The 55,313-nt window shown below is 70.3% G+C and carries 56 protein-coding genes, 4 tRNA genes and 2 pseudogenes (1 of these 62 running past the window's edge); 21 read left to right on the top strand and 41 right to left on the bottom strand.

What is annotated here, in order from left to right:
- From G3I60_RS36520 to G3I60_RS36495, 7 genes and pseudogenes are all read right to left on the bottom strand, one after another.
- Positions 1-1,816, bottom strand: the 5' portion of a protein-coding gene (locus G3I60_RS36520) for a SpoIIE family protein phosphatase (protein ID WP_343241232.1). The gene continues 635 nt to the left of window position 1, outside the view; only the first 1,816 of its 2,451 coding nucleotides appear in the window; the start codon lies at positions 1,814-1,816; the stop codon falls past the left edge of the window.
- Between the two features lie 382 nt (positions 1,817-2,198).
- Positions 2,199-3,323: pseudogene (locus tag G3I60_RS45970) on the bottom strand (SpoIIE family protein phosphatase); the annotation flags it as partial.
- Between the two features lie 228 nt (positions 3,324-3,551).
- Positions 3,552-4,031: pseudogene (locus tag G3I60_RS45965) on the bottom strand (ATP-binding cassette domain-containing protein); the annotation flags it as partial.
- A gap of 329 nt (positions 4,032-4,360) precedes the next feature.
- Positions 4,361-5,674: a mannosyltransferase family protein gene (locus G3I60_RS36510; protein WP_164294801.1), complete on the bottom strand. Its 1,314-nt coding sequence runs from the start codon at positions 5,672-5,674 to the stop codon at positions 4,361-4,363.
- Between the two features lie 126 nt (positions 5,675-5,800).
- The gene (locus tag G3I60_RS36505; protein WP_164294802.1) at positions 5,801-6,322 is read right to left on the bottom strand and encodes a hypothetical protein; all 522 of its coding nucleotides are present in this window, start codon (positions 6,320-6,322) and stop codon (positions 5,801-5,803) included.
- Positions 6,315-6,920, bottom strand: a complete 606-nt coding sequence (locus G3I60_RS36500; RefSeq protein WP_164294803.1) for a SigE family RNA polymerase sigma factor — start codon at positions 6,918-6,920, stop codon at positions 6,315-6,317. The genes G3I60_RS36505 and G3I60_RS36500 overlap by 8 nt, the downstream gene beginning before the upstream one ends.
- 214 nt (positions 6,921-7,134) lie before the next feature.
- Positions 7,135-8,874 (bottom strand): helicase HerA-like domain-containing protein, encoded by a 1,740-nt coding sequence (locus G3I60_RS36495; RefSeq protein ID WP_239070703.1) that lies wholly within the window; start codon positions 8,872-8,874, stop codon positions 7,135-7,137.
- 98 nt (positions 8,875-8,972) lie between these two features.
- Between G3I60_RS36495 and G3I60_RS36490 the strand changes: the two genes are divergently transcribed.
- Both G3I60_RS36490 and G3I60_RS36485 read left to right on the top strand, forming a co-directional pair.
- A complete protein-coding gene (locus G3I60_RS36490; protein ID WP_138356234.1) occupies positions 8,973-9,269 on the top strand; it encodes a type II toxin-antitoxin system VapB family antitoxin in 297 nt (98 codons plus the stop codon).
- A gap of 144 nt (positions 9,270-9,413) precedes the next feature.
- Positions 9,414-10,058, top strand: a complete 645-nt coding sequence (locus tag G3I60_RS36485; protein WP_164608292.1) for a LytR C-terminal domain-containing protein — start codon at positions 9,414-9,416, stop codon at positions 10,056-10,058.
- 144 nt (positions 10,059-10,202) lie between these two features.
- On the opposite strand, the gene upp is transcribed toward G3I60_RS36485, so the two are convergent.
- Positions 10,203-10,838, bottom strand: coding sequence for a uracil phosphoribosyltransferase (upp, locus tag G3I60_RS36480; RefSeq protein ID WP_138356236.1), 636 nt, complete (start codon positions 10,836-10,838; stop codon positions 10,203-10,205).
- A gap of 167 nt (positions 10,839-11,005) precedes the next feature.
- Between upp and G3I60_RS36475 the strand changes: the two genes are divergently transcribed.
- The 4 genes from G3I60_RS36475 to G3I60_RS36460 all read left to right on the top strand — a co-directional run bounded on the left by G3I60_RS36475 (position 11,006) and on the right by G3I60_RS36460 (position 12,610).
- A complete protein-coding gene (locus tag G3I60_RS36475; protein WP_138356237.1) occupies positions 11,006-11,242 on the top strand; it encodes a hypothetical protein in 237 nt (78 codons plus the stop codon).
- A 207-nt stretch (positions 11,243-11,449) separates the two neighbouring features.
- Positions 11,450-11,995 carry a hypothetical protein gene (locus tag G3I60_RS36470; RefSeq protein WP_138356238.1) on the top strand — a complete coding sequence of 182 codons (546 nt, stop codon included), beginning with the start codon at positions 11,450-11,452 and terminating at the stop codon, positions 11,993-11,995.
- Positions 11,996-12,057: 62 nt separating this feature from the next.
- On the top strand, positions 12,058-12,513 hold the full coding sequence (gene tadA, locus G3I60_RS36465; protein WP_138356239.1) for a tRNA adenosine(34) deaminase TadA: 456 nt from the start codon (positions 12,058-12,060) through the stop codon (positions 12,511-12,513).
- Positions 12,514-12,523: 10 nt separating this feature from the next.
- Positions 12,524-12,610: transfer RNA gene (locus tag G3I60_RS36460), tRNA-Ser, on the top strand.
- A gap of 76 nt (positions 12,611-12,686) precedes the next feature.
- Here the strand turns inward: G3I60_RS36460 and G3I60_RS36455 are convergent.
- From G3I60_RS36455 to G3I60_RS36365, 19 genes are all read right to left on the bottom strand, one after another.
- Positions 12,687-14,030, bottom strand: a complete 1,344-nt coding sequence (locus G3I60_RS36455) for a site-specific integrase (RefSeq protein WP_164608291.1) — start codon at positions 14,028-14,030, stop codon at positions 12,687-12,689.
- A 75-nt stretch (positions 14,031-14,105) separates the two neighbouring features.
- The gene (locus tag G3I60_RS36450) at positions 14,106-14,321 is read right to left on the bottom strand and encodes an excisionase family DNA-binding protein (protein ID WP_164608290.1); all 216 of its coding nucleotides are present in this window, start codon (positions 14,319-14,321) and stop codon (positions 14,106-14,108) included.
- A 473-nt stretch (positions 14,322-14,794) separates the two neighbouring features.
- Positions 14,795-16,270 carry an ATP-binding protein gene (locus G3I60_RS36445; protein ID WP_164608289.1) on the bottom strand — a complete coding sequence of 492 codons (1,476 nt, stop codon included), beginning with the start codon at positions 16,268-16,270 and terminating at the stop codon, positions 14,795-14,797.
- Between the two features lies 1 nt (position 16,271).
- Positions 16,272-17,120 (bottom strand): bifunctional DNA primase/polymerase, encoded by an 849-nt coding sequence (locus G3I60_RS36440; protein ID WP_164608288.1) that lies wholly within the window; start codon positions 17,118-17,120, stop codon positions 16,272-16,274.
- A gap of 158 nt (positions 17,121-17,278) precedes the next feature.
- On the bottom strand, positions 17,279-18,718 hold the full coding sequence (locus tag G3I60_RS36435) for a DNA cytosine methyltransferase (protein WP_164608287.1): 1,440 nt from the start codon (positions 18,716-18,718) through the stop codon (positions 17,279-17,281).
- A 55-nt stretch (positions 18,719-18,773) separates the two neighbouring features.
- Complete coding sequence (locus G3I60_RS36430) at positions 18,774-19,607, bottom strand: phosphoadenosine phosphosulfate reductase (RefSeq protein WP_343241995.1); 834 nt, start codon at positions 19,605-19,607, stop codon at positions 18,774-18,776.
- An 84-nt stretch (positions 19,608-19,691) separates the two neighbouring features.
- Entirely contained in the window at positions 19,692-20,171 is a 480-nt protein-coding gene (locus G3I60_RS36425) for a hypothetical protein (RefSeq protein WP_164608286.1), read from the bottom strand.
- A 24-nt stretch (positions 20,172-20,195) separates the two neighbouring features.
- Positions 20,196-20,441 (bottom strand): hypothetical protein, encoded by a 246-nt coding sequence (locus G3I60_RS36420; protein WP_164608285.1) that lies wholly within the window; start codon positions 20,439-20,441, stop codon positions 20,196-20,198.
- Entirely contained in the window at positions 20,438-20,656 is a 219-nt protein-coding gene (locus G3I60_RS36415) for a hypothetical protein (RefSeq protein ID WP_164608284.1), read from the bottom strand. Before G3I60_RS36415 ends, G3I60_RS36420 begins: the two co-directional genes overlap by 4 nt.
- Before the next feature lie 19 nt (positions 20,657-20,675).
- Complete coding sequence (locus G3I60_RS36410; protein ID WP_164608283.1) at positions 20,676-20,870, bottom strand: hypothetical protein; 195 nt, start codon at positions 20,868-20,870, stop codon at positions 20,676-20,678.
- Complete coding sequence (locus tag G3I60_RS36405; RefSeq protein WP_164608282.1) at positions 20,861-21,142, bottom strand: hypothetical protein; 282 nt, start codon at positions 21,140-21,142, stop codon at positions 20,861-20,863. Before G3I60_RS36405 ends, G3I60_RS36410 begins: the two co-directional genes overlap by 10 nt.
- A gap of 139 nt (positions 21,143-21,281) precedes the next feature.
- Positions 21,282-23,507 (bottom strand): cell division protein FtsK, encoded by a 2,226-nt coding sequence (locus G3I60_RS36400; RefSeq protein WP_164608281.1) that lies wholly within the window; start codon positions 23,505-23,507, stop codon positions 21,282-21,284.
- A gap of 102 nt (positions 23,508-23,609) precedes the next feature.
- Entirely contained in the window at positions 23,610-23,882 is a 273-nt protein-coding gene (locus tag G3I60_RS36395; protein ID WP_164608280.1) for a hypothetical protein, read from the bottom strand.
- Positions 23,883-23,905: 23 nt separating this feature from the next.
- Complete coding sequence (locus G3I60_RS36390; protein ID WP_164608279.1) at positions 23,906-24,574, bottom strand: hypothetical protein; 669 nt, start codon at positions 24,572-24,574, stop codon at positions 23,906-23,908.
- The gene (locus tag G3I60_RS36385) at positions 24,571-24,900 is read right to left on the bottom strand and encodes a hypothetical protein (RefSeq protein ID WP_164608278.1); all 330 of its coding nucleotides are present in this window, start codon (positions 24,898-24,900) and stop codon (positions 24,571-24,573) included. The genes G3I60_RS36390 and G3I60_RS36385 overlap by 4 nt, the downstream gene beginning before the upstream one ends.
- Positions 24,897-25,946, bottom strand: coding sequence for a DUF2637 domain-containing protein (locus tag G3I60_RS36380; protein WP_164608277.1), 1,050 nt, complete (start codon positions 25,944-25,946; stop codon positions 24,897-24,899). Before G3I60_RS36380 ends, G3I60_RS36385 begins: the two co-directional genes overlap by 4 nt.
- Positions 25,943-26,710: a GGDEF domain-containing protein gene (locus tag G3I60_RS36375; RefSeq protein ID WP_203674768.1), complete on the bottom strand. Its 768-nt coding sequence runs from the start codon at positions 26,708-26,710 to the stop codon at positions 25,943-25,945. The genes G3I60_RS36380 and G3I60_RS36375 overlap by 4 nt, the downstream gene beginning before the upstream one ends.
- Positions 26,707-27,003 (bottom strand): hypothetical protein, encoded by a 297-nt coding sequence (locus G3I60_RS36370; protein ID WP_164608276.1) that lies wholly within the window; start codon positions 27,001-27,003, stop codon positions 26,707-26,709. The genes G3I60_RS36375 and G3I60_RS36370 overlap by 4 nt, the downstream gene beginning before the upstream one ends.
- A gap of 90 nt (positions 27,004-27,093) precedes the next feature.
- Positions 27,094-27,543 carry a protein kilB gene (locus tag G3I60_RS36365; RefSeq protein ID WP_164608275.1) on the bottom strand — a complete coding sequence of 150 codons (450 nt, stop codon included), beginning with the start codon at positions 27,541-27,543 and terminating at the stop codon, positions 27,094-27,096.
- 858 nt (positions 27,544-28,401) lie between these two features.
- On the opposite strand from G3I60_RS36365, the gene G3I60_RS36360 reads away from it, so the two are divergent.
- Positions 28,402-29,172, top strand: coding sequence for a helix-turn-helix domain-containing protein (locus G3I60_RS36360; RefSeq protein WP_164608274.1), 771 nt, complete (start codon positions 28,402-28,404; stop codon positions 29,170-29,172).
- Positions 29,169-29,642, top strand: a complete 474-nt coding sequence (locus G3I60_RS36355) for an NUDIX hydrolase (protein WP_164608273.1) — start codon at positions 29,169-29,171, stop codon at positions 29,640-29,642. The genes G3I60_RS36360 and G3I60_RS36355 overlap by 4 nt, the downstream gene beginning before the upstream one ends.
- Here G3I60_RS36355 and G3I60_RS36350 read toward each other — a convergent pair.
- Positions 29,621-30,199, bottom strand: a complete 579-nt coding sequence (locus G3I60_RS36350; RefSeq protein ID WP_203674766.1) for an HD domain-containing protein — start codon at positions 30,197-30,199, stop codon at positions 29,621-29,623. The genes G3I60_RS36355 and G3I60_RS36350 overlap by 22 nt on opposite strands.
- An 11-nt stretch (positions 30,200-30,210) precedes the next feature.
- Positions 30,211-30,660: a GntR family transcriptional regulator gene (locus tag G3I60_RS36345; RefSeq protein WP_164608271.1), complete on the bottom strand. Its 450-nt coding sequence runs from the start codon at positions 30,658-30,660 to the stop codon at positions 30,211-30,213.
- Positions 30,661-31,239: 579 nt separating this feature from the next.
- On the opposite strand from G3I60_RS36345, the gene G3I60_RS44775 reads away from it, so the two are divergent.
- The 5 genes from G3I60_RS44775 (at position 31,240) to G3I60_RS36325 (ending at position 34,609) form a co-directional block, all read left to right on the top strand.
- Positions 31,240-31,404 (top strand): hypothetical protein, encoded by a 165-nt coding sequence (locus G3I60_RS44775; RefSeq protein WP_187144938.1) that lies wholly within the window; start codon positions 31,240-31,242, stop codon positions 31,402-31,404.
- A 28-nt stretch (positions 31,405-31,432) separates the two neighbouring features.
- Positions 31,433-31,726, top strand: a complete 294-nt coding sequence (locus G3I60_RS36340) for a Dabb family protein (protein ID WP_138356274.1) — start codon at positions 31,433-31,435, stop codon at positions 31,724-31,726.
- Positions 31,727-31,958: 232 nt separating this feature from the next.
- Positions 31,959-32,786 (top strand): RNA polymerase sigma factor SigF, encoded by an 828-nt coding sequence (locus G3I60_RS36335; protein WP_138356275.1) that lies wholly within the window; start codon positions 31,959-31,961, stop codon positions 32,784-32,786.
- Between the two features lie 168 nt (positions 32,787-32,954).
- Complete coding sequence (locus tag G3I60_RS36330) at positions 32,955-33,785, top strand: RNA polymerase sigma factor SigF (RefSeq protein WP_138356276.1); 831 nt, start codon at positions 32,955-32,957, stop codon at positions 33,783-33,785.
- A gap of 44 nt (positions 33,786-33,829) precedes the next feature.
- The gene (locus G3I60_RS36325) at positions 33,830-34,609 is read left to right on the top strand and encodes a hypothetical protein (RefSeq protein WP_239070702.1); all 780 of its coding nucleotides are present in this window, start codon (positions 33,830-33,832) and stop codon (positions 34,607-34,609) included.
- 37 nt (positions 34,610-34,646) lie between these two features.
- On the opposite strand, the gene G3I60_RS36320 is transcribed toward G3I60_RS36325, so the two are convergent.
- Complete coding sequence (locus tag G3I60_RS36320; RefSeq protein WP_138356277.1) at positions 34,647-34,835, bottom strand: hypothetical protein; 189 nt, start codon at positions 34,833-34,835, stop codon at positions 34,647-34,649.
- A gap of 148 nt (positions 34,836-34,983) precedes the next feature.
- Here G3I60_RS36320 and G3I60_RS36315 point away from each other — a divergent pair, with 148 nt between their 5' ends.
- From G3I60_RS36315 to G3I60_RS36300, 4 genes are all read left to right on the top strand, one after another.
- Positions 34,984-35,919 carry an aldo/keto reductase gene (locus tag G3I60_RS36315; RefSeq protein WP_164294827.1) on the top strand — a complete coding sequence of 312 codons (936 nt, stop codon included), beginning with the start codon at positions 34,984-34,986 and terminating at the stop codon, positions 35,917-35,919.
- Positions 35,920-36,105: 186 nt separating this feature from the next.
- Positions 36,106-36,636, top strand: coding sequence for a MarR family winged helix-turn-helix transcriptional regulator (locus G3I60_RS36310; protein ID WP_138356295.1), 531 nt, complete (start codon positions 36,106-36,108; stop codon positions 36,634-36,636).
- Between the two features lie 11 nt (positions 36,637-36,647).
- Entirely contained in the window at positions 36,648-39,113 is a 2,466-nt protein-coding gene (locus tag G3I60_RS36305) for an MFS transporter (protein WP_164294828.1), read from the top strand.
- A gap of 309 nt (positions 39,114-39,422) precedes the next feature.
- Complete coding sequence (locus G3I60_RS36300; RefSeq protein ID WP_164294829.1) at positions 39,423-40,250, top strand: YceI family protein; 828 nt, start codon at positions 39,423-39,425, stop codon at positions 40,248-40,250.
- 25 nt (positions 40,251-40,275) lie between these two features.
- Here G3I60_RS36300 and G3I60_RS36295 read toward each other — a convergent pair whose 3' ends face one another.
- The 7 genes from G3I60_RS36295 to G3I60_RS36265 all read right to left on the bottom strand — a co-directional run bounded on the left by G3I60_RS36295 (position 40,276) and on the right by G3I60_RS36265 (position 49,199).
- A complete protein-coding gene (locus G3I60_RS36295; RefSeq protein ID WP_164294830.1) occupies positions 40,276-40,740 on the bottom strand; it encodes a PPOX class F420-dependent oxidoreductase in 465 nt (154 codons plus the stop codon).
- A gap of 69 nt (positions 40,741-40,809) precedes the next feature.
- Entirely contained in the window at positions 40,810-41,562 is a 753-nt protein-coding gene (locus tag G3I60_RS36290) for a TetR/AcrR family transcriptional regulator (RefSeq protein ID WP_164294831.1), read from the bottom strand.
- A 61-nt stretch (positions 41,563-41,623) separates the two neighbouring features.
- Complete coding sequence (locus G3I60_RS36285; RefSeq protein ID WP_164294832.1) at positions 41,624-43,099, bottom strand: MFS transporter; 1,476 nt, start codon at positions 43,097-43,099, stop codon at positions 41,624-41,626.
- 170 nt (positions 43,100-43,269) lie between these two features.
- Positions 43,270-45,519 carry a glycosyltransferase family 39 protein gene (locus G3I60_RS36280; RefSeq protein ID WP_164294833.1) on the bottom strand — a complete coding sequence of 750 codons (2,250 nt, stop codon included), beginning with the start codon at positions 45,517-45,519 and terminating at the stop codon, positions 43,270-43,272.
- Positions 45,516-46,835 (bottom strand): bifunctional glycosyltransferase family 2/GtrA family protein, encoded by a 1,320-nt coding sequence (locus G3I60_RS36275; RefSeq protein ID WP_164294834.1) that lies wholly within the window; start codon positions 46,833-46,835, stop codon positions 45,516-45,518. Before G3I60_RS36275 ends, G3I60_RS36280 begins: the two co-directional genes overlap by 4 nt.
- A gap of 25 nt (positions 46,836-46,860) precedes the next feature.
- Complete coding sequence (locus G3I60_RS36270; protein ID WP_343241994.1) at positions 46,861-48,459, bottom strand: HAMP domain-containing sensor histidine kinase; 1,599 nt, start codon at positions 48,457-48,459, stop codon at positions 46,861-46,863.
- Positions 48,456-49,199, bottom strand: a complete 744-nt coding sequence (locus G3I60_RS36265) for a response regulator transcription factor (protein WP_138356286.1) — start codon at positions 49,197-49,199, stop codon at positions 48,456-48,458. The genes G3I60_RS36270 and G3I60_RS36265 overlap by 4 nt, the downstream gene beginning before the upstream one ends.
- A gap of 172 nt (positions 49,200-49,371) precedes the next feature.
- Here G3I60_RS36265 and G3I60_RS36260 point away from each other — a divergent pair, with 172 nt between their 5' ends.
- Together G3I60_RS36260 and G3I60_RS36255 are read left to right on the top strand one after the other, a co-directional pair.
- The gene (locus G3I60_RS36260; RefSeq protein WP_164294835.1) at positions 49,372-50,265 is read left to right on the top strand and encodes an LLM class F420-dependent oxidoreductase; all 894 of its coding nucleotides are present in this window, start codon (positions 49,372-49,374) and stop codon (positions 50,263-50,265) included.
- Between the two features lie 241 nt (positions 50,266-50,506).
- Positions 50,507-51,382: an MEDS domain-containing protein gene (locus G3I60_RS36255; protein WP_164294836.1), complete on the top strand. Its 876-nt coding sequence runs from the start codon at positions 50,507-50,509 to the stop codon at positions 51,380-51,382.
- Between the two features lie 64 nt (positions 51,383-51,446).
- On the opposite strand, the gene G3I60_RS36250 is transcribed toward G3I60_RS36255, so the two are convergent.
- From G3I60_RS36250 to G3I60_RS36235, 4 genes are all read right to left on the bottom strand, one after another.
- A complete protein-coding gene (locus G3I60_RS36250) occupies positions 51,447-51,818 on the bottom strand; it encodes an MmcQ/YjbR family DNA-binding protein (protein WP_164294837.1) in 372 nt (123 codons plus the stop codon).
- Between the two features lie 101 nt (positions 51,819-51,919).
- Positions 51,920-51,993 (bottom strand) — tRNA-Met (locus G3I60_RS36245).
- A gap of 131 nt (positions 51,994-52,124) precedes the next feature.
- Positions 52,125-52,197: transfer RNA gene (locus tag G3I60_RS36240), tRNA-Arg, on the bottom strand.
- 202 nt (positions 52,198-52,399) lie between these two features.
- Positions 52,400-52,490 (bottom strand) — tRNA-Ser (locus G3I60_RS36235).
- Positions 52,491-52,678: 188 nt separating this feature from the next.
- Between G3I60_RS36235 and G3I60_RS45960 the strand changes: the two genes are divergently transcribed.
- Positions 52,679-53,338: a hypothetical protein gene (locus G3I60_RS45960; RefSeq protein WP_239070701.1), complete on the top strand. Its 660-nt coding sequence runs from the start codon at positions 52,679-52,681 to the stop codon at positions 53,336-53,338.
- 228 nt (positions 53,339-53,566) lie between these two features.
- On the top strand, positions 53,567-55,313 hold a 1,747-nt coding region (locus G3I60_RS36225), incomplete at its 3' end, for a PAS domain-containing protein (RefSeq protein WP_164608270.1).

The raw sequence follows: 55,313 nt of genomic DNA, 5'->3' as shown, positions 1-55,313 counted from the left end.
CGATGGCGACACCGGGCACCTCGGGCAGCCGGTGCGGCAGCAACGCGTTCTGGAGGCCGCGGGCGAGGGCGAACTCGGTGTCGTACAGCCGGGCGCGCTCCAGCGCCTGGGCGATCAGACCGCCGAGCGCGGTCAGCACGCCGCGTTCCTCGGACGTGAACGGGTGGGGCTCGTCGAAACCCAGGATGCAGCTGCCGACGGGGTGCCCGGAGGCGATCAGCGGGAGGAAGGCCCAGGCGCACATCTCGTCCAGCGGTATCCCGGGGTAGGCGCCGGACAGCTCGTCGACGGACGCGAAGAAGATCGGCGCACCGGTGCTCAGCGTCTCCACCCCGGGCAGCCGGGCCCCCATCGGCGTGCCCTCGAAACGGTCCAGGAACGCCTCGGGGTAACCCTCCTGGTGGGCGAGGTTCAGCCGGTTCCCCGCGACGACGTAGATCGCCAGTTCCTGGCCGCCGAAGGCCGGCAGTATCTGCTCCGCGACGGCCGTGCACACCTCACGGACCGTGACGGCCTGGGTCAGCGTGCTGGCCAGTTCCAGCAGGCGGTAGATGGCCCCGACGCCGGCGCGCCGTGCGGGGGTCGACGGCCCGAACGCCGAGGCCGGGGTCTTCGCGTCCTCGGTCGGCTGCGGCGCCGGACCGTCGTGCTCGGGGGGCCCGCTCGCCGGGACGACGGTGCCGGTGACCCCGTGCGCGTCGGGGTAGAAGGCGAAGGCCAGCCACCGGTCGGGCGGGCGGCAGGCGAGATACGCGGTGGACTGGCGGGAGATCATCGCGGCTCGGTGGCTGTCCTCGTACGCGGGGTCGGAGAGCCAGCTGAGGCAGTCCCACAGCTGCCGCCCGAGCATTTCCTCGCGGTGGGCGCCCAGCAGCAGCTCGGCGCCGAGGTTGGCGTAGGTGATCCGGCCGTCCGGGTCGAGCGAGAGAATGCCCTGCCGCAACCGCTCCACGGCCTCGGCGGCGGCGACGCCGGTCCCGGTGTCGAGGACGGTGCCGAACAGATGATCAGCGTCCTGACCAGCAGCGGTCCCGGAGGTCCTGCCCCGTACCTCGATGGTCCGCGACCGGTTCGGCCCGGCCGTCACCCGCAGTCGCGTGGCGAGCACCCGGCCGTCCAGCAGCGCGCTGCGGGCGGCGGAACAGAATCCCGGCAGGTCCTCCGGGTGGATCCGGGCGGCCAGAGTCTCGGCCCGGCCGTCGAACTGGTCGGAGGCCCAGTCGAAGATCGCGCACAGCTCGTCGTCGGCGGCGACGGTGCCGGTGGTGAGGTCCCAGTCGAACAACCCCAGCCGGATCGCCGTACCCGACGCGGTGGGCAGCTCGATCACCGCCGTGTCGCCCCCGCCCTCCACCCGGTCCCCCCGGGCGGTCAGCTCCGCCAGCAGGGCCCCCAGCCGGTTGGCCGCGGACCGCAGGTGGCGGCGGGCGCCAGGCGGCAACCCGACGGACGAGGGCGTCCACAGCCCGCACAGCACCCCGAAGCTCTCCTGACCTGCGACGATCGGCGCGCAGACGGAGGCGAACGAGTACGGCAGGCCCACCAGCAGCTGCGGGAAGCGCCGCAGCGTCTCCTCCGTCCCCGACAGGCACACACTGCGGCCGGTGCGATAGGCCATCGGGGCGGGCAGCGGGCTGCGCACGGAGATCCGGCGGAACGACCCCAGCGCCGACACGGGGACGCCGGCGACGGTGCTCAGCACGAGCGAGCGCCGGTCACGGGAGCGCAGGTACACCATGCCGCAGTAGGCGTCGGTGTCCCTGAGCACCTTGCGCACGGCAGCGGCGAGCAGCTCGTCCCGCTCCTCGGTCTCCACGGGCGGGAGGGCAGGGGCAGCGCCGCCCACAGTGGCCTGTGATGTCGGTGCGGTCGGTGCGGTCTGCGGGGCCTGTGGTGGGTCGGGCCCGCGCCGAAAACGGCGGACACCATCGGGACCGATCCCGGTGCGCGTCGCCTCGGTACTGCCGGTCACTTGCGTCCCTCGCGGGTCCGCCGGCACACCCTGGCGCATCTCTTCTCTGTACGCCCGCCCTCCAGGGGTGTCAAGGCGAACCAGGAGTGGCGGGGCCATCTTCCGTCACCGAGCGTTACCGGATCCTGGCCCCGACCGATGAGCGGTCGGGGCGGAAGACATCGCCCGTCACAGGGCCCTGAGGCGGGCAGTCGGCCGTGTACCGCCGACGCCGGCGACGCGCTCCTCATGCGTCAGGGTTCGGTGCCACGTGCTTCGTGGGGATGCGCTGTTCGGACCAGATGATCTTTCCGGCGCTGGTGTAGCGGGTGCCCCAGTGTTCGGCCAGTTGGGCGACGAGGAACAAGCCGCGGCCGCCTTCGTCCGTGGTGGCCGCGTAGCGGAGGTGGGGGGAGGTGCTGCTGGTGTCGGTGACCTCGCAGATCAGGCTGCGGTCCAGCAGCAGGCGGACGGTGATCGGGCCTGCGGCGTGGCGGATGGCGTTGGTGATCAGCTCACTGAGGATCAGCTCCGTGGTGAAGGCCAGTTCGTCCAGTCCCCACTGCTCCAACTGCCGCTCGGCGGCGGCCCGTACGGCGGAGACGGCGGAGGGTTCCGACGGTACGGACCAGCGGGCGATCCGGTCCTCCGGCAGCGCGCGGGCCCGGGCGACGAGGAGGGCGACGTCGTCCTTCGGTTCCGCGGGGAGCAGGGCGTCGAGCACCGCGTCGCAGGTCTGCTCCGGGTCGCGGTCGGCGCCAGCAAGGGCGGTGCGGAGGAGGTCGAGCCCGACGTCGATGTCCCGGCTGCGGTCCTCGACCAGGCCGTCCGTGTAGAGGACCAGCTTGCTGCCCTCGGGCAGTTCGTGTTCCACCGCTTCGAAGGGCAGGCCGCCCAGGCCCAGCGGCGGACCGGCCGGCACGTCGAGGTACTCCACCGATCCGTCGGGATGGACGAGCGCGGGCGGGAGATGGCCGGCGCGGGCCAGCTCGCAGCGCCGCGAGACCGGGTCGTAGATCGCGTACAGGCAGGTCGCGCCGGCGGCGGGGGTGCCGGTGCCCGGGGCAACGTCGTCCTTGTCCATCCGGCTCACGAGGTCGTCGAGGTGCGCCAGCAGATCGTCGGGCGGCAGGTCCAGCATCGAGAAGTTGTGCACCGCCGTCCGCAGCCGGCCCATGGTGGCGGCGGCGTGCATGCCGTGCCCGACGATGTCCCCGACGACCAGCGCGACGCGGGCGCCCGGCAGCGGGATGACGTCGAACCAGTCGCCGCCGACTCCCGCCCGCGCGGGCAGATAGCGGGTGGCGACGTCGAGAGCGTCCTGCTCGGGCAGTCCGTGCGGCAGCAGGCTCTGCTGGAGGGTGACGGCCATCGCCTGGTTGCCGGTGACGGCCGAGTCGATCTGCTCCTGGGTCGTGTACTTCGTGTCGAAGAACCCGGTGTTCCGGCCGACGCGCAGCACCGCCACCCGGTCCGTGACCGCACGGACCTCCTCCATCTCATGGCTGACCAGGAGCACCCCGAGCCGCTGGTCCCGCAGCCGCTGGACCAGTGCGAGGACCACGGCGGCCTGTTGGGGGCCCAGCGCGGCGGTGGGCTCGTCCAGGATGACGAGTTCCGGCTCCCCGAGCAGCGCCCGCGCGATGGCGACGCCCTGCCGCTGCGCGGCGGAGAGCGAGGCGACCGGGACGCGCAGGCTCGGGATCCGGACGGACAGCACGTTGAGCAGCGCACGGGAGCGCTTCTCCATCTCGACCTCGTCGAGCCTGCCGAACCGGCGGACCTCGCGGCCGAGGAAGAGATTGGCGACGGTGTCGAGGTTGTCGCAGAGCGACAGGTCCTGGTGGACGGCGACGATGCCCAGCTTCTGCGCGTCGAGCGGCGTCCGGAGGTCGACCGGCCGGCCCTTCCACTCGATCACCCCGCTGTCCGGCGGGGACACCCCTGCGATGACCTTGACCAGGGTGGACTTACCCGCCCCGTTGGCGCCGACCAGACCGATCGCCTCGCCCTCGCCGATCTCGAGGTCGACCCCGCTCAGAGCTTGTACGGCGCCGAACCGTTTGGAGATTCCGCGCACGGCCAGCAGGGGGGTGTCTCGCACCAAAACTGCCTCCTACCCCGGGCCGGCCGGACTCGGGGACAAATATGCCCGGCGGACTCCGTCAGTGCACCGCGACGCCCTCGGGCGTTCGGATTCGCGATCGTAGAGGACATCGGCACGGATCGTCCCCATCTGGATGATCCTGAGGCCGAACAGATAAAAGCCCCGACCGGGAATCCGGTCGGGGCCCTCTATGAGCAACGGCCGCGGCCGTTGCTACAGGTACGGCTCAGTGAAGTTGACGATGGCTCACCTCTTGGTGGTCGGCACCGACGAAGGGGTTCCGGCGAGTCGGCAGGTGTTCGTCAGCCGGCCCAGCGGCCGGAGGTGAAGGCCACCACGAGGACGGTCATCAGGGGGGCGGACAGGCAGACGTAGGCGGTACGGATCCAGGGGCGGTGGAGGGCCCAGCGGGCGAGACCGGTCCACAGGGGCCACCACAGGAGGGTGGCGCGGGGGATGGACATGTACCAGTACGAGGTGCCGAGTGCCCAGAGGGTGAGGGCGATGTAGGCGGCCTCCGGCCACCGGCGGCGTTGCAGGAGGCGGGCGAGGAGGAGCAGGCCGACCACCATGGCGACGAGTTCGGCCCGGAACATGAAGGCGTAGCCGGTGGTCTGGGCGTGGGAGAAGGCCGAGTCCCAGGTGTTCTGCCAGGCCTCCCACGGGGTGTGGAACTGCCGGAACCAGCCGCGTTCCTGGGCGTGCTTCCAGGCCATCCAGTCGCCGGTCCTGGTGTGCAGGTACCAGGTGTAGGCGAAGGCGGGCAACGCGGGAAGGGCCAGCCAGGGGAGGGCGCGCAGGCGGTCGCGGAGGCCGGTGGCGGTCAGGAATTCTACGGCCAGGGCGGCCGCGAGGAACAGTCCGCTGATACGGACGGTGGTGGCGCAGCAGGCCAGGACCGCCGCCAGCGGCCAGCGGCCCTTCTTCGCGGCCAGCCAGGCGGGCAGCGCGAGGGCCAGGAAGAGGGCTTCGGTGTAGCCGACGGCCAGGAACACCGCGCAGGGCGACAGCAGGAGGAAGAACACCGCGTGCTCCCCCGGGTCGCCTTCGCCGGTTTCCGTGTTCTTCGCGGCGAGGTGGAGGCGGGCTATTCGGGCGAGGGCCAGGACCGCGACAGCCCCGGCGACGAGCGAGATCAGCAGGCCCGCCACCGTCCAGCTGGGCACGACGGTGTGCACGGCGCGGAGCAGCAGGGGAAGGCCGGGGAAGAACGCCTCGCGGTTGTCGGGAGGGGCGGAGGCGGACCCGTCGGGGCTGCCGAAGTAGCCGTACTGGGCGATGCGGACGAAGTACGACCAGTCCCACTGCTCCCACCGCGAGAGCAGCGGCGGTGCATCCTTTGCCCGGCCGTCCCCGGTGAACAGCCAGCCGGTGCAGTAGGCGGTGATCCAGATCCCGGCCCGGGTGAGCAGATAGAGCGCGAGCACCTTCCGGTCGTTGGCGCTGACCGAGGCGAGCAGCCGGTGTACGGCCGAACGCGCCGGTGCCGGTGCCGGTGGACGGTGCTCACGTGGGCGGCCGCTCTGGCCCCGCCTGGGGGAGGGCAGCAGCTGGTGCGGCCCCGCTTCGGCCTCGGCCTCGGCCTCCCGCGTCCGCGGGGCTGGTACGACGGACATGTTCGGCTCCGGACGGTGAGGTGGGAGGGCGGGGGCGGGCGTTTTGGGCATGCGGGATCGCCCGGCGGCGCGACCGGTTCGTTCAGGAGGTGGTGCGGGAGGTGGCGGAGATCAGCCGGGCGGAGATCAGCCGGGCGGCGAGGTGGTCCGCAGCGTCGACTGCGTCGTGCTGCCCGGCGGCGGGACCGAGGTGGCCGTACCGGCGGGCGGCCCGCCCGGCCCGTAGGTCGCCATGCCGTGGGAGTCCGTGCCGTGTGTCGTCCCGGTCGCGGTCGGCGAGTCGCTGGGCTGCCCGGACCTCGACTGCGTCGGCAGCGGTTGTGGCGGGGTCGGTGATGCACCGTCCGGGTACGAAACGGAGGGCGATGTCGCGGGAGCGACCGTTCCGCCGCCGAACGGCAGGACGGCTGCCGCCGCGATGCCCGTACCGCCGACCATCAGGCAGGCGGCGAGCGCGTACGCGGCCGTCCGGCGGCGCCGGACCCGGTCGCCGCGCGCCATGATCACGGCCACGGGGACGGGGGCCGCCGCGGTCTGCCCGGCAGCGGCGGCGTTCTTGAGCGCGCTCGTCACCGCGTCCTCCGGCGCATTCGGACCGTGCGGGTCGTGCCGGTCACGGGGGTCGTGGGGGTCGTGGAGCTCAGGCACCGGGAGCCTCCTCGGCGTGCGAATCGTGCGAACGATGCGAAGCGTTCGGATCGCCAGGACCGCCCGGACCGCCCGGATCACCGGAACCGCCGGAATCACCGGAACCGCCCCGGCCGCCCGGATCGGCCGGATCCGTCAGGCGGTCGGCGAGCGCCGCCCGGCCCCGGTGCAGATGCGTCTTGACGGTGCCGCTGGAGACTCCGGTCTCGGCCGCGATCTGGTCCACGGACAGATCGCAGACGTAGTGCAGGACCACCGTGCGCCGCTGCCGCGGCGACAGTTCGCGCAGCGCCGACACCAGGGCCACCGGCTCGGGACCTGGTCCCTCGACGGACGGCGTGCCGCCGTGCCGCTGCCAGGCGTCGTCGGAGCGCCGGCGGCCGCGCCACCGGCTCACCGCGAGCCGCCAGGCGACCGTACGGATCCAGGCCTCCGGAGCCCCGTTGCGGTCCAGCTGCCGCCGCCGGCTCCAGCCGCGGACGAAGGCCTCCTGTACGACGTCCTGCGCCTCGTGCAGGTCACCGAGCATCACATAGAGCTGACCCGTGAGGCGTCCCACCGCATGCGCGTAGAACTCCTCGAACTCCTCGACGGTCAACACTCACTCCAGATTCTCCGCGGACTCACCAGGCATACGCCTGGGCCCCCGCGTCCGGTTGACAGTGAACGCCGAAAAGTTTTTCCGGGGAGCCAAAGTTCTTCCGGGGAGCCAGGAAGGGCGGGATGCAGCGGACTCCTGGGGCCCCGACTGGGGCTCCGGCTGGGGCGCCGGCTGGGGCGCCGGCACCCGTCCGACCGGAGCCCCGATGATGTCAGCGCTTGCGCGTGCCGAAGAGCGAGCGGCTGATCTCGCGGCCGATCTGGGTGCCCAGCGAGCGCGTCAGTGATGTGAAGACACCGCTGCCGACGACCTGCTCCACGACGCTCTTCTCCCCCTCGGCCGCTTTCCCCGCGGCTTTCCCGCCCGCCTTTCCAGCGGACTTCGCGGGCGCCTCGGCGGCTTGCCGGCCGGCCGCCGGGGCCATCGCGGCGTCGGCGGCCGCGTTCAGCTTCTCGTAGGCCGATTCGCGGTCGACGGCCTGCGCGTAGCGGGCGTGGAGCGGCGACGACTTGACGGCCGTGTCCATCGTGGCCGCGTCGATGGGTCCCATCAGGGACTGCGGAGCCCGCAGCCGGGTGGCGGCGACCGGGGTCGGCGCGCCCTTCTCGCTGAGGACGGTGACGACGGCCTCGCCGGTGCCCAGCGCGGTCAGCAGCTCGCCCAGGTCGTAGGCGGAGTTGGGGAACGTCGAGACGGTCGCCTTCAGGGCCTTGGCGTCCTCGGGGGTGAAGGCGCGCAGGGCGTGCTGGACGCGGTTGCCGAGCTGGGCGAGGACGTCGGAGGGCACGTCCTTCGGGGTCTGGGTGACGAAGAAGATGCCGACGCCCTTGGAGCGGATCAGCCGCACCGTCCGGGTGATGGCGTCGAGGAACGCCTTCGACGCGCCGTTGAAGAGCAGATGGGCCTCGTCGAAGAAGAAGACCAGCTTGGGCCGGTCGGTGTCGCCGACCTCCGGGAGGTCCTGGAAGAGGTCCGCGAGCAGCCACATCAGGAAGGTGGAGAAGAGCTGCGGCTGGTCCTGGACGGCGGGCAGTTCCAGCACCGACACCATCCCGCGCCCGTCCGGCGCGGTCCGCAGCAGTTCGCTGGTGTCGAACTCGGGCTCGCCGAAGAACGGCTCGGCGCCCTGCGCCTCGAACGCCGTCAGGGTCCGCATGAGGACACCGGCGGTGGCGGACGAGATGCCGCCGATGTTCTTGAGCTCGCCCTTGCCGACGTCGGAGGTGAGGAAGGCGATGACGGCCCGCAGGTCCTTGAGGTCGATCAGCTCCAGGCCCTTGGTGTCGGCGTAGTGGAAGATCAGGCCGAGCGACTGCTCCTGCGTCTGGTTCAGCCCGAGCACCTTCGACATCAGGATCGGGCCGAAGCCGGTGACCGTCGCCCGCAGCGGGATACCGGCGCCGATGCCGCCGAGCGCGTAGAACTCGGCGGGGAAGCAGGATGCCGCCCAGCTCTGGCCGACCTCGGCGGTGCGCTGCGCGACCTTGTCGTTCGGCTGACCGGGGGCGGAGATCCCGGAGACATCGCCCTTGACGTCGGCGAGGAACACCGGCACCCCGTTGGCCGACAGCTGTTCGGCGATCAGCTGCAGCGTCTTGGTCTTGCCGGTGCCGGTGGCGCCCGCGACGAGGCCGTGCCGGTTGAGCATGCCGAGCGGGATGCGGATCTGGGCGTCGGCGTGGCAGGTGCCGTCCCACAGCAGCGCGCCCAGGTCGAGCGCCGGCCCGGTGAAGGTGTAGCCGGCCAGGATCGTCGCGGCGGGGCCCGGCAGATCCGCCGCGGGGCCGGGCCGGTCGGTGGACGGGACGGCGGACGCCCCGGCGGACGGGACGGATGGCGCATCGGGAGACGTACCGGACGGCGCATCGGCGGACTGCGCGGGGGACGCGCCGACAGGCGAATCCGCGGGCGGATCGGCCGGAAGTGCCGCCTGGGCTTGCGGATCGGTCATGACAGGCTCCCGCTAGGTCCGGCTATCGACGTAAATACCACCTTTGCACTCCTCCGCCACTGCTGCGCCCGCACGGGCTCGCCCGGTAGGCTTTCCGTGTGATCTTCAAGCGCATCGGAAACGGGCGGCCGTACCCCGACCACGGCCGGGTCAGCACGCGAGAGTGGGCGGATGTCGCTCCACGTCCGGTACGCCTCGACCAGCTGGTCACCACCAAGGGCCAGCTCGACCTGGAAACCCTGCTCGCCGAGGACTCGACGTTCTACGGCGACCTCTTCGCGCATGTCGTGAAGTGGCACGGTGACCTGTATCTCGAGGACGGTCTGCACCGGGCGGTCCGGGCGGCGCTCCAGCAGCGCCAGGTTCTGCATGCCCGCGTCCTGGAGATGGACTGACCGAGGCGGCCGTACGGACCCGCCTGCGGACCCGCCCTGTGGGGGCGGCTGTTCGGAGGCGGCTGTTCGCCCTTTCGGGTTCGGCTGTCCGCCATTCATTGATCATTTAGTACGCTCCGGCGATGAGCGCACTACGCTGCGCCCATGAGCATGCTCACCCCTTCCGGCATGGGCGGGAAGTACCGGATCACCGGAAACCAGTACCCGAGAATGGGCCGGCCGCGAAGGCGCGGCCGTACCGCCCTGGCCATCGTCGCCTCGGTGGTGGTACTCGGCCTGATCGGCTGGGGCACGCTACAACTCATCGACGTCTTCACCGGCGGCAAGGACAAGGGCCCCGCCCAGGCCCACGCGGCCCCGGCGAGCTGCAAGCCGACGGCCGCCGCCGCGCCCACGGCGACCGGCAAGCCCGCCCCGCTGCCCCCGCCGGCCTCGATCGGGGTCACGGTCTTCAACGCGACGGCGAAGGGCGGGCTGGCCAAGACCACGGCCGATGAGCTGGCCAAGCGCGGCTTCCGCGTCATCAAGTTCAGCAACGCGCCGATCGAGTACGACAAGAAGGTCACGGTGCCGGCGCTGATCGTGGCCGGCCCCGCCGGTGCGCAGGCGGCGAAGGTCGTCGGCACGCAGGTCGCGGGCTCCACGGTGAAGATCGACCCGAAGCGGGCGGGCCCGGGCGTGGACCTGCTGATCGGGACGCCCTACACGAAGCTGGCCGACCCGAAGGACGCCGCGAAGGCCCTGGCCGTCGCGGCCAACCCGACCCCGGCGCCCTCGCCCAGCTGCTAAAGGCCGCAAGGGCACGACAGCCGCCCGGAAGACCGAGAACGCTGAGAAGCCCCGGACCACCAGGTCCGGGGCTTCTCGCATCCGACGTCCAGTTCGTGTCGCGGCCCTGCGGCGGCTATCCGGCGGTGCCGTAGAGCCGATCGGCTATCCGGCGGTGCCGTAGAGCCGGTCCCCCGCGTCGCCCAGGCCGGGGACGATGTAGCTGTTCTCGTTGAGCCCCTCGTCGACCGAGGCGGTGACGACGGTGACCGGCTTGCCCGCCAGCTCCCGCTCCATGACCTCGATGCCCTCGGGCGCCGCGAGCAGCACGATCGCGGTGACGTCGTCCGCGCCGCGCTCGATGAGCAGGTTGATGGCGGCGACCAGCGTGCCACCGGTGGCCAGCATCGGGTCGAGGACGTACACCTGGCGGCCGGAGAGGTCCTGCGGCATCCGGGTGGCGTAGGTCTTCGCCTCCAGGGTCTCCTCGTCACGGATCATGCCGAGGAAACCGACCTCGGCGGTCGGCAGCAGCCGGACCATACCGTCCAGCATGCCCAGGCCGGCCCGCAGGATCGGGACGACGAGCGGACGCGGGTAGGAGAGCCGTACGCCGGTGGTCGGGGCGACCGGGGTCCGGATGTCGACCTGCTCGGTACGCACGTCGCGGGTCGCCTCGTAGGCGAGCAGGGTGACGAGTTCATCGGCCAGCCGACGGAAGGTCGGCGAGTCGGTGCGCTCGTCGCGCAGGGTGGTGAGCTTGTGCGCGACCAACGGGTGGTCGACTACGTGGATCCGCATGCACCCGACATTAACCGAGTCCCAGGGGTCCCCGCCGCCGCTCGCTCTCTCCACCGATGCTCTGCCGACTCTCCGCCGAACACGCATCAAACCGCACGGTAGAGGGAAACTGTGCACATACGCCCGGAGCGCCCCCGGGTGCCCCGACCCCCCACGGGTGGTGCCACATGCCGGAGCGGAGCGAGAACGGTGACAAGCCGGAAGAGCCCGGTCAGCCGAAAGCGCGGAACAAGCAGACCAAACGCAAGACCCAGGAAGAACGCGACGCGGAGCGCCGCAGACGCCGGGTGATGTTCCTGCGCGAGCTGAACGAGGCCAAGGAGCTGCGCGAGCGCGTACAACCGCGCAGGGCGCGCGCGGCACGCATGCGGCAGGCCATGCGAATGCGGACGTTCCGCTGGTGACCTGCCGGACCTCCGGAACGTCCGGAAACGGTGCGGGGGCGGGCCGGAAGCCGCCTCCTGAGGGTGTTCCGCAGCCCGACGTGATGAAGACCTGGCACGTCGGAGTGCGGAAGACCCTTCGCAAAGCCCAGCTTTCTGCCACGATGCCGAGTGGGTGGGGTGCTCCCCGCCCGGTCCGGACGGCCTGAGACCTGTGGGAGAGTCACGGTGTACTTCGCCGCACTGCTCGCGCGCAACGAGAACGGTTGGCAAGCGAGCGAACCTGATCTCGACGATGTGGAAACCCTCGGCGATCTGAGCGACCTGGCCCGTGCGGCCATCGCCGAGGAGGAAACGGTTCTGGTCTTCATCGAGCAGGAGGACGCCTGGTTCGGTGTCATCCGCGTCGATGGTGAAGAGGACCCCAGGATCTATGTGTCCGATGCCGCCGCGGCAGCCCGTAGTTCGTACGGAGAGATCCTGCTCACCGACGAACTGCTCGGCCGGGACCCCGAGGACCCCCTCGACGTCCTGGTCGACCTCGACGGTACCGAGGACGGCGACGACGACGATGCCGACGAGGACGTGGTCCCCGGCCCCACCGAGGACCATGTGCCGGCCGGCCCGCTCGGCGAGGCCGGCCTGCTGTCCGATCTCGGTATGAGCGACAAGGAGCTGCTGGACCTCAGCGGTGACGGCGCGCTCACCGGAGAGGCGCTCGGTGAGATCGCCGAGGCGATCGGCTGTGCCGACGTTCTGGAGGCGGTCCGCTGAGCACCGCACCACCCCCGCCCGGTCCTCCCCGCGATCCGCTGCGCGACCCGTGGACCGGGCCGATGCGCCATGCCCTGGAAGAGGCCGGGCTCGCCCCGCGCACCGGCGATGTGCCGGTGGGCGCGGTCGTACTCGGCCCGGACGGCGTGGTCATCGGCAGGGGCCGCAACGAACGCGAGGCGACCGGTGACCCGACCGCCCACGCCGAGGTGCTCGCGATCCGCGACGCCGCTCAGGCGGTCGGAGAGTGGCGGCTGACCGGCTGCACCCTCGTCGTCACACTGGAGCCCTGCACCATGTGCGCGGGCGCGATCGTCCTCTCCCGGCTCGACCGGGTCGTGTACGGGGCACTGGACGAGAAGGGCGGCGCCGTGGGCTCCCTGTGGGACGTCGTCCGCGACCGCCGGCTCAATCACCGCCCCGAAGTCATCCAGGGAGTGCTCGCCGAAGAGTGCTCCGCCCTCCTCACCCGGTTCTTCCGCTCGGGCGATTTCGGAGCACGGCCCCACGTGGGCTAAGCTCTCTCTCGGTAGCGTGTCCGAGCGGCCTAAGGAGCACGCCTCGAAAGCGTGTGTGGGGGCAACTTCACCGTGGGTTCAAATCCCACCGCTACCGCTCGTGAGCAGTACACACGAAAGCCCCGCCTCGCGAGAGGCGGGGCTTTCGTTCGTCCCTGGTCTCAGTTCTGGTCTCAGTTCGCCCCTACGGACCCCCCTCCCCCGTTGTCGTCTCCATCGTCCGATGCCTCCCCGGGCGCGCTGTCGAGCGCTTCCTTCACGCGGGCGGCGATCTCTTCCGGCGCGAGATTCACGGTCGGCCAGAGCGCGTGTCCGAGCTTGTCGGCGATGTTCTTCAAGACCGGGGCCGTCATGTGCTGGTACCGGCGGCGCATCGCTCCGCCCGGCTCCCATCCCATGATCCCGTCAACGGCGGTGTCCGGGATGCCCAAGAGCAGCAGCACCGTGGCGGCCGTGTGACGAGCGTCATGCAGACGGCCGTCCCGCACCTTCGCAGCCTTCAACAGCCGCTTCCACTCGTCCCAGTCGTAGCGCGGATTCACGGGGCGGCCCACGTCGTCCGTGAACACCCACCCGCCTTCCTCCCAAAGCTGCCGGGCGTTCTCCTTGCTCCTCTCCTGTTGCTCACGGTGGAGCTTGAGCATCGGGAGGAGTTGCGGGGGCAACCCGATCGGCCGCTTCCCTGCCCGGGACTTCGTTTCCTTCGTGGCCGGCCGGATCGGCTTCCGCTGTTTGCAGTACCCGGGTTTCCTCCCACACGGCTTCTCGCAGCCGTGGGCGTACTTCGGCCGCAGCCGACTGCGGCGGACCCGCAGAACGCCGTTGTCGAGATCCAGGTCGATCCACTTGAGCCCGAGCGCTTCTCCCTGCCGTAGCCCGATAGCGAGCGCCAGGAACCAACGCACGGGGTGCCGCCGGTCCGCGGCGGCGTCCATCAGCCGCGCGACCTCTTCGAGGGAGTAGGGCTCGACCTCTTCCTCATCCCCATCCGGCTTGGGTGCTTTGGCCAGCCTCGCGGGATTCACCGCGAGGTGCCGGCGGCGGACCGCTTCATTCAGCGCGGCCCGCAAGGTTCTGTGCGATTGGTGAACGGTCGCAGCCTTGCTGCCTTGGGCCTTCATTCGGGCGTAGAAGCGCTCAATGTGTTCCGGCTCCAACTTGTCGAGCCGGTGTGCCCCAAGACCGGGCGTGAGGTGGACGCGTACCGCGACCTCGTATCCGGCGTAGGTGTTCACGCTGATCACCGGTTTGGCGATGTTCTCGACCCAATGGGCAAGCCACAGCTTGACCGTCCAGGGCTTACCGGCCTTGGGCATGACGCCGGATTCCCGCTTCTTCTCCAACTCCCGCACCGCCTTATGAATCTCGGCCTTGGTCTTGCGGGAGACGTGCCGGCGGTCGGGTGTGCCGTCGTCCTTCACACCCACGGTCACGCGGCCGTGCCAACGGCCGTCTTTGCCGAAGTAGATAGTGGACTCGCCGTTGGGCTTACGAGTGCGTTTTTCGTTCTCTGACACAAGCGTCTCCCGATAGGGGCGGAAAAGGGAGCGGCGGCGGACAACCGCATCGGGCTGTCCGTCGCCGTGAATTCGTCAGGCGGCGCGGTTGGCGCTACGCAGGTGTGCGAGGCAGGCCGGGACTGCATCGGCGGGGACACGGCGCAGGCGGCCCACGGGGATGGACTCCAGTGCTCCCAGGCGGATGAGGCGGTAGCAGTAGGTCCGGCCGATACTGAGGCGACGGGCGGCCTCTTCGACGGTGAGCAGGACCAAGGTGGGGTCGTATTCGGTTTCAGGGTCGGTGGTCACGTTGGCTCCCTGAGGTGGTGAGCGGCAGGGGGAGGGCGGTACGCGCGGGACGGGCGCGGATACGTTGCGCCTGTCCGAGGTGCGGATTTCTGCGTCATTGCGTCATCAGCGTCACGCGCGCTTTTGACCTGGGGTTTCGTGTGACGCAGAGGTTGGGGGCTGCGTCATGGGTGCGTCATGGGCTGCGTCATCGCATGACGCAGATGACGCAGGATGACGCAGGTACTGCCGTCTGCGTCATGCTTGTTGCCGCAGGTCAGGGCTGGTTTTTCGGCTTGCATGACGCAGATGACGCAGGTTCTTCCTTCTTAGGAAAAAAGAAGGGGTGTTTGCTGTTGTTCGGTGGGCCTTACAGCGTGAAGAAGGAGCCGCTGCGCGGCGCGACCTTGGGGCGGCGTTCCGCCGAACAGCAAGAGGAGCACCCCCCGGGGGCTGGTGCTCCTCTTGCTTGTCCGGGTGAGCGTGGGCGCGGGTCAGAACGCCCGTTCCTGTTCGCCCGGGGGCGGGGCGCTGGGGCGGGTCATTTCGAGGTAGCGGCCTTCGCTGGTGCGGCCGGTGTCGATGAGGACGCCGCGTGCGGCCAGGGTGGGCTGGAGGCGCTTGAGGCGGTCGGAGAGGACTTTGCCGGTGGTCGGCCAGCCTTTGGGTAGGGGGCGTAGTTCGTCGCCGCTGTGGAGGCGGCTGAGGCAGTGCAGCCACTGGGTGGAGGTCATGCGCTGCTCTGAGCCCGGGTCGAGGGTTTCCGCGTGCTGGAGGACGGTCTGGGCGAGGAGGTCGCCTTCGATCACGTCGTCGTTCAGGTCATCGAGGCTGGCCCGGTAAGCGGCCAGCGCCCCAAGGCCGGCTGCCGCATCCAGTTGCGCGCACAGGTGCGCGAAGTCCGCCATCCGAAGATCGGTCGGAGTTTCCGCGTCCACGGCGCGGACTTTGACCGTGAGGTCCAGGAGGGAGCCGAGAACGATGGGCAGAACCTCCGTGTACTCGGCCCACAGTTCGGCCTCGGTGCGCCGCACGCGGGGCCGCTCCAGCCGCAGCGGCAGGAGCCGTTCCGCGAAGTCGGGCCGAATGACCCCCACGTCGATACCGGTCAGGAGCAGGGGCCGCCGGTAGCCGAGGCGGAAGACGTCCCCGTCGGTGAACAGGGCGCGCTTGACGCTTTCGGCGCCGGTGACGATGCAGCACATGGCGTCGGACAGGTCCGGGGTCATGTGGGAGAGGTTGTCCAGGGCGGTGACCCACCCTGCCGCGACCGCCGCGATCAGGTTTTCCTCGTCCTTCGGTGCCCGGCGCAGGTCACCGCTCATGCCCTCGATGATCCGCAGGAGCATCCGCCCCGCGGTGGACTTCCCCGCGCCCTGGGGGCCGGTGAGGAACGGGGCGGGGACGGGCACGGACGGACCGAGGCAGCCGATCAGCCATGCGATGGCCAGGCATTCGGTCTCGGCGGTGGCGAAGTTGCACAGCCGCATCAGCAGGTCGATGCCCTTGCCGTCGGTGTCCTTGGCCGGCAGGGGTAGTTCTCCGGTGAGCTGGGTGCGCCGCCAGCACACCTCGCGGGGGTCGGGGGTGAGGATGTCCCAGCCGGCGGGGTGGATACGGACGGACTGCCCGTCGTTGCGGCCCAGGTCCAGCCACGTCGCCCCGTCGAACCCGGGGGCCACGCGGATGTTCACCGCGTGCGTGTCCTCGTACAGCGCGAGCGCTTCGATCAAGTCCAACGCCTCCTTGAGCGAGGTCCCGTTGAACACGCCGACCCCGTCCCGGTACATGCCGACGATGAGTTCCTGGCGATGGCTTCCGGTCGTGCCCTGGGAGCGCATCGGCCGGGCCACCGGGTGGCCGTTGCGCTGCGCATATACAGTCCCTTCGGCGGTGCGGAAGTACCGAAAGTGCGCCTGGGCGTAGTCGGTGATGACCTCACGGGCGGGAGTCTTCTCGTCCTCGGCCATGTCACAGTCCCAACCTGGTGCGGGCGTTGGTCCACGCGTCGGTGCAGTGCCGGGGCGATTCCCCCTTGGCCTGGGCTGCGGTGAACAGTCGCGCGGTGTGCGCCTGGGTGAGGCAGCCGCACCGGCCATGGACGGACAGCACCGCGAGGAACGTCCGGTACACGGTCGCGTGCACCGACTCGCGGGCCTGGGTGATCCGCTGCTCAGCCATCGCGATGCCACGGTCCAGATAGGTGGCCGTGCGGTGAGGGCATCCGCTGTCGCCGGCCCGTGCGGGCACGGGGACGCCCGCCGGACGTACGGCGGGGGGTTCCTTCACGGCCAGGGCGCGGACGGCATCCGGCAGTGCCGCGATGGTGCCGGTGCCGGGACCGAGCCAGCGGGCGTAGGCCATCGTGGATTTGATGTCGATGCCTGGCCGTACGGCGTTCGCGGACTGCATGGCGCCCCGGTAGAGCCAGTGCTCGCCTCGGGTCGTCGGCACGGTCCGTGTACCGGGCAGGTTCGCGCGGGCCCACGCGATGGCGGCCGGGTTGTCGAGGTCGAGGACGGTGAGGCCGACGCCGCCAGGGTGGTAGGCCACCGCTGCCGCGGTGCGCCAGGCCCGCGCCCATGTCGGTGAGGTGATGACGGCGGGGTCGGTGGTGGCGGCGGCCCAGCCGTGGCAGGGTGCCGCGCACCGGCAGGTGCCTGCGGATTTCATGTGGGGGCGTCCACCGCAGGTGCCACCGGAGCAGGTCTGGCAGTTCCCGAAAGGCACTTTCCCTTGCCTCAGCGGCAGCACTGGCACGCTCGATGCGGCCAGGTCCAGCGCTGTGGAGAGCAACGGATTGGCGCGTTGATGGGTCATGCTGGGGGTTCTCCTGTTTCTGACGAAGGGACGGAGAAACCGGGGCGGTCGCGGCTTGTGGTGAGAGGCGACCGCCCCGGGCACATCTACCGACAGGACTCCTGCGCGGCCTCGGTGATCTCGGCGCCGGAACGTCCGGCCCGGTGCGGTGGGGCGGGTTAGGCGAGGGAGGCGGCGACGCGCTCGCCGATCCATTGGGCGACGTTGCAGGACACGGCGTTTCCGGCCTGTGCGGTCTGTTCGCCCTTGGTGCCGTGCACGATGTACGAGGCGGGGAAGCGCTGGGCGGTGAGCTGTTCGCGGGGCTGAAGCATCCGGAAGTAGCAGTCCTCGATCTCCGGTGCCGGGGCCACCAGGGCGGCCGAATCCCGGGTGGCCAGCGTGTGCAGGGGATCCCCTGTGCTCTTGGGTGCGGCGTTGCGGTAGGGGATGACCAGCCCGTGGTGATTACCGCCGGCGGTGACGGTGGCCAGCGGGCGCACGACGGATTCGGCGGTGCCGTTGCGCCGGTATTCCACGACGAACGGCGGTGCCAGCAGCGCTTCATAGCCCTTGGGGTTGGCCATCCGGGTCCGCATCGGGTCCGCCGTGGTGGTCGCGGTGGCGTTCCATCCACCGCCGCACGGCACGAGCAGCCCCTCACCGATCTTCACCGTGCGGGCGGGCAGCGGACCGGCGTCGGCGGGCACCGAGCGCCCCTGGTGGCCGCCGTGGTTGACGGTCAGCACGCTGCGCTGTGTCGGGAACAGCCGCAGCCCGGTCCGGATCCGCTCCATCGTCTTGGCGGCCAGGGGGCGGGTGCGGTCGCCGATGCGGACGCCGGTGTTGGTCCAGTCGATGATGTCGGCCGCTGCCCGCACGTACGGTTCGACCACCGCGTGACGGCAGGCGCTGTTGGGGCACCGGTAGTCGTACTGCTGCTTGTACTTCCCGATCCGGCGCCCGTTGCGCCACGACTGCACCGCGTCCACATCCTCGCCACAGGCCGCGCAGAACGCCCGGGGCCGGGGCTTGAGGTCCGGTAGCGGGATGCCGTGGGCGGTGTAGACGATGTAGATCCGGTCGCGCCACTGCGGGGCGTGCACGTTGCCCGCACCGCCGACGTGCGCTGATGAGACGGACACGATCTGGGAGTGGTAGCCGAGCTTTTCCATGCCGGCCCGCCACCAGTCGAACAGCTCCCAGTCCGCCGCGAACTCGACGACGTTCTCGCACAGCACCGCCCGGTAGCGGTGGATCTCGGTGGCGCGGATCACGTCGTAGGCGGTGGCCCGGGTGCGCTCCCACGCGGCGGGCTCGACCGCCCCGTACTCCTCGAACGTGAACGCCGTCTGGCCCTTGGCGCGGCGCTTGCGTCCGCCGGCGGGGCTGGATTCCTGGCAGATCGGGGAGGCCCACAGGATGTCGGTGCGCGGCAGGCGCCGCATGTCGTAGTTGTTGATGTCCGCGCAGATGTGTTCCGCGTCGTGGTTCGCGGCGTGGGTGGCTATCGCGATCCGGCTGTGGTTCGCGGCAAGCTTCAGCTCCATCCCAGCGGCAACGAGGCCGGTGGAGGATCCTCCGGCGCCACAGAAGATGTCGGTGAACGTCAGGCCCATGGCCCGACCTCCTTCACGTCGTGTTCGCGGGTGGTTCGGGTTCGATCAAGGCTGCTCATGTCATGCACCATCCGGAGTCGCATCCGGGGTCGGCGTCGTCGAAGGGCAGGGTGTCCACGCCGTCCGGGATGGCCACCGCCAGGGGGCGCAGGAACCGGGTCAGCCACACGTGGTCCTTGCCGAGCGTGTCGCGGCGCCGGTTCAGCAGCGCTTCGAGGTCGCAGGCTTTGGCGAACAGGGCCGGTTCGTCGCGGCGCATGTCGTGCCAGTTCTCCGGGCGGGAGAAGGGGCAGAACCAGCACGCCGATTTCGGCGGGACCGGCAGACCCGCCGAACGGATGATGCGGGCGCAGTCGGTGCGACGGATCCCCAGCTCCAGCAGCGGATACTCGATCCGCTCGTGAGGTTCGCAGCGGCGGTTGTTGGCGCGGCTGATCTCATCGACGCTGATCCCGATCCCCACCGTGGCGGGGTTGGTGCGGCTTGCTCCCCGGCGTTTGAGTTCCTTGCCGATGACCTTGATTTTGAAGTCCCCGGTACAGGCCCGGGTGCCGGGTGCCCCGTTCGACATCCGCACGGGTATGGGCAGGGAGCGGGAGCCTTCGCGGGTGATGCGGCCGTAGAGGGTTTCGGGGGTGCCGTCGCGGCGGATGCGTCCCACGGTGGTCAGGTCGATGCCGTGGGCGGCGGCGAACGGGCGGGCGTGATCACGGACGTAAGCGAGGGTGGCGGGCTTCTCGGAGTCGTCACCGACGTTGGCGAAGATGAACGTGCGGTAGTCCAGGGTTCCTTGCGCGGCCAGCACGAGGGCGGCCATGGACTGCCAGCCACCCCCGAAACTGAACGCCTTCACGGGCTCGGAAGCGGTCTTGGGTACGGGTTTCGTCACGGGCGGGTATCTCCTGTGGGCCGAAGGGACGGAGAAACCGGGGCGGTCGCGGCTTGTGGTGAGAGGCGACCGCCCCGGGCGTATTCAGGCGTCGGGCATGCAGTCGGGGCAGTCGCAGTCCTCGTCGTGCGGGCAGTCGCAGCCGCACGGGTGCAGGAAGCCGGTGCAGTAGCAGATGCACATGCCTTCGCCGCACGGCTCTTCGTCGGTGGCGTCGTCGTAAGTGAGGGGAGCGAGCGCGTCCTGTGCGCGGGCCAGGTGGTCAGCGAGGGTGCGGGCGATGAGCGCGGCTGAGGCGAGGGCTGAGCGGGACTGGGCCAGGTGCTCATCCGGTGTGCCGTAGTCCGCAGTGACCGTGCCGGTCTTGGGGAGCGTCCCCAGGAAGTGGGCGAGCTGGTCGAAGGTTTGCGGCAGACGCTGGGTGAGCTGCGTGAGCGCGGCAACCACCTCGTACGCGTCGCTGGGATAGGTCAGCTCACCCTTGGTGCTCAAGGTGGCGTGGTTGAGGCTGCGGATTGCCTCAGCGGCTGTATCCGCCAGGTCCCTCGGGCTGGGATTCGACATTGGGGATTCCTTCTCGGTTCGTGGCTAGGCGGCGCGGTGGGCGGGGAACGTGAGGACGGTTGCCAGGCCGGCGACCGGCTCGGGGACCGATACGGGGAGGGGTTCGCGGGCATCGGGCGGCGGCTCGGGCGTCTCGCTCCGGGTCTCGCCCAACACCAGATCGACAGCGGCGATCTCCCGGCGCCCCCGCACATAGCCGACGGCCAGGGCGGGGGCGGCGAGGATGCCGGGGCCGAAAAGGCACGCGGCGGCGATCAGGTCGGCGTTCATGCCGCGCCGGCCCGGGTGGTGGCCAGCAGGTCGGGGAGCGTGCCGGCGAGTGCGGCGAGGCGTTGTTCGATGGCCTGCCAGGATGCGGGGTCGATGCTCATCAGCCCGTACGCGGCTGCGGCGGTGTCCCCGCACTGGAGGGCGGTGAGTGCGTCGCGCAGTTCGCCGGCGGCCATGAGCGTGATGCGGCCGGTGGGTTCGGGGTTGGGGTTCATGACAGCTCCCGTTGGGGGGTCAGGGGTTCCACTGGCCGATGGAGTGGGCGGCGCCGGTGATCCCGCGGTTGATGGGCCCGGCGGCTCCGGTGGACGCGAGGAGGAAGCCGAACATCACGGCGACGAAGCACACGCCGACGCCGATGGCCTTCATCTTCAGCAGGAAGCCGAGCAGGGCGCCGAAGAGCAGAACGAGGGAGACGGTCACAGCCACGGCAGGTTCTCCGATCGGGTGGGGCGGGTGCCGTCGTGGTGCAGGCGCATCGCGACGTTGAACAGGTGGCGGCCGACGCGTATGCGCTTGCGGTCGCCCCGGCAGCGGCGGCAGGTCTTGCCGGGCTTGGGGCGCCCGCGGCGGTCTGTCTTGAGCGCGTAGCCGAAGCCCTTGCACTTGCGGCAGTTCCCGAAGGGGCTGGCCGCACACAGACTCGCGTAACACAGAGTGATGATGAGGAGGCAGGCGCTAGCAGGGAGGAGGAGGGTCATGGAAGTGCCTTCCGGCGGGTTTTCGAGGTTTTCGCAGGTGGGGTGCTAGGTGCGAGGTGGCTGATCACACCCGGTTTGGGGTGCTAGCGAGGGTGCTAGACCTAGCAGCGGTGGCTGCTAGGTCTAGCACCGGTGCTCGTCAGTCCCCGGACTTCTTTCCGTCACGCACGGTGATGGCCTTGAGGAGGTCAGCGCGGGCGATGCCGCGCCGTGTGGTGCCCTTGCCGGCGGTGGTGGTGCCCCACACGTCCTGTGTGGTGATGCCGTAGGGCTTGAGGTTGCTGGTGACCGTCTCGCCCTTCCACCCGCCGTAGACCTCCGGGCGCATGGCGGCGAGGCGGGCGGCGACCTTCTCGTTCCACACCTTGTCCTCGTCGGCGGGCACCACGGCCACCACGTCGGCGAGCAGGTCGAACGCGGCCTCGTCGGACTGCGGCAGTTCGCCGACCGCGTGGCCGGTGATGTTGCCGTACTCCTCGCGCATCTTGCGGGCGCGGGCCACGACCTGTTCGGCTCCGAGCGCGTCCACGAACGCGGATGCCACGATGCGCGGGTCGTCGCCTTCGCCGGCCATCCAGCAGATGCCCCGGTCGGTGCGGGAGAACATCGTGGCCCGGTAGCCGGCCTTGTACATCGACGTGCCCAGCACCATGTCGTTGGCGGGCTGGCCCATGACCTTCAGGCAGAACCGCAGCACCGCGTTCGCGCTGATGCCCGTGGGCAGGGACTTCGCGTCCGGGCGCTGGGTGCCGAACAGGGTCACCATGCCGAGCGCCGGACCGCGTTTGCCCAGGTCGGTGGCGATCTCCTCGATCTCGGCCCCGTACTTGTCGTGCTCGAAGGGGACCTGGCACTCATCGAACCCGGCCACGATCGGGTGCAGGCCCAACGACTTGTCGTTCGCCAGCTCCGGGGTCACCTTCGACTCAGGGCACCGAGCACGCGGCAGACCCTTGATGACCTTCGCGCGGCGCCGCAGCTCCGCTCGCAGCTCCCGCAGGGATTCCAGGACGTAGAGGATGTCCTCGTCCTCGTCGCCGGCCCGGTAGCGGTGGCAGACCGGCTCCATGGCTCCGAAGTCGCCGGTGCCCTTGAAGTCGAACGCGTACAGCTGCGCGCGGGGGTCGAGTGCGGCGATGAGCAGGAACAGCCGCATCAGGAACGTCTTGCCCATACGCGGGATCGACCCGACCACCACCGACGCGAACATGAGCGTCACGGCCACGTCGCCCATGCGCTGGTCGTTGCCGAACACGACCGGCTTGAACAGATCCACGCTGCCGGACTTCAGCAGCGGCCAGGCGGGCTTCTTGGTCTCGTTCATGGGCTTGTCGCCCACCCACAGCACCAGGCGCCCTTCGTGCTCGGTCGGGTCGGCGGCCGGCCACACGCACCCGACCTTGCGCCGGAGCCCGGACGCGAGGGGCTTGCGGGCCTCCATGATGTCCTCGGGGGTGACGCCCCAGGGAAGGTCCAGGTCGGCCCGGTAGCCGGGGCCGTCGCGGGTGATCTCCGAGGTGAACCGCATCCCGTTCATGTCCCCGCCTTTCTTGATGGCGGCGGAGATCTTCGGGTTGCCGATGTTGTCCAGGCCCCGCAGCACAATGGACCCGGTCAACTTCTCCAGCTCCGTCTTGAGGACCGCGGGGCCGATGACGGGATGGTCTGCCGGGGCGCCGCGAAAGCCCACGGTCAGGATCGCGGCCGACGCCATGACGGCCAGCCAACCGGGGGTCATGACGTACAGGGTCAGAGCGAACCCGAACCCGAAGACCAGGGACACCATGACGATCAGCGACCGCAGCCGTACCCGACCGTCCCGCAGGCGGGACAGCTTCAGGTACTCGGCGGCGTCCTCTTTGCGGACCACGTACTCCCGCAGCGGCGCGGCTTCGGCGTCCCACATCCACCGGCTGGTGTCCCGCACGAGGCGGGCGGTTCCGCGCGGGGCGTTGCGGGTGAGCTGGAACGCGTACCAGGGGGTGCGGATGGTGTGGAAGGCGGTGGCGTATCCAGCGTTGCCGGCCGCGCGCTGGACGGTCGAGACGAACCCGGGCTTGGACAGCAGCCAGGACGGCACGATCGGCCGCCGCTTGTGCTGCACGATCCCCGGCGCGGGGAGGTCGGGCCGGTCAACGGGTCGGGCGACCGGGGGTTCGTCGTCGTCCGACTCCTCGACCAACACCGCACCCGACCCGGTCGGGGTCGGGTCGGCCGACCGGTCTGGGTGGGAGTCGGCCGGCCCGCCCCGGGCGGATCGGGCCTTGTCGAGATCGACCACGTCGGCCCCCGGGTCGGGTCCGGGGGTGGCGGCCATGTCGGCTTCGAGTCGGTGGAACAGTTCGCTTTCGTCGTCGTGGTTCACTTCACGTTCCTTCCGGAAACGGGAGGGGTTGGACGGGGTCCGGTCGGCGCTTTGGTCGGTTGACGGCCGGACCCCGGCTTGGCGAAGCAGTGCCAGCGCAGCTCAGATGTCGGTGAGCGCGACGGACGGGATTTCGTAGATGTCGGTCACGAACTCGGCGTTGGACCAGCGGCCCGTGCCGAAGTGGACGTACGCGAGGTGGACGCTGTTTCCGTCCCGGTCGGTCGTCTCGTAGACGTGGACGGTCGCGGCACCGCGCCGACCCCGGCGGATGCACTGGAGGGCGGTATCGACCGTCATCCGCTCCGGGCGCCAGTGCCCCGTTCGGTTGCTGCCCGTGTAGCGGACCAGGGAATTGAAGGTGACGGGACGCATGGTGAAGCTCCTTCGAAGCCGGATCAGGCGGCGCGCTGTACTGCCGGAGTGGTGGTGGCGAGTGCGTCGGCCCACAGGTGGTGCAGGGCGGACTGCCGGGACGGGCTCTTGGCGTCGCGGCTCTGGACGGGCATTTGCAGGCCCACGAAGTCATCCCCGCACGCGATCAGCAGCGGCTTTTTCGCGTCCGTGCCCCAGACGGTGAGCGGGACGTTGCGGGCGGCGCTGGCCCACCGTCCGAGGAACGTGGGGTTGAGATCGACCTCCGTCGTCAGGTTCGGCATCGCCTTCATCGCGTCGGCGATGAGCGTGCGCCAGTTGATCCGGCGGGTCACCGCCATCGGCAGGTTCACGGTCGGCACCGCCAGGGCCATGGCGCCGGCGGTGAACGTCAGGCGCTGACCGCACGGCGACAGGTCCACGAACAGCGGCGTGCGGCGGGTCAGCGTCGCGAACGACCGGACCGCCTTCAGGTCGGCGGCGGACACGAACGCCGACCAACCGGCGGCCGTCCCGCGAGGAACCGGGCGGCGGGTGACGGCCATCGTGTAGCGGTCGGTGGCGATCGCGTACAGATGGGTGGTGTCCGCTTCGAAGCGGACACCGTTGATCGAGGGCAGGGTGGTGTCCGCCGAGATGTGCGGGGTGACCTGCTTGAGCAGGTGCGGGAAGTCGACGATCGGCCCGATCATGCCGCCACCTCCACACACGGGGCGTAGGCGCGCAGGACCACGACCACCCCGGCGTATTCGCCGTCCACCCGCAGCACCTGGTAGCTGGCCGAGACGGGATGCCGCCATACGACGGCGGTCGGGTCCAAATTGAGCGCTTCACGCCAGGCTTCGAAGTCCGCCAGGTGGCCATGGGGCAGGTGGACATCCAGGCCCAGGGAAAGGCCATCGGGCAGGCTGACCATGCCGACTTCGATGTCGGCGGCCGGAAGGTGCGGCAGCGCGGTCAAGATGTGGGACAGGGCCAGGATTGCCGGCGTCCGGTGCTTCATCGTCTGTGCGGTCATGCTGCTTCTCCCTCGATGGGATCCGTCTCGCTGCGGTCAGTGTCGGTGTTGTCGGGGGCGGGATGGTCGGTGTTCTGGACGGTGTGCAGGGGCTGGGACCGTTCCGCCTTCAGCGCGTCGCGCAGGGCGCGGGCGTTGGCCTGCGAGGTGCGCACGGCCGTGCGGATCCGGTCGGCGGTCAGCTCCTTCTCCGGCCACCCGGCGGTGGCCTGGCGTGCGGCGGCGAGCAGCTCCGCACGGGTCCGCGAGGCAGGGGCCGCCTTGGCCGGGCGGCGCGGCGTACGCGCCTTGACGGGCGCTTGTTCAGTCGCCGTATCCGGGGCCGGTGCCGGCGCCCCTTGCGGTTCGGTCGGCTCGTCGGCGGCCAGGTCGGTGGGGGTCGCCTCGGGGGTCGCGTCACCGAGCTTGAGCAGGACCCGGGTACGGCGCGGGGTCTTGGACCGCCACCGCCACCCGTGCTCCTCGCGCAGGTCCGCCCGCAGCAACTGGCGCTCGCGCTCGCGGTCCAGGGCCACGCCGTACTTGGTGATCTCCCACAGCGTCATCCGACGCCACAGGGCGAACGTGGAAACCGGGGCGAGGATCCAGCGGGAGCGGCGGATCTTCTCCATCCGGCGCCCGGTGACCGCACCGATCCGGGTCGCGTAGACGTGCGCGGCGACCTCGGAGAGCACCACCCACAGAAGCGGCATCGTGCCGTGCGCGATCTTCGCCGACAGCGAGGTGCCGGCGGCGATGTTGAGCCAGCACGTCACCCCGGTCAGGAACCACGGCACGAACCGCACCCACGCAAGCGGCATGTCCATACGGATCAGCAGCAGATTCACCAGGGTGAAAGCCGGGATGGCCAGGTCGATGCCGATCGGGAGCATCTGCGGGACGGTGAAGTCCCAGCCCTTCGCGGCGGCGGTCACGGTGTCGAACGACAGGGCGAACCCGGTCCCACCGACCCCGACCCCCAACACCGTGGCCACCATCAGCAAGGACTGTTCAAACTGTGTCAGTGGCGGCACCTGGACCGGTTCGGGCGCGGCTACGGTCGTCATGACCGGCCCCCGTCCAGGTAGGGCGCGCACTCGTCAACCATCCGGACGATGGCCGCTGATGCTTCCCCCGTGTCCTGGTCGTCCTGGTAGTCGTCGGCGTCGTAGGCGGTCACTTTGGCGCCTCCCGTGCGGGTCAGGTGGGTTCCTCGGCGGCCGGCGCGGCGGCCGTTGACCGTGGCGGCCGGAATGGTGTTCCCGGCGATGTGCCAGCCACCGCCGGACTGTTTCGCGGCGTACATCGCCTCATCGGCCCGGCGCAGCAGCACGGACAGGTCGGCGGTCTCGGTGCGGGTGTCGATGGCCACGGCGCCGATGGAGGCGCCGACGGTCAGCCGGTGGCCTTCGAAGTCGATCGGCTCGCGCAGGGAGTGGAGGAGTTCATCGAGCATCCACACCAGCTCAGCGCGGCTGCGCATGATGGTGATGGCCGCGAACTCATCGCCGCCTATGCGGCCGATGATGGGGCCGTTGATCTGTCCCCAGGCGGTGAGGCGCTGCCCCACCGCGTGTAGGACCGCGTCCCCCGCGGCGTGGCCGTGGGTGTCGTTGATCTCCTTGAACCCATCCAGGTCCAGGAGGTAGACCGCGCTGCGGACGTGGGTCAGGGCCCGGTCGGCGCGGGCGGTGAACGCCTCGCGGTTGAGCAGGCCCGTCAGCGGGTCGCGGCGGGTGGCTTCGATCCGGCGGTTAAGCCGCAGACCGTGGACGGACCATCCGGCCGCAAGCGGCAGGGCAGCGGCCAAAGCGGCCATGGCTTGGCTCATGCTGCTTCCGCCGTTCGAGCAACCCAGGCGTCGCGGGCGGCGGAGCGGCGGGGGAACGTCACCAGGTGGGTGAGCGCCTCGGCGTACAGCGCGTCCCACCCGTCGACCTCGTCGCCATCCTCGGCCTTGGCCATCAGGTCGGCGAGGATGTCGCGGGCCGCAGCCTCCCGGGCCGCCCGCTCCTCGCCGCTCTCGCCCTGCACCCCGAGGAACAGGTCCCGGTCGATCCCGAGTGCCAGCTCCTCGAACTCCTCATTGCCGATGACGTGCTGATTGCCGATGTACGAACGCATGACGGAACTCCTGTAGACGAAGGGACGGAGCCGGGGCGGTCGCGGCCTGTTGGTGAGAGGCGGCCACCCCAGCGGGGAGCGGATTGAGGATCAGACGGTGGTTGAGGCCACGCGAACCAAGTGGTCGGCAGCCTCAATGGCGTCGAGTCGGAGGGCATCGAGCGTTTCCGCGTCGGGTGCGTTCCGCAGCGCGTAGGTCGCGTCCGCCGCGTCGTGAGCGGCCCCGGCGAGAGCAGGCGCCAGGATCATCAGGGCGGTCAGTGGCGCGGTGAGGGCAGAACGGGTGGCATGACTGGCCGACCGTGCCGACTGGTAGTCGGTGTTGGTCTCGCCAGACAGCCGCAGGTCCTCACGGACCCACATGGCGCGGCGGTGATCCGCTAAGGCCACGGTCAGGGCCGTGACTGCCGCGATGCGGTCCCGTCGCGCTTCGCGAGCCCTGCCTTCGGCCCTGTCAGACCGCGCGGCGTGCTGCTGGAGCAGGAAGGCGGTAAGTGATCCCAGCAGGGTTCCCATCACAGCAATCACGCTGGCCCACATATGAATCTCCTTGATTCGCGAAGGGACGGAGAGATCCGGGACGGTCGCGGCCTTGGTGAGAGACGGCCGTCCCGGGTGAAGCCGAACCGGCTCCCTGCCACCCCGCCCGTACAGCGCTGAGCGCGGGACGGGCGGGGGAGGCAGCCGGCCGCAACGGCGTAGCGCTGCGGAAGGGCTGGACGTGCGAGCGGCGCTGGATCATGTCCGGGGCCGTCCCGCGCGGCGGTTCATGCGGTGACGCGAAGGGCGTTGCGGCCGTACCGGTCCAGTACGGCCGCAGCGCCTACAGATGTCGGTGGAACACAACGACCTCCAAGCGAGGAGGGGCGAGGCTTCACCAGCGGTCGTTGCCACGGCCACCGGTCCCGAGCCTGAGAATCGGGCGCGTCATCGTCACTGCTCTGACGCCAGCAGGGCGGCGCACACCAGGTGGCACCCCGAACGGGGTGGTTCTCCAGAGCCGGCATGCGGGGAAGGGGCCGCCAAGACGACATCACCCGGTCGCCACGGAGACAGGGACTCGAACCCTGTCGATCAACTCACTGTTCAGTTTTCAAGGAACGGACGCTGCCTTTCACCTCGTTTCACGGAGGCGTCCGGGCACTACGGGTCCTGCGGCTCCGCCGGTACAGGCGGGCACTTTTTGATGAGGTACATGTAGTACGTGTTCCTCATCATGCAGAGGGAAGTTAGCTCCGTCAAGCCCTTCGGCCCTTCGGTTCCGCGAGTCCCTCGCTGTTGGTGTACCTACAGGTTGGCCGCAGGGTCGAAGACGTTCGACCCCGCCCATGTACGACTTGCACCCTTCTTCGCTACGGTGAAGTCGTACCAAGTCGTCCCGGCTCAGCGGAGGTTGGCATGGCGAACGAGCGGCTGCGCGGCGCGATCGTGGACCTCGGGTTGACCTTCGAAGAGGTCGCGGCACGACTGGGGGTCGCGGCAAAGACTGTCGAGCGCTGGATCAACGACCCGGAGCGCAAGCCATACCGGCGTTTCCAGTACGCGACCGCGTCACTGCTGAAGTGCGAGGTGTCCTACCTCTGGCCGGATGAACGGACATCTGCGGAAGTCACAGCCTCCGGAAACGCTGAGTTGGTCAAGCTCTATCCGCACCGGTCAGTCGTCATGCAAAGCCTGTGGCCGACCCTCTATGCGCAAGCGACTCGACAGTTTGATGTTCTGGCCTACTCCGGATTCTGGCTGACCGAAGATCCCGCCTTCCTCCGCGTCGTGAGAGAGAAATCTGCGGCTGGTGTACCCATCCGATTCATGCTCGGAGATCCGCTAAGTCAAGCCGTAGCCGTGCGCGGTGAAGACGAGGGAATCGGAGCCGCGATGGCTGGGAAGATCCGGAACGCCCTCATTAACTACGGCTCGATCTTTGGGTTGCCCGGGGTCGAGTTTCGATTGCACAGCACCACGCTCTACAACTCGATCTACCGGGCCGATGACGAGATGTTGGCCAATGGACATCTCTACGGTGTGGGCGCGTACATGGCTCCAGTGCTGCACCTACAGCGCGTGCCGGGTGGGGAACTCTTCGACGCATATGCTGAGAGCGTCGAACGGGTCTGGGAAGCTGCCCGCCCCATCACTTCACCGACCGATTGCGAAGGAATCCACGCATGAGCAGAGTCGATTACTACCGTGACCCAAATGCCCCTAAGGCTAATTCCGTCGTCCCGTCCGTGACGGCCGTCGTGTGCGACGAATCCGGAAGGCTACTGCTAATCCATAAGACCGACAACGACCTATGGGCACTGCCCGGGGGCGGCCACGACATTGGCGAAAGTGTCACGGACACCGTAACCCGTGAGGTGATGGAGGAAACGGGTGTTTCCGTCGAGGTTGATGGGATTGTAGGCGTCTACACCAATCCTCAGCATGTTATTGCATACGACGATGGAGAGGTAAGGCAACAGTTCTCCATTTGCTTCCGCGCCCACCCGACAGGCGGTTCCCTCCGGACTAGCAGCGAATCGAAAGAGGTCCGCTGGATCGCTCCAGCGGACCTCGATTCGCTCACCATCCATCCGTCCATGCTCTTGCGCATCCGGCACGGCTTGGACGACTCGCGTCACGAGCCATACATCGGCTGACCGGCGCTCTGCGCCTGCGCAAGGCGAGTTTCCACACGGCGGGAGGCTGCCTGGATCTCCGGCGATGCCCTCTGGATGAAACGACCGACGATCGTGTCTGGGCCGTATCGCTGCACAATTTCGCTCACGCGTTCGGTCGGGGTGGTCTGCCTGCCGTCCGGGGTCGTCGTCATGTCGCAGAAGATCAGCGCATCAACGAGGGCGGCCCTCTCTTGCGGGAACTCGTCCTCCAGTTCCTGCCTGAGTCCACGCTCCTCGGCCTCCAGCAGGGCGCAGGAGTGATGCGCCACGAGACAGACGACGCGTTCGTCTGCTCCTTCCTGACTCCGAAGGAAGCGGGCCCCGTCCAGCGGGTGAAAGCCCGTAGCGGCGATCGCTGGCGAGTAGCCGATGTCGTGCAACACCGCGGCTGCTTCCATTAGCTCGGAGTCACCGCCCAGGATCGGGCGAAGCGAACGAGCGCGCTTGGCGACCTCTAGCGAGTGAGCCCACCTACGCGGCAGTGGCTCGGACAGCATCGATTCGGCGAGCGAGTACGCCCACTCAGTCAGTCCCATGGGGGTCAAGGCTACGTCCGGACGGCGGACGTAGGGAGGGCGCGAACAGTGCGCCCCTTGCCGTGAACGGTGGCCAACAGGCCCGTCCCCTCCATCTGTGCCAGCACGCGCCGCACAGCAGTACGGGAAACGTCGAACCGAGCGCAGAGCTTTGCTTCGGAGGGGTACGAATCACCGACTGCCAACGAGTCCTCCTCGATCACGGCCACCATGCGTTCCGACAGGGAACGCCGGCTACCACCTTGCGCGACCCGCCATCCGATGCCGGGGGCAGACTCAAGGACACCCTCCGCTTCGAGAACTTTGAGCGCGCGACGGATCGTGTTGCGCGAAACGCCATGCGCCCGGACTAGATCAGCCTCGGAGGGCAGGCCGTCACCAGCGCCTTTGCCCGCTTCGATGTCCTTCCGCAAGGTCTCCGAGATGACCAGGTAGGTCCCGCGAGGACTGGCCTCCGACACTTGGACTCCTTCGATTCTCTCCACTGCTCACAGCCAAGCGTGCCACGCTCGCGCGCGGCGATAGTAGGGGTAGCTGTTCCGGGGTCACGAGCGCCGCACCCAACTTGACCAGGGTCATGCTCGGACTGTAGGTCCGCCGCACCGTGGTCTCAGTTCTGGTCTCATTCACTGGCGTACACGCCCGTTCATGGCCGTACGCCAGACACGTCAAGACCCTGGCGACACGGCCTCTGACCTGGCCCGTACAGCCGATCACAGACCTCGAAAGCGTGTGTGGGGGCAACTTCACCGTGGGTTCAAATCCCACCGCTACCGCTCTTGAGCAGTACCGAGCAGTACCCAGTAGTAAAGACGAAAGCCCCGGCTCGTGCGAGCCGGGGCTTTCGTCGTTCCCGGCTTCTGACGGCGCGTCCGGGCGGGCCGCCGGATGTGGGCAGGAGGAAGGGGACCTTCGTGCTAAAGCGCCGGTTGAACCGCTGGCGGGGCCGCTGAATAGGCCGTTCGATGGATAGACTCCACCAATCGCACGCTGGGGACAGCCGGTGGGGGCTGCCACTGCTGCCGGGGAGGGCAAGGGGCATGGCGCAGGCGAAAAAAGTCACCATGTACGTACTCGTGGTCTTCGTGCTCTACACGATCATCACGCAGCCAGCGCGCGCCGCCGATCTTGTGCAGGTAGGGTTCGAGGGCATTTCGAACGCCGCAAGAGGCATCGGAGAGTTCATGCACGAGCTGGTCAACTGATCGGCGCGCTGCCGGTGAGGAGTCCCGCGTGATCCGCCATCTGGTCCTGTTCAAGCTCAATGACGGTGTCGGCCGTGACGAGTCCCGGGTCGCCGCCGGAGCGAAGGCGTTCGAGGAGCTCGGCGGGCTGATCCCCGAGCTGACCTCGTGGGAGTGCGGCTGGAACATCACCGACCGGCCGATCGCTTACGACTTCGCGATCAACTCCTCGGTCGCGGACGCCGCCGATCTGAAGACCTATCTGGAGCACCCCGCACACCAGGCGGCGGCGGGCCAGTGGCGTGAATTCGCGACCTGGGTGATCGCCGACTACCCCTTCTGACGGTGCCTGGCCGCCGGTCCGCCCGGTAGCCGCCGCACCCGTCCCGGCCCGTCCCACGGCCGGTCACACGGCCTGTCGCTCAGCCCCCCGCCCACCGGGCGGGGGGCTTTGTCGTGTCCCGCCAAGGTCAACTCACCGCCCAACACGGCGTTATTAGGTGCTTGCGTACAGTGCACATGAATTGTGATGCTATGACCGCTTTTGCCGGATGAGTGGACCGATGAGGGGTGGTGTGTCCGTGTCGGCCCGAACGGCGTCAACAACTTTCGCCCGCAGTAGGACGAGTACGCCCAATACCAATGCCCTGGAAGCGCGTGCGCTGACGACCGTGCTGTTCGAGGAGATCTCCGGGCTCGAACCCGGAACACCCGAACACGCACGCGTACGCGCCGCGCTGATCGAGGTCAATCTGCCCCTCGTCCGCTACGCGGCAGCCCGCTTCCGCAGCCGGAACGAGCCCATGGAGGACGTCGTCCAGGTCGGCACCATCGGGCTGATCAACGCGATCGACCGGTTCGACCCGGAGCGCGGGGTGCAGTTCCCGACCTTCGCCATGCCCACCGTGGTGGGGGAGATCAAACGTTACTTCAGGGACAACGTGCGGACCGTTCACGTACCCCGCCGGCTCCATGAGCTGTGGGTCCAGGTGAGCGGGGCGATCGAGGACCTGACGGTGCTGCACGGCCGGTCGCCGACGACCGGAGAGATCGCCGAGCGGCTCAAGCTGGCCGAGGAGGAGGTGCTGGCCTGCCTGGAGGCGGGGCGGGCGTACCACGCCACCTCACTGGAGGCCGCACAGGAGGGCGACGGCGCTCCGGGGCTGCTGGACCGGCTCGGGTACGAGGATCCGGCGCTGGTCGGGGTCGAGCACCGCGACCTCGTCCGGCATCTGCTCGTACAGCTGCCCGAACGGGAGCGGCGGATCCTCATGCTGCGGTACTTCGGCAATCTGACGCAGTCCCAGATCAGTGCCGAGCTGGGCGTCTCGCAGATGCACGTGTCCCGGCTGCTGTCCCGCAGCTTCGCCCGGCTGAGGTCCGCAAACCAGCTCGAAGCGTAACTCTTGGGGAGGAACGGTCCTGCAGAAATATGTCGACTTGGCGCTACAGCGTGTTGCCGACATGTGACATTCTGCAGGAACCGCGTTTGTCGCGACCCGGCCTCCGGTATTCAGGTGGAGGAACAAACCGTCGCTCGCGACACCCGTCCGCGACCTCAAGGGGGTGGCATGTCCGTTCAGGTGGGCAGTCCTCAGGTGCGCCGTACCAGCGCACCAATCGATGCACGCACCGGCGAAGCCATCGACACCCGCACACTGTCCCGTTCGCTGTTCCTGCGCCTTGCGGAACTGGAACAGGACAGCCCGGAACGAACCTATGTGCGTGACACGCTCATCGAGCTGAACCTGCCACTTGTTCGGTATGCGGCAGCCCGCTTCCGCAGCCGCAACGAGCCGATGGAAGACATCGTCCAAGTGGGCACGATCGGCCTGATCAAGGCGATCGACCGCTTCGACTGCAACCGCGGCGTGGAGTTCCCGACGTTCGCGATGCCCACCATCGTCGGCGAGGTGAAGCGGTTCTTCCGCGATACGTCGTGGTCGGTGCGGGTGCCGCGGCGGCTGCAGGAACTGCGGCTGGCGCTCACCAAGGCGAGCGACGAACTCGCGCAGAAGCTGGACCGGTCGCCGACGGTGGCCGAACTGGCCGTCTGCCTGGGCGTGTCCGAGGAGGACGTCGTCGACGGCCTCGCGGTCGGCAACGCCTACACCGCCAGCTCGCTCGACTCGCCGCCGCCGGAGGACGACAGCGGTGAGGGCACCCTCGCGGACCGCCTCGGCTACGAGGACACCGCGCTGGAGGGCGTGGAGTACCGCGAGTCGCTCAAGCCGCTGCTCGCCCAACTCCCGCCGCGTGAGCGCCAGATCATCATGCTGCGGTTCTTCGCGAACATGACGCAGTCGCAGATCGGCGAGGAGGTCGGCATCTCCCAGATGCACGTCTCCCGGCTGCTCACCCGCACGCTCGCCCAGCTCCGGGACGGCCTGACAGCGGAATAGACCGGCCCGCTGGTTCGCTGACGTTCCGTCAGTAGACTGGCGCGATGGTCGCGATAGCACGGATGTCTGGCCGCCGGGGCGCGGCACTCGCCGTCCCGGCGGTTGGCGTGGCCCTGCTGCTGGCGATGACGACGGCCGGCTGCGGAGCGGCGGGCGACGACGGGTACGTGGCGGTCGGCGGGGTCGGTCCCTCGCAGGGCGGCGCGACGGGGGACGTACCGCCGGTCGGTCCGGTCGTGATGGTGCCGCTGGACGGCCCGGCACCGCCGGGACCCGGCAGTGGCACACCGTCCGCACCGGGCTCGACCCCAGGATCCGGATCAGGCCCCAGCGCTCCCGGATCGGCTCCCGGTTCGACGGGGGGCCAGGGGACGACCCCTGGAACCACGCCCAGGGGCTCCGGCACGCCGGGGAACGGTTCACCGGGGACGTCGCAGCCGGGAGGCGGCGGCTCGACGGCACCCGCACCACCCGGCACGACCCCACCGCACACGCCACCACCGGGCACGACGCCGCCGGCATCGCCCGCGCGGCTGACCGCGAGCACGCCGAAGCGCGCTCCGGCCGCGGACCGGTGGTGCGAGAAGGTGACGGTCACCTTCACCAATTCCGGCGGCAGAGCGGCGACTTCAGGCAGCGTCACCTTCGGCACCCACATCATCGGCGGCCTCGGCATCGACTGGGCGACGATCGAGACCACGAAGCCGGTGCCGGTGCCCCTGGCGGGCGGCGCCTCCAAGGCGCAGACCTGGGAGATCTGCGTGGATGCCTGGCGGGTTCCGCTGGGCATGCACATCGAGACCCGGGACGTCACCCTTACGTGAGCGACGCGGTCCGGTCCCGTGCCGTCGGGCGGTGCCGTCAGCGCATCGCGAGCGCGACGACTCCGGCGATCACCAGGACGGCGACGACGATGCCGATGATCAGGCCCGTGCGCTTGCCGGACCCGGTCTGGGCCTGCTGCTGCTGGAGTTGCTGCGGCTCCTCGACGAAGGCGCGGAACATCTGGGTGTCGCCGGCGGGGTCGTAGTTGTTCTCAGGGTTCGACATGCTGCCCGACCCTAGCGAACAAGCGGAATCCCGGGCACCCCCGGGTGCGCCTGGGAGACCGATGCCACGTCCCCGTCACGTCCGCCGGAACCTCCCCCGTCACCTCCCCGCAGGAATACCGCCGGGTCCCGGCCGGTTGTAGGTGCCCATGGCACGCATCGGAACATCTGATCTGGACGTCTTCCCGCTCGCCCTGGGCGGCAACGTGTTCGGCTGGACGGCCGACGAGGCGCAGAGCTTCGCCGTACTGGACGCGTACGCGGCGGCCGGCGGCAACTTCGTCGACACCGCCGACGGCTACTCGGCGTGGGTCCCGGGCAACTCGGGCGGTGAGTCGGAGACCCTCATCGGGAAGTGGCTGGCCTCCCGCGGCAATCGGGACGCGATCGTGGTCGCCACCAAGGTCAGCAGCCACCCGGACTTCAAGGGACTGCGGGCCGACAACATCCGGGCCGCCGCCGAGGCGTCGCTGCGCCGGCTCGGCACGGACCACATCGACCTCTACTACACGCACTTCGACGACCCGCAGATCCCCGTCGAGGAGATCCTCGGCGCCCTGGACGAGCTGGTGCGCGAGGGCAAGGTGCGGCAGATCGCCGCGTCCAACATCTCCGCGGAGCGGCTGGCGGAGTCGCTGGCCTTCTCCGAGCGGGAGGGGCTGGCCTCGTACGTCGCCCTGCAGCAGCTCTACAACCTGGTGGAGCGCACGGACTACGAGGGGGCGATGGCCGAGGTGGTCGCCTCGCACGGCCTGTCGTCGGTCCCCTATTACGCGCTGGCCTCCGGCTTCCTGACCGGCAAGTACCGGACCGGCACCGTGGTGGACAGCCCGCGGGCGGGCGGCGCGGGGAAGTACCTGGCGACGGACCGCGGACAGCGGGTGCTGGTGGCGCTGGACGAGGTCGCGCAGGCGCATGACGCCGAGGTCGCGACCGTGGCGCTGGCCTGGCTGGCGGCGCAGCCGACCGTCGCGGCGCCGATCGCGAGCGCGCGCACCGTGGAGCAGCTGCCGGCGCTGCTGGCGGTGGCGGATCTGAAGCTGACGGCCGAGGAGCTGGACCGGCTGACGGCCGCGTCCGCCTGACCTGCGGATATGGCGTAGCACCCGCTTATCCCATCGAGGGGATCGCCCGTCTCGCTTTACTGGAGGCGGGCGATTCCTTTGGGGATTCTTGACCGCCTTGGGGGCAGATTCATTTGCCTGTAGCAACCAACCACCCCTACAGTTGCTCAAGGCAACCAATTGGACGACGAGACGATCGGCGGGGCTGTGGCGACGAAGGAGCACTGCGCGGAGCTCGCCCGCCAGTTGCGCGTCGTCATGGGCGTCGGCAGGGAAGTGGGCCGGGCACTGCCGCCCGAGACCCCGCCCTCGACCGTCGCGGTGCTCACCGTGCTCGGCCGGTACGGCGAGATGCGGATGAGCCGGCTCGCCGAATATCTCGATATCGATATATCGGTCACCAGTAGACATGTCGCCTATCTCGCCGAGCGCGGCTGGATCGACCGCACTCCCGACGCCCTCGACAAACGATCCCGGCTGCTGCGCCTGAACCCGCACGGCGAAAAGGTGCTGGCCGCCTCTTCGGACCGTGCCGCCGAGGTGCTGGCGGCCCATCTGAGCGACTGGTCAGACGACGACGTCGACCTGCTGTCCGGCCTGCTGGACCGGCTGCGCCTGAGTTTCGGCGACTGCCGGCCCAAGGCCCACGCCCCGCACGCCCGGACGGCCCACGCAGCGCACCCGGCCACCACGGCCGGCACCGGCACGGCCCACACACCCCGTACACACGCGAATTGACGAGGACGAAGATGGCTACAACCACACCGACCGGTGTGCGGGAGGCGGAAGCCCACGGTGGGCCCGCGGCCCCCATGTCGCACCGGCAGATCATGGAGGCGCTGTCCGGGCTGCTGCTCGGCCTGTTCGTGGCGATCCTGTCGTCCACGATCGTCTCCAACGCCCTGCCCACCATCCTCGCGGACATCGGCGGCGGGCAGAGCGCGTACACCTGGGTGGTCACCGCCGCCCTGCTCGCGGTCACCGCCACCACCCCGCTCTGGGGCAAGATGTCCGACCTGGTCAGCAAGAAGCTGCTGATCCAGATAGCCCTGGTCATCTACGTACTCGGCTCGATCATCGCCGGGTTCTCCACCAACCCCGGCATGCTGATCGCCTGCCGGGTGCTCCAGGGCGTCGGCGCCGGCGGTCTGTCGGCCCTCACCCAGGTGATCATGGCGGCGATGATCTCCCCGCGGGAGCGCGGCCGTTACAGCGGCTACCTCGGCGCGGTCTTCGCCGTCGCGACCGTCGGCGGCCCGCTGGTCGGCGGCGTCATCGTCGACACCGACTGGCTCGGCTGGCGCTGGTGCTTCTACGTCGGCGTACCGTTCGCGATCATCGCGCTCATCGTGCTGCAGAAGACGCTGCACCTGCCGGTGGTCAAGCGGAAGGTCAAGATCGACTGGTCCGGCGCGTTCTTCATCTCCGCGGCCGTCAGCCTGCTGATGATCTGGGTCTCGCTCGGCGGCACCAACTACCCGTGGATGTCCTGGCAGACCTATGTGATGGTGCCCGGCGCCTTCCTGCTCGGCCTGGTCTTCCTGTTCGTCGAGTCCAAGGCGTCCGAGCCGATCATTCCGCTGCGGCTGTTCCGCAACAAGACGATCACTCTCACCTCGCTCGCGAGCCTCTTCGTCGGCGTCGCGATGTTCGCCGGCACCGTCTTCCTGAGCCAGTACTTCCAACTCGCGCGCGGCAAGACCCCGACCATGTCCGGCGTGATGACCATCCCGCTCATCGCGGGCCTGTTCATCTCCTCGACCGTCTCGGGCCAGATCATCACCAGGACCGGCCGCTGGAAGGGATTCCTGGTCGGCGGCGGAGTCCTCCTCACCGCGGGCGCCGCGACCCTGGGCCTGCTGCGCTACGACACCCCGTACTGGCAGGTCGCCGTCTACATGGCGCTGCTGGGTCTCGGCATCGGCATGATGATGCAGAACCTCGTGCTCGCCGTGCAGAACCAGGTCAAGCCGGAGGACCTCGGCGCGGCCAGCTCGCTCGTCACGTTCTTCCGCTCGCTCGGTGGCGCGGTCGGCGTCTCGGCGCTCGGCGCCGTCCTCGGCAGCCGCGTCACGAGCCTGGTGTCCGACGGCCTGGCGGCCCTCGGCATCAAGGGCGGCGACGGCGGCGGCATCCCGGACGTCGCCAAGCTCCCGGCCCCGGTCAAGGGCGTCGTGGAGAGCGCGTACGGGCGTGGCATCGGCGATGTCTTCCTGTACGCGGCACCGTTCGCACTCATCGCGCTGCTGCTGGTGATCTTCGTCAAGGAGGTCGCGCTCAAGACCAACAGCGGTCTGCAGCAGGTCGCGGGAGCGGAAGCGGCTGCCGCCGCCGGTGGAAGTGCCAGTGGTGCCGAGGTGACCCTGCCCGCGACCTCCTTCGCCAAGGAGGTGGCCGCCATGACACCGGTGGCGATACTGGACGACCGGCCGGTGTCGTCCGGCGACGACGGCACGCCCGTGCACGGCATCGTCAGGATCACCGACGGTACGGCCATCAACCACGCCAAGGTCACGCTGATCTCGCTCCAGGGACAGCAGCTGGGCAGGTCCGTCACCGGCTCCGACGGCCGCTACCTTCTCGAAGCGCCCGGCGCCGGCTCGTACGTCCTGATCGCGGCGGCCGACGGCCACCAGCCGCAGGCGTCGACCGTGCTGGTCGGCGACGCGCCCCTGCCGTTCGACGTGGTGCTCAGCGGCGCCGGCGGGCTCACCGGGACCGTGCTGGGCGCGGTCGACAGCCTGCCGGTCGTCGAGGCGATGGTCGTCGTGACCGATGTGCGCGGCGAGGTGCTGGGCACCGGGAAGACCGGTGACGGCGGCGGGTTCGCCTTCGCCGAACTGCCCGCGGGCGACTTCACCGTCGCCGTGAACGCCCCCGGCTTCCGGCCGGCCGCGCTGCCCGTCGAGGTCGGCGGCACCGGCGCCACCCGCGTCGAGGTCGTGCTCCAGCCCGGCGCGCAGGTGCGCGGCGTCGTACGGGCGGGCGCCGACCGGCGGCCGCTGCCGGACGCCAAGGTCGTCCTGGTCGACGCGGCCGGGAACGTGGCCGGTACCACGACCACGGGTGCGGACGGCGCGTACGCGTTCACGGACCTCGACGCGGGCGAGTACTCGCTCGTCGCGAGCGGTTACCCGCCGCTGGCCACCGCGTTGAGCGTGCAGGGGCGCGGGGCCGAGGAGTTCGACGTCGAGCTCAACCACCCCGAGGGGTAACGGGAACAGCCCCCAGCCCCCGGACTCCGGACCGTCGGACTTCGGACTTCGGACTTCGGGGGACAGGCTTCCGGACGATCGGCCCGCGTGCCTTGCGGAGAGGTGCGGGCCGGTCCGGAGGGATCGGGATCCGAGCGACGGCCGGAGCAGGGGACGGCCGAGGCCGTCGCACCGGATCCCCTCGCCGGGCGGGCTCCGTCGAACGGGCCCGCCCGGCGATCGACAGCAGCGCGGCACCACTGCACCACCGCACCAGAGCACCACGGCCGGGCCCACGGGACACCGGCACGTCACGGGAGGCGAACCTCGATGAGCAGCCACGGCCTGCGGGCCCGCGTACGCACCAGGGACGGCTGGGCCGTCTCGCACGCGGTGCTGACCGTCACCGACATGACGGGCAGTCAGGTCGACCGCCAGGAGGCCGATTCCGACGGCGTCGTCCGTACCGGACCGCTGCCCGCCGGCTCCTACACCGCCATCGTGACGGCGATCGGGTATCTGCCGGCCGCCTCGACCGCGATCGTCACCGCGTCGGGGTCCGCCGACGCGGGCACCGTGACGCTCCACCGCGCGGGCGGCGTGGAACTGCCGCCGCCCGGCACCTGGACCATCGACCCGGCGCACTCCTCGGTCACCGCGACCGCCCAGCACCTCGGGATCTCCAGCGTGCAGGGCCGGTTCACCGTGTTCGGCGGGCGGATCGAGATCGACGGGCGGACAGCCGCGTCATCCGTCGACGCCGTCATCGAGGCCGCGTCGATCGACACCGGCAACGCCCTGCGGGACGGGCATCTGCGCTCCTCCGACTTCCTCGACGCCGAGGTCCACCCCAAGATCACCTACCGCAGTACGGGCGGCCTGGAGCCGGCCGGCGAGGAGCGCTGGACCGTGCAGGGCGAACTGACCCTGCACGGCGTCACGCGGCCCGTCGATCTCGACCTCGCGTACCTCGGCACCGGCCCCGACCCGTGGGGCGGGGTGCGCACCGCCTTCCGCGCCACGACCGAGCTGCGCCGCGCCGACTTCGCGATGAACTACAACCAGGTCGTGCAGGCCGGGATCGCCGCCATCGGCACCACGCTCAAGGTCGAACTCGCCATCCAGGCGGTGCGCGGCACCGAACTGCCCGGGTCGTAACGCGAGAGCCAGGGTGCCGGGGGCGTTACGCGAGGCGGGCCGGGAATCCGCCGGTCGCGATCGGGCCCCAGCGCTCCGGGGTGACGCGGATCAGCGACTTGCCCTGCTTGATCATCGCGGCCCGGTACTCGTCCCAGTCCGGGTGTTCACCCGAGATGTTGCGGAAGTACTCGACGAGCGGCTCGACGGAGTCCGGCGGATCGATGACCTCGGCAGAGCCGTCGATCTGCACCCAGGGCCCGCTCCAGTCGTCGGAGAGGACGATGACGCTGGCGCGCGGATCCCGCCGGGCGTTCCTCGTCTTGGCGCGTTCCGGGTAGGTGGACACGACGATCCGCCCGGAGTCGTCGACACCGCAGGTCAGCGGCGAGCCCTGGGGCCGGCCGTCCGCGCGGGTGGTGAGCAGGATCGCGCGGTGGCGTGGGCGGACGAACTCCAGCAGCTCGTCGAGGGACGCCTTGGTGTTGGTGGCAATCGTTTTGGGAGCCATGCCAAAACACTAGCGGCGCGGCTCCCTGCCGGGCCGGTGCGCACGCCGGTCCCCGGAGCCCTCAGGTCTTCAGGTCCGCAGGTGCCGGTCGCGCATCGTCTCGATACCGGCGATCACGCACTCCAGCCCGAAGGTGAAATCCCGCTCGCGCTGCTCGGCGACGGACACGGTGCGGTGTTTGAGCAGATCGAGCGACTCCTCGAAGCCGGGACGGTCCGCGACGGTGCCGGCCCAGTCGGCGTAGAAGTCGTCCTCGTCCTGGCCGCTGGCCCGGAACCGTTCGCCCCACCGGCCCTCGACGGTGCCGTAGCCGTAGACGAACTGGAAGACGCAGCCGAGCGCGCCGGTCATCTGCTCGGCCGCCAGGCCGGAACGGGCCAGGGCGCGCATCGAGAGGTTCGCGAAGTCCATCGCGAACGGACCGATGTTGAGGTATTCGCCGATCAGGTGCGCCGTCCAGGAATGGCGCACCAGCATCGCGCGGTAGCCGACGGCGAGTTGGCGTACCTCGTCGCGCCAGTCGGCGTCCGGCTCCTCGGCCGGCAGCGCGATCTCGCCGTGGACCGCGTCCAGGACGCGCTCCAGCAGGTCGTCCTTGCTGTCGACGTACCAGTAGACGGACATCGCGGTCACGCCCAGCTCGGCGGCGAGCTTGCGCATCGAGAACTTGGCGAGACCGTCCGTGTCGAGCAGCCGGACGGCGGTCGCGACGATCCTGTCGCGGTCCAGTCCGGCCGGCTGCTCGCTGCGGCGCTTGGCCGCCGGACGTTCGTGCAGCCACACGCTGGCACCGGGCGTGGTCGCGCGGCTGTCCTCGGCCATGGCGGGCGGTTCCCTTCGGGTGTTCCGGGTCGTCGGGCCTGAGGGCTGCCCGCCCCCGATGCTATGCCGCTTCCGAACGCTCGGCCCTGCGCAGCAGGAGTGCCGCGAGGAGACCGCCGAGCAGTACGGCGGCGGCGCCGATCAGCTGGCTGGCTTCGAGGCCGGCGGAGAAGTCGTCGACCAGCCAGGTGCGCTCGGCGGCCGTACGGGCGCCGGCCAGGGCGGCCGGCAGCGAACCCGCCGCGAAGGAGGAGGCCAGGACGGCACCGAGGACGGCGACGCCGAGCCCGTTGCCGAACTCGGTGAGCGTTCCGTTGACGCCCGCGCCGATGCCGGCCCGCTCCACCGGGATGGCACTCATGATCGCGTTGGCCATGGCGGGCATCGCGAAGGCGATACCGGCGCCCATCAGGACCAGACCCGCGCACATCCCCGGATAGCCGTGGCCGCCGAGCAGCGCCACGGCGGCCAGGCCGGCGGCGAGCATCGACATCCCGGCGAGGATGGCGACCGGGGTGCCGGCCTTCGCCAGCAGCCGGGCGCCGATGCCCGCGAGGTTCAGTACGACGATGCTCAGCGCGAGCGGCGCGGTGCGCAGCCCCGCCTCCAACGGCGTGTACCCGAGCACGAACTGCAGCTGCTGGGTGAGCAGGAAGAGCGACCCCGCCATGCCGAACGAGACGAGGATGCCGCCCGCGACGGCGCCCACGAAGCGGCGGTCGCGGAAGAAGGTCATGTCGAGCATGGGGTGCGGGGTGTGCAGCTCCCAGCGGACGAACGCGGCGAGCCCGGCGCAGCCGGCGACGGCCGGGAGCAGGACGTCGGCCGAGGTCCAGCCGTGCCCGGGACCGGAGATGATCGCGTAGACGATGCCGGTCATCCCCACCATGGAGAGCAGCGCGCCGAGGAGGTCGGGGCGGTCGCCCGACGGGTTCCTCGACTCGGGGACGAGCCGTGCCACGGCGGCCCCGCCGAGCAGTGCGACGGGGATGTTGACCAGGAAGATCGCACCCCACCAGAAGTGATCGAGGATGACCCCGCCGATGAGGGGTCCCGCGACGAAGCCGAGCGAACTGATCGCGCCCCACAGGCCGATCGCCTTGGGCCGTTCCTCGTCGTCGAAGATCTGGACGACGACGGCGAGGGTGGTGGTCATCAGCAGCGCGCCGCCGATGCCCATGCCCGCGCGGGCCGCGATGAGCTGCCCGGCGGAGTGCGCGAAGGCGGCGCTGCACGAGCCGGCGCCGAAGAGCGCCAGACCGACGAGCAGCATCCGCTTGCGGCCGTAGCGGTCGGCGGCGCTGCCCGCGGTGAGCAGCAGGCCGGACTGGACGAGCGCATAGGCGTTGATCATCCACTGGATGTCGGAGGTGGTCGCGCCCAACTCGGTGCCGAGGGACGGGATCGCGACGTTCAGGACCGTGTTGTCGAGCAGCACGGTGAGCTGGGCGAGACAGATGACGCCGAGGATCAGCCAGCGCTGGGGGTGGCGTTCCTTGGCCGCTCGCGGGATGGCGGTGGTTGCCGTGGCTGGCAAGCGGACTCCTTATACGGTGTACGGGGCAATACGTTGTACACCGTACAGCTGTGCCTGTACGCCGTACAAGAGGTTTCACGAAAAGGGCGGTACCCGCAGGTCACGATGCCTGCGGATACCGCCCTGTCCCTCTCGATCGTCCTCTCGATCGCTCTCCCGAACGCCCTGCGTCAGCTCTTCGCGGGGCTCGTCAGGTCGTAGACCGTCGTGCTGCCGACCGTCTTCGCGGTGAACGCGGAGGTGACCCAGGTGGTGATCGCCGAGGACGTGCCCTGGCCGCCCATGCCACCGCCCATGCCACCGGAGGAGGAGATGAAGTAGTGGATCTTCCCCTCGGCCACGTACTGCTTGAACCGCGCGAGCGTCGGTGACGGGTCGCTGCCGTTGAAGCCGCCGATCGCCATGACCGGGTCGCCGGTGGCCAGTTGGTAGCTGGCGGAGTTCTGCGAACCGATGGCCGCCGCGACCCAGGTGTAGTCCGAGGCGTTCTGCTCCAGGAGCGTCTTCATCGCGGAGCTGACGGTGGCGCCGCCGAGCAGGCCGCCCATCCCGCCGCCACCGCGACCACCGGCCGTGCCGCCGTCGCCGGTACCGCCACCGGCCGTACCGCCGCGTGGGAAGCCCTGCGCGCCCTGGCCGGGCTGACCCTGCTGGCCGGGCCGGCCGTTCTGGCCGCCGCCCGGAACCGTCGGCGGCTGCCGGCCGCCGCCGGGCAGGGGCTGGCCGTTCTGGCCCGCCTGCCCCGGCATGCCGCCAGGAGCGCCGCCGCGCATCCCGCCGGGACCGCCCCTGCCGCCCTGGACGGCGGGGCCCGCCGTCACGATCGAGCCGCTGTGACCGGTGTCGACGGTGTTCAGGGTGTACGCGAACGGTGCCGCGAGCGCCGCCGCGATACCGAGACCCGCCACGGCGGCCGCGAACCGCCGGCCGAGCCGTACGGCGAGCAGCAGTCCGGCCGCCGCCAGCAGCCCGCCCGCCAGTACCGTCCAGCGCAGCCACGGGTGCCAGTCGGTCGCCCGGCCCAGCAGGACGTACGCCCAGTACCCGGTGCCCGCCGACGTCGCGGCGAGCGTGGCCGCCGCCGCGAGGTGCGTGCGCTTCTCCCAGAGCAGCGTCGCGCCCATGCCGACGAGGGCGGCGATGTAGGGCGCCAGGGCGATGTTGTAGTACTGGTGGAAGATGCCCGACATGAAGCTGAAGACCCCGAAGGTCATCAGCAGCGAGCCGCCCCAGACGAGGAACGCGGCGCGCCGGGCGTCGGTGCGCGGCGCCCGCCGGGTCAGCCACAGCCCCGCGGCGAGCAGGACGAACGCGGCCGGCAGCAGCCAGGCGATCTGACCGCCCATGTCACCGTCGAAGAGCCGGGTGATGCCGGTGGCTCCCCACTGGCCACCGCCCTGGCCGCCGCCCGCTCCCCCGCCGCCGACGCTGCCCGTCTCGTTGCCGGTGATCCGGCCGAAGCCGTTGTAGCCGAAGGTCAGCGACAGGAAGCTGTTGTCCTGCGAACCGCCGATGTACGGGCGGGACGACGCGGGCCACAGCTCGACGATCGCCACCCACCAGCCGCCGGAGACCAGCAGGGCGAGCCCTGCCAGGGCCAGTTGGCCGACGCGCCTGCGGAAGGCCGTCGGCGCGACGACCGCGTAGACGACCGCGAGCGGCGGAAGGATGAGGAAGGCCTGCAGCGTCTTGGTCAGGAAGGCGAGACCGAAAGCGACACCGGCCCAGACCAGCCACTTCGTCCGGGCGCCTTCGAGGGCGCGCAGCACGCAGTAGGCAGCGGCCGTCATCAGGAGCGCGAGCATCGCGTCCGGGTTGTTGAAGCGGAACATCAGCGCGGCGACCGGGGTGACCGCCAGGACGGCGCCCGCGATCAGTCCGGCGGCCGGGCCGAAGCGGCGGCGGACGGCGGCGTGGAGCACGCCCACCGTCGCGACGCCCATCAGCGCCTCGGGGACCAGGATCGACCACGAGTTGAGGCCGAAGATCCGGACGGCGATCTCCATCGGCCAGAGCGAGGCCGGGGGCTTGTCGACGGTGATCGAGTTCGCCGCGTCGGACGAGCCGAAGAAGAGCGCCTTCCAGCTCTCGCTGCCCGCCTGGACGGCAGCGGAGTAGAAGGAGTTGGCGTATCCGGAGGCGCTCAGGTCCCACAGGTACAGCGCGGCGGTCACCGCCAGCAGCGCCAGGAACGCGGGACGCACCCAGCGGGCGTCCTCGGCCCGTCCCCGCCAGACGCGCGCCGCGAAGCCGCGGGGGCCGGACGGGGCGGACGGATCGGACGGTGCGGCCGCCCGGTGCCCGCCGGGCGGCGGGGCGTGCTCGGGCACCGGGGTCCGGGTCACCGGACCGGGCAGGTCGGCGGGCTCCGGCGGCGGACCGGCCGGGAGGCCGGCCGGGGTGCTGTACGGCGCGGTCATCGTGCGCTCCTCGGGTCGGAGTCGTAGTCGTAGGTGGAGGTGGGGGTGGGGGTGGGAGTGGGGGTGGGGGTGGCGTCGGACGGGGCCGCTCCGGACGGGAAGACCCAGGCGCGGAAGAGCAGGAAGCGCAGCACCGTCGCCGCGAGGTTGGCGGCGATGAGGACGGCGAGCTCCGTGCCGTGCGAAGGACGGGTGTTCGCCGTCTGCAGGGCGGCCAGCGAGCCGCTGGTCAGGGCGAGGCCGATCGCGAAGACGACCAGGCCCTGCGCCTGATGGCGGACGGCCTGCGCCCGGCCGCGGACGCCGAAGGTGAGCCGGCGGTTGGCGGCGGTGTTGCCGATCGCGGAGACCAGCAGCGCCGCCGCGTTGGCGGGCTGTGAGCCGAGCCCGAGCCGGAAGCCCGAGTACAGCACCAGATAGACCAGGGTGCTCAGCGCCCCGACGACGCAGAAGCCGACCAGCTGGCGGGCGAGGCCCGGTGGCACACCGCCCAGTTCGCGGTCGCGCGGATCGTCGCCGAACGGCCGGCGCAGCCGGTCGAGCGCGAGCGCCCCGGTGGCGAGCGCCCGGCCCACGCGCCAGACCCCTTTGAGGTCGTCGGCGGCCGTGCGGACGATGTCCACGGTGCTGTCGGGGTCGTCGACCCAGTCGACCGGCACCTCGTGGATCCGCAGTCCGGCGCGCTCCGCGAGCACCAGCATCTCGGTGTCGAAGAACCAGCCGGTGTCCTCGACCATCGGCAGCAGCCGCTCGGCGACGTCCTTGCGGATCGCCTTGAAGCCGCACTGCGCGTCGGAGAAGCGGGCGGCGAGCGAGCCGCGCAGGATCAGGTTGTAGGTGCGGGAGATGAACTCGCGCTTGGCGCCGCGCACGACGCGGGAGCTGCGGGCCAGCCGGGAGCCGATCGCCAGGTCTGAGTGGCCGGAGATCAGCGGGGCGACCAGCGGCAGCAGCGCGTTCAGGTCCGTCGACAGATCGACATCCATGTAGGCGAGCACCGGCGCCTCGGACTCCGTCCAGACGGCCCGCAGGGCCCGCCCGCGCCCCTTCCGGTCGAGCCGGAAGGACTCGACCTCGGGGATCTCCGTCGCGAGGCTCTTCGCGACGGCCTCCGTGAGGTCGGTGCTCGCGTTGTCCGCGATGGTGATCCGGAAGGGGTAGGGGAAGGTGCCTGCCAGGTGCGCGTGCAACCGCCTGACACAGGGCTCCAGGTCGTTCTCCTCGTTGTGGACGGGGATCACGACGTCGAGCACCGGGTCGCTGTGTGCGACCGGCAGGTGCTGCCGGGACGGCAGAGTGCCGAGGTGAGTTCGCATACCCCGACGCTCCACCGCCGCGCTGTCACGACCTTGTGGTGAACCTGAGTCCCGGCTGTGAGTCCTGCCGCGCGTCCGGCCGTTCGTCCGTCCGCACGTCGTGTGCCGTCATCTGGCGTACAGATGACGGGAGTTGGACGGTGAACGCGGTGCGGCCGGGGGCGCTCTCGACCCACACGCGGCCGCCGTGCGCCGCGACGACCGCGTACACGATCGCCAGCCCCAGGCCCGTGGAGCCCGATCCGGCACCCCTGGCGCGTGACGCGTCACCGCGTGCGAACCGTTCGAAGATGTACGGCGTGAGGTCGGGCGGGATGCCCGGCCCGTCGTCCACCACCTGGAGCAGCACCCCGTGGTGCCGGTCACCGGTGACGCGCGCGGTCACGGTCGTGCCCGGCGGGGTGTGGGTGCGGGCGTTGCCCAGCAGGTTCGCCAGCACCTGCTGCAGCCGGTCGGCGTCTCCGTGCACGGTGGCCGGCTCGTCGGGCAGGTCCAGCCGCCACACGTGGTCGGGCCCGGCCGCCCGCGCGTCGCTGACCGCGTCCACGACGAGCGGTGACAGATCCGTCCCGGCGAGGCTCAGCGGCCGCCCCGCGTCCAGCCGGGCGAGCATCAGCAGATCCTCGACCAGCGACGTCATCCGTCCGGCCTCGGACTCGATACGGCCCAGCGCGTGCCGGGTGTCGGGGCCGACGTCCTCCCGGCCGCGCCGGGTCAGCTCCGCGTAGCCGCGGATCGAGGCGAGCGGCGTCCGCAGTTCATGGCTGGCGTCGGCGACGAAGCGGCGGACCCGCATCTCGCTCTCCTGCCGGGAGTGCAGCGCGGAACCGACGTGCCCGAGCAGCCGGTTGAGGGACGCGCCGACCTGCCCCACCTCGGTGCGCGGATCGGTGTCCGCCTCCGGCACCCGCTCGTGGAGCGCCACCTCGCCCCGGTGCAGCGTCAGTTCCGACACCCGGGAGGCGGTCGCGGCGACCCGGCGCAGCGGCTGGAGGGAGATACGGATCAGGGCGGTGCCGATCAGCCCGGCCGCCGCGAGACCGGCGGCGGTCACGCACACCTCCACCCAGACGAGGGTGTTGAGGGTGTCCTGCGCGCCGGAGGCCCGGATGCCGACGAGGTACGTGCCGTTCTGCGTCGTGACCGACTGCATGCGGTAGGTACCCAGGCCGGGGACGTCGATGCTGTGCGCGGCGCCGTCCAGCGGCAGGCTGCCCAGCGCCGCGGTCTGCGCGGCGTCGAGGCTCTCGGGCGTCACCTGCGGCCCGGCCTCGCTGTTCTCCGTCTGAGCGCTGAGCGCGCTGTCGGTGATCTTCCCGTCGCTGACCTTGGCGCCGATCGTGCCGAGCGGCTGGCCGCCGCCGATGACGAACCCCAGCTCGTTGCCGGACCGCAGGTGCGGCAACGGATTCGAACCGGGCGGCGGGCCCTCGGCGCGGTGCGCGACGGCGGCGAGCTGGGTGTCGAGCTGCCCGTACAGATAGGTGTGCAGGGCGATCGCGGTGACCGTGCCGATCACCGCGCACACGACGGCGACCAGCGCGACGGACGACACGACGAGCCGGCGCCGGAGCGACCACGGGCGGCTGGGCAGCGACCAGTGCCGCCGGCGCGGGGCCTTCACGCCGTCTCGCCCGGCTTGATCAGATACCCCGCCCCCCGCCGGGTGTGGATCATCGGGGCACGTCCCGCGTCGATCTTCCGCCGCAGGTAGGAGATGTAGAGCTCCACCACGTTGGCCTGGCCGCCGAAGTCGTAGGACCAGACCCGGTCGAGGATCTGCGCCTTGCTGAGCACCCGGCGCGGGTTGCGCATCAGGAAGCGCAGCAGCTCGAACTCGGTGGCGGTGAGGTGGATCGAGTCGTCGCCGCGGTACACCTCGTGGCTGTCCTCGTTCAGTACGAGATCACCGACGACCAGCATGGATTCGCTCCGTGCCGCGGCGGCGCCCGAGCGGCGCATCAGCCCGCGCAGCCGGGCGACGACCTCCTCCAGGCTGAACGGCTTCGTCACGTAGTCGTCGCCGCCCGCCGTCAGTCCGGCGATCCGGTCCTCGACGGCGTCCTTGGCGGTGAGGAAGAGCACCGGCACATCAGGGGCGTCGCGGCGCAGCCGGGCGAGCACCTCCAGGCCGTCCATGTCGGGCAGCATCACGTCGAGGACGACGGCGTCGGGCCGGGCGTCACGGGCGGCGCGCAGCGCGCCGGCGCCGTCGGCCGCGGTACGGACCTCCCAGCCCTCGTAGCGCAGGGCCATGGACAGCAGGTCGGAGAGAGCGGCCTCGTCGTCGACGACGAGGACACGCACCGGGGACCCGTCGGGACGGGACAGGTCGGCGGAGGCCGCAGCGGGGAAGGAAGGCATGGGACCAGCCTGGGAGGGGGCCCTGAGAGCATTCTTTCGGCTACCTGTGAATCTCCTGAGAAACGGCCGGTGGGGCCTGTGAGGGTTGGGCGGGGGTCCGCCGGGGGCCGGAATACGGGAGTCGATCACCGGGTTGCCACCTGCACGCACCGAGAACCAGGGAGCCGGGAACATGGGGAGCAACGACAGCGGCGGCGGCACGGCCGCCAGGGAGTCCGTCGGCCGCTACGGCATCTGGAACGCCGGGCTGCGCTCGGACGATCCGGCGCTGCGCGGCGAGATCGCCGAGGCGGCGGCCGAGCTGGACGAACTGGGCTTCGGTGCGATCTGGCTGGGCGGCAGCAGCTCCGTCGAGCACGCGGCCCGGGTGCTCGACGCGACACCGCGGATCGCGGTCGCCACCGGGATCCTCAGCATCTGGGAGCACGAGGCGGCCGCGGTCGCCGCGAGCACGGCGGCGGTGGAGGCCGCCCACCCGGACCGTTTCCTGCTCGGCCTCGGGGTGAGCCACGCACAGATCGCCGACCGCTACCGGCGCCCGTACTCGGCGATGGTGGCCTATCTGGACGCGCTGGACGCCGCGCCCGCGCCGGTGCCGGCCGGGCGGCGCGTGCTGGCCGCGCTGGGCCCGAAGATGCTGGAGCTGTCCCGCGACCGGGCGGGCGGCGCGCACCCGTATCTCGTCACGCCGGAACACACCGAACAGGCCCGCTCGCTGCTGGGCTACGGCCCCTTGCTGGCACCCGAGTTGAAGGTCGTGCTGGAGACGGACCCGGCCGTCGCCCGCGAGATCGCGCGCGGGTATCTCGCCGTCTATCTGGCGATGCCGAACTACACCAACAGTTTCCTCCGACTCGGCTTCGAGGAGCCGGACTTCACCGGTGGCGGCAGCGACCGGCTGATCGACACCGTCTTCGCCTGGGGCGACGAGGACCGCATCCGGCGGCGGATCGAGTCCTTCCACGCGGCCGGTGCTGACCATGTGGCCCTGCAAATCGTCACCGGCCAGGACCGATCCGTGCTGCCGCGTGCCGAATGGCGGCGCCTGGCCGAGGTGTTGGCCTGACCCGGACGGCGTTCGGCGCACCGCGCTCCACAACTGACGGAGTCTTCGGTGGTGTTGATCAACCGATGTTGCGGGATTGCTGAGTTGATCAACTGCCCTTGTTTGTCCACTATGTGATCAATCGTCATATTCGCGACAAATAACGGCAGTTGTCAGCACTTACGCAAACGCATCATGTCGTCTTCGTACGAAACCGATCGCCGCACCTCCACCCCGCGACAAACGGAGGTACGTTCGCCGCATGGACAGTGGCGCCGTCCCTTACACCGTCTCCGTCGACCGCATGGCCTCCGGAGATCACGCCTGTCTGTGCTTCGACAGCCACCGGGCCCGCTGGGCGGTCCGGGCCGCCTTCACCGAGGCCGGCCTGCTCCGCGGTGAGCGGGTGATCCTCTTCGTCGACCCCGGCACCACCCCGGGGAAGGCGGCCGCCCGCCTCGCCGACCACGGCGTCCCCGCCGCCCAGGCCCTGCGCGACGAGCGGCTGCTCGTCATCAACGAGACCCCCGGCTACGACCCGGAGCGCGGATTCGACGCCGAGAGCCGTGCCGCGACCTGGCTCGACTTCACCGAGAACGCGAACGTCATGGGCTTCAGCGGGCTGCGCGCCGTCGGCGACATGGCCTGGGCACTGGAGCCCGGCGTCGACCACGAGGAGCTCATCGACTACGAGACGGGGCTCACCCCGCTCTTCGCCGACATCGGCTTCACCGCGATCTGCGAGTACGACCGCCGGCTGTTCCCGCCCGAGCTGATGTGCCGGGTCGGCGCCTCCCACCCCACCGAGGTCCTGCAGTCCCTCGACGCCCTGCACATCACCAGGACCGGCACCATCCTGCACCTCGCGGGGAACGCCGACCTCGCCACCCGCGAGCAGTTCGACACGGAGCTGCGCCGGTCGCTGGGCGGGCCGGGCCCGCCGCCGCGCCTCGTCGACCTGACGGCGCTGTCGTTCATCGACGCCCACTGCGCCACCACCCTCATCCGGCTCGCCGCGGGCCTGCCCCCCACCGCCAGGCTCGCCGTCCACTGCCCGGCCACCCATGCCCGCGTGCTGCGGCTGTGCGGCGCGGGCGAGGTCCGCCAACTGACGCTCTACGTCGAGGCGGGCTGGTAGCCGGGCCGGTGAGCGGTCCGGTGGGCCTTCTGGTGGGTGGGACGGTGGTCGGGACGGTGCCGGTTCAGCGCGAGTCGTAGGTGAGCCGGACGGCGCGCGGCAGCGACGCCACCACCAGGTCGTAGGAGTCCTCGATCATCTCCCGCACCATCCGGACCGGCAGCGACCCGTCGACCGTCACGGTGTTCCAGTGCCGCTTGTTGAGGTGGTAGCCGGGAATGACCGCCGGGTACTCCGCCCGCAGCTGTTCGGCGATCTCCGGATCGCATTTGAGGCTCACCTTGAGCGGTTCGGCCTCCAGCACGCTCAACGCGAAGATCTTCCCGGCCACCTTGAACACCGACAGATCCGGGTTCCGCGGAAACGGGAACTCCTCCTCGGCGCCCGGCATCGCCAGACACGCCGCCTTCAGGCCCCGCGCAGTCATCGCCACCATCCGGCCGACACTAGCGCCTGCCCACGACAGACCCAGGGGACGGAACACAGGACGGGAAACACCAGAGGCCCGACACTTTCGTGTCGGGCCTCTGGTCGTAGTAGCGGGGACAGGATTTGAACCTGCGACCTCTGGGTTATGAGCCCAGCGAGCTACCGAGCTGCTCCACCCCGCGCCGTTGAACCGAACACTACGCCATCCGCGGGACCCTCAACTACCAGTCCCGCTCGACGCGGTTTTTCCGGATTGCTCCGAAAAGCAAACCAGGACCCCCTCAGACGATCTCCTCGGGGGCCCTGGCCTGAGTGCACTCGGCAGGATTCGAACCTGCAACCTTCTGATCCGTAGTCAGATGCTCTATCCGTTGAGCTACGAGTGCTTGTGCTTTCCGGCGTTTTCTCACCGGTTGGCGTTGCGGGAACAACATTACATGACCTGCGGCTTCAGGTGAAATCCATTGCCCGCACCCCACCTGAGCTGCAAAAACAGCTTCTGACGAGGTACCGGCGAGGGACTTCAGGAGCCCGGGACACGCAACGGAGCCCCGGTCGTCCTGGGACGACCGGGGCTCCGGAAACGAGCGGAGGCTCGGGGATTTGAACCCCGGATGGGATTGAAGTCCCAAACCGCATTAGCAGTGCGGCGCCATAGACCAGACTAGGCGAAGCCTCCAGACACACCCGCGCGAGCGAGGGCGTGTGCAGATGATGGCACAGCCCGGCAGGCTGTCACCAATCGCAGACCAGGGTACAAGCCCGTCGGCGTGCAGGGCAAAGAGGATGCGCGCCCTCCAGCGGTGGCTCGCCCACGTTCGGGTGGGTTGCGGGGAAAGCGGCGCGCGGGACGGTAGGGACTGGGGCATGCGACTCAACGGCCCCGGCCCCCTCGACCGTCCCCTCTCCCGCCCCGTGCCCCACCTCGTGCCCCGTCCCGCGGCCCGCCGCCGGCCCGGAGCGCGGCTGCCGCTCGCCGCCGTCCTCGGTGTCGTGCTCGCCGCCGGGCTGCCGCTGCTCCTGGCGACCGACGCCGGCGCGACGCCCTTCGCACCCGCCGCTTCCGCACTTCTCGCGCCCCCGTCTCCCCCGGAGAACAACCAGCTGACCGTCACCGTCGACGACGGAACGGGGAAGGTCACCACGACCAGGTTGGACTGCGGACCCGACCAGGACACGTCGGCCAGGCCCGCGACCTCCGGCGGACCGGTGGCCGCACCGGAGCCCCTCGCCCCTTCCACGCTCCCCGCTCCCCTTCCCGCCCCCTCCACGCTGCCCGCTCCGATCGGGCCGGCCAGGTCCGTGGCGGACTCCTGCGATCAGCTGGAGCGGCTGGGCGGTCCCGTGGGTCCCGTTCCGGCCGGGCAGATGTGCTCGATGATCTACGGCGGATCGCAGACCGCGCAGGTCACAGGGACCTGGCACGGAGCGGCCGTCACGGAGAAGTACAGCCGGGCCAACGGCTGCGAGGTCGCCCGGTGGAACCGGATGGCACCGGTTCTGCCCGCCGCCACCGGGGGTGCGTGACGCACGCCACACCAGGGACGATCTCGCACCGCACACGCTCGAACACCGAATCCCACAGGGGTACATGGGCATCCGCGGCCGCTCGGCCAACCGCTGCACGTACACTCGCTCTAGTGACATGCCATGGGGTCAGCGGCAAGATGGGCCGCCGGTGAGAGCCGATCGCGCGGGTTGCGCGGGGCCACCGCAGGAAGTGCGGTAAGTGCGGTAACAGGGAGGACGCGTCTCGTGAGCAGCAGGCCATCCAGAGGCGCTGCTCGCCTCGCCTCAATACTCGACGCCCTCCCTGACGCACTCTTGCTGGTCAACGGCAACGGCACGGTCGTCAACGCCAATGCCATAGCGATCGAGACCTTCGAGTCACCGGGGACGGCGTTGGTCGGGCGGGGCCTGTTCGACCTGCTGCCCGCGTTCGACTCCAAGCGGATCCCCGGATCGATGCGCAGCGCGCAGGACACCGGCGACGACAACGGCCGCACCAAGCCGACCCGGATGGTCGCGCGGCGCACCGACGGCTCGGAGTTCCCCGTCGAGGTGACCAGCGCCAACCTCGAGGACGGCCGCACCCCGTACGACGAGCCGCAGAGCTACACCGGTGACGAGCTGCTGATGCTGGTCGTGCGGGACCTCAGCGGCACGATGGACACCGAGGCGGAACTCGCCCGCCAGCAGCGCCAGACGGAGATGATCCTGCGCGCCGCGGCCGAGGGCGTCGTCGGCGTCGACACCGAGGGCAAGGTCGTCCTCGTCAATCCGTCCGCCGCGCAGATCCTCGGCTACCGGGCGACCGACCTCGGCGGCCAGGAACTGCACCCGCTCGCGCACCACACGCGCGCCGACGGCACACCGCTGCCGTACGAGGAGACCCCGCTCGCCGACACGCTGCGGTCCGGCCGCAAGCACCGGGTCCGCGGCCAGGTGCTGTGGCGCAAGGACGGCCGCGCGGTGCCCGTCGACCTCACGACCGCTCCCGTACGGGACGGCGAGCAGCTGGTCGGCGCGGTCATGACGTTCACCGACCGGACCGCGTTCGACGCCGCCGTCGCCCGCGGCGAGCAGCTGCAGGCCGTGCTGGACGAGGCGCTGCGCGGCCCGCTGGCCGAGCTGCGCGGTGAGCTGTCCGGCCTGGCCGCCGACCCCGCCGGGCAGTTGTGGCCCGAGGCGAACCAGATCCTGCACCACCTGGTGGCCGGCTACGCCCGCATCACCACCCTGATCGACAACGTGCTGGCCTTCCAGCGCCTCGACCGCGGCGAGGACCGGCTGCGGCGCGAGCCCGTCGGGCTCGACAAGGTCGTCGCGGCGGCCGTCGAGGGCGCCATCGAGCTGATCGGCCCGGGGCGCGCGCAGTACGCCGTGCACGCGCCGCCGATCGAGGCGGCGATCGACGGCGAGCGGATGTCCCAGGCGCTCGCGCACCTGATCGCGGACGTCGCGGGTGTGGACGCGGCGGGCAACGCCACCGTCATCACCGGCGGCGGCGACTCGACGATCGTGGTGGCGGCGGCCCAGCGCGGCGACGTCATAAGGATCGACGTGCGGGGCCCGCACGCCGGCGGCAACGCGGTGCACCTGCCGATCGCCCGCGGCATCGTCGAACGGCACGGCGGCGTCCTGCAGACGCACGAAGTGCCGGGCCAGGGCAGCGCGTACGTCCTCGAGGTGCCGCTGGGCTCGGCCGCCATCGCGGCCGCGGGCCGTGCGGCGGCCGCCGCGGCGAAGGACGGGGCTCGCGAGTCCGAGACGACCGTCATGCCGATGCCCGCGAAGCCAGCCCGGGGTACGGGCGGCGCGGCCGGCAGCGGCACGGGCGCCAAGGCTCCGGCGCGCGGCGCGGCGACACCCCCGGGCACCGACGGTACGAACGGCCAGGCAGGCCAGGGCGCTCCCGCGGCCGGAACGCCCGCCGGTGGCACGCCCGCGACGGGCTGGGCCGGAAGCGGCGAGCCCGGGGTCGCCGGCACCGAACGTGCGG

The sequence above is a fragment of the Streptomyces sp. SID13666 genome (genome assembly GCF_010548325.1).
GTDB classification, from domain to species: Bacteria; Actinomycetota; Actinomycetes; order Streptomycetales; family Streptomycetaceae; genus Actinacidiphila; species Actinacidiphila fildesensis.
This window is presented reverse-complemented; position numbering and strand designations above follow the sequence as displayed.

Bases quoted from the DNA above. Each gene is read 5' to 3' on its own strand.
- G3I60_RS36510 (WP_164294801.1), bottom strand. From the start codon at position 5,674: ATGTCCGTCGTACCAGCCCCGCGGACGCGGGAGGCCGAGGCCGAGGCC.
- G3I60_RS36495 (WP_239070703.1), bottom strand. From the start codon at position 8,874: ATGACCGATCCGCAAGCCCAGGCGGCACTTCCGGCCGATCCGCCCGCG.
- G3I60_RS36485 (WP_164608292.1), top strand. From the start codon at position 9,414: ATGAGCATGCTCACCCCTTCCGGCATGGGCGGGAAGTACCGGATCACC.
- upp (WP_138356236.1), bottom strand. From the start codon at position 10,838: ATGCGGATCCACGTAGTCGACCACCCGTTGGTCGCGCACAAGCTCACC.
- G3I60_RS36475 (WP_138356237.1), top strand. From the start codon at position 11,006: ATGCCGGAGCGGAGCGAGAACGGTGACAAGCCGGAAGAGCCCGGTCAG.
- tadA (WP_138356239.1), top strand. From the start codon at position 12,058: ATGCGCCATGCCCTGGAAGAGGCCGGGCTCGCCCCGCGCACCGGCGAT.
- G3I60_RS36445 (WP_164608289.1), bottom strand. From the start codon at position 16,270: ATGGCCGAGGACGAGAAGACTCCCGCCCGTGAGGTCATCACCGACTAC.
- G3I60_RS36440 (WP_164608288.1), bottom strand. From the start codon at position 17,120: ATGACCCATCAACGCGCCAATCCGTTGCTCTCCACAGCGCTGGACCTG.
- G3I60_RS36435 (WP_164608287.1), bottom strand. From the start codon at position 18,718: ATGGGCCTGACGTTCACCGACATCTTCTGTGGCGCCGGAGGATCCTCC.
- G3I60_RS36425 (WP_164608286.1), bottom strand. From the start codon at position 20,171: ATGTCGAATCCCAGCCCGAGGGACCTGGCGGATACAGCCGCTGAGGCA.
- G3I60_RS36420 (WP_164608285.1), bottom strand. From the start codon at position 20,441: ATGAACGCCGACCTGATCGCCGCCGCGTGCCTTTTCGGCCCCGGCATC.
- G3I60_RS36415 (WP_164608284.1), bottom strand. From the start codon at position 20,656: ATGAACCCCAACCCCGAACCCACCGGCCGCATCACGCTCATGGCCGCC.
- G3I60_RS36405 (WP_164608282.1), bottom strand. From the start codon at position 21,142: ATGACCCTCCTCCTCCCTGCTAGCGCCTGCCTCCTCATCATCACTCTG.
- G3I60_RS36395 (WP_164608280.1), bottom strand. From the start codon at position 23,882: ATGCGTCCCGTCACCTTCAATTCCCTGGTCCGCTACACGGGCAGCAAC.
- G3I60_RS36390 (WP_164608279.1), bottom strand. From the start codon at position 24,574: ATGATCGGGCCGATCGTCGACTTCCCGCACCTGCTCAAGCAGGTCACC.
- G3I60_RS36385 (WP_164608278.1), bottom strand. From the start codon at position 24,900: ATGACCGCACAGACGATGAAGCACCGGACGCCGGCAATCCTGGCCCTG.
- G3I60_RS36380 (WP_164608277.1), bottom strand. From the start codon at position 25,946: ATGACGACCGTAGCCGCGCCCGAACCGGTCCAGGTGCCGCCACTGACA.
- G3I60_RS36375 (WP_203674768.1), bottom strand. From the start codon at position 26,710: ATGAGCCAAGCCATGGCCGCTTTGGCCGCTGCCCTGCCGCTTGCGGCC.
- G3I60_RS36370 (WP_164608276.1), bottom strand. From the start codon at position 27,003: ATGCGTTCGTACATCGGCAATCAGCACGTCATCGGCAATGAGGAGTTC.
- G3I60_RS36365 (WP_164608275.1), bottom strand. From the start codon at position 27,543: ATGTGGGCCAGCGTGATTGCTGTGATGGGAACCCTGCTGGGATCACTT.
- G3I60_RS36360 (WP_164608274.1), top strand. From the start codon at position 28,402: ATGGCGAACGAGCGGCTGCGCGGCGCGATCGTGGACCTCGGGTTGACC.
- G3I60_RS36355 (WP_164608273.1), top strand. From the start codon at position 29,169: ATGAGCAGAGTCGATTACTACCGTGACCCAAATGCCCCTAAGGCTAAT.
- G3I60_RS36350 (WP_203674766.1), bottom strand. From the start codon at position 30,199: ATGGGACTGACTGAGTGGGCGTACTCGCTCGCCGAATCGATGCTGTCC.
- G3I60_RS44775 (WP_187144938.1), top strand. From the start codon at position 31,240: ATGGCGCAGGCGAAAAAAGTCACCATGTACGTACTCGTGGTCTTCGTG.
- G3I60_RS36330 (WP_138356276.1), top strand. From the start codon at position 32,955: ATGTCCGTTCAGGTGGGCAGTCCTCAGGTGCGCCGTACCAGCGCACCA.
- G3I60_RS36325 (WP_239070702.1), top strand. From the start codon at position 33,830: ATGGTCGCGATAGCACGGATGTCTGGCCGCCGGGGCGCGGCACTCGCC.
- G3I60_RS36320 (WP_138356277.1), bottom strand. From the start codon at position 34,835: ATGTCGAACCCTGAGAACAACTACGACCCCGCCGGCGACACCCAGATG.
- G3I60_RS36315 (WP_164294827.1), top strand. From the start codon at position 34,984: ATGGCACGCATCGGAACATCTGATCTGGACGTCTTCCCGCTCGCCCTG.
- G3I60_RS36305 (WP_164294828.1), top strand. From the start codon at position 36,648: ATGGCTACAACCACACCGACCGGTGTGCGGGAGGCGGAAGCCCACGGT.
- G3I60_RS36300 (WP_164294829.1), top strand. From the start codon at position 39,423: ATGAGCAGCCACGGCCTGCGGGCCCGCGTACGCACCAGGGACGGCTGG.
- G3I60_RS36295 (WP_164294830.1), bottom strand. From the start codon at position 40,740: ATGGCTCCCAAAACGATTGCCACCAACACCAAGGCGTCCCTCGACGAG.
- G3I60_RS36290 (WP_164294831.1), bottom strand. From the start codon at position 41,562: ATGGCCGAGGACAGCCGCGCGACCACGCCCGGTGCCAGCGTGTGGCTG.
- G3I60_RS36280 (WP_164294833.1), bottom strand. From the start codon at position 45,519: ATGACCGCGCCGTACAGCACCCCGGCCGGCCTCCCGGCCGGTCCGCCG.
- G3I60_RS36275 (WP_164294834.1), bottom strand. From the start codon at position 46,835: ATGCGAACTCACCTCGGCACTCTGCCGTCCCGGCAGCACCTGCCGGTC.
- G3I60_RS36265 (WP_138356286.1), bottom strand. From the start codon at position 49,199: ATGCCTTCCTTCCCCGCTGCGGCCTCCGCCGACCTGTCCCGTCCCGAC.
- G3I60_RS36260 (WP_164294835.1), top strand. From the start codon at position 49,372: ATGGGGAGCAACGACAGCGGCGGCGGCACGGCCGCCAGGGAGTCCGTC.
- G3I60_RS36255 (WP_164294836.1), top strand. From the start codon at position 50,507: ATGGACAGTGGCGCCGTCCCTTACACCGTCTCCGTCGACCGCATGGCC.
- G3I60_RS36250 (WP_164294837.1), bottom strand. From the start codon at position 51,818: ATGGTGGCGATGACTGCGCGGGGCCTGAAGGCGGCGTGTCTGGCGATG.
- G3I60_RS45960 (WP_239070701.1), top strand. From the start codon at position 52,679: ATGCGACTCAACGGCCCCGGCCCCCTCGACCGTCCCCTCTCCCGCCCC.